Origin of the sequence: Psychroserpens ponticola (assembly GCF_023556315.2) — a bacterium.
GTDB classification, from domain to species: Bacteria; Bacteroidota; Bacteroidia; order Flavobacteriales; family Flavobacteriaceae; genus Psychroserpens; species Psychroserpens ponticola.
This window is the reverse complement of record NZ_CP116221.1, coordinates 2,990,001-3,047,671: the sequence shown is the minus strand read 5'-3', so window position 1 is coordinate 3,047,671 and position 57,671 is coordinate 2,990,001. Positions and strand designations below refer to the sequence as shown.

Here is a 57,671-nt window from a genome sequence, read left to right as displayed (position 1 = left end):
AGACGCAAAAGTTTTATATGCTGGTGTTGGTTTAGGAAACCCAAATGGTGAAGATTTACCGGTGTATCTCAATGAAGATTATCTTATAGAATATAACGGGATTCAAGTAATTGAAACGAATCTAAATTAAATGAAAAAAATTACATTTGTCTTCGTGTTCTTGGTGATTGTATCATGTAAAAATGAAGGGAAACAACAAATTGAGACTTCAGAAAATATTAAAACTTCAGGGCCAGTTTTTGGCACATCGTATTCTGTGATTTATAATTCTGAAATCAACTACGAAAAACAGTTTGATAGCTTGTTTGCTATTGTCAACCAATCAATGTCAACCTATATTCCAAATTCAGATATTTCTAAGTTAAATAGAAATGAAGCTGTTGTGATGGATAAACATTTTGAAAACGTGTTTTTAGCTTCAAAAAAAATACATGAAGCTACTGATGGTGCTTTCGATCCAACCATTGGCGATGTTGTGAATGCATGGAGTTTTGGCGCAGATAAAAGTAAATTTTTAACCGATAGTACAACGATTGATAGCCTTATGCGTTTTGTTGGTTTTGATAAAGTAGCTCTTAAAGATAATAAAGTTGACAAGCAATCTGGGACTTACATTGAGTTTAATGCCATTGCTAAAGGTTATGGTGTTGATGTAATTGCCAACTTTTTAGAAGATAAGAATATCAATGATTATTTGGTTGAAATAGGAGGTGAGATTCGTGCAAGTGGAATGAATATAGAAAAAAAATCACCTTGGAGAGTCGGACTTGACGAACCACGTTTTGATGGTGAACAGTCGGTCTTAAAAGGAATTTCACTTACAAATGTTGGTATGGCAACTTCAGGAACCTACAGAAAGTTTAAAACGGATGACAACGGAAATCGATATGCACACATCATCAATACCAAAACAGGCTATCCAAGTAAAACAAATATTCTAAGCGTCTCTGTCATTGCTAAAGATTGTATGACTGCAGATGCGTATGCTACAGCATTTCAAGCTATGGGAATCGAAAACGTTACCGAATTTTTAAAATCGCATCCTGAATTAAAAGTGTTTTTGATATTTGAAAATGATAAGAATGAATTTGAAACACTATCCATAAATAACTTTCCAGAGCAGTAGAATATTTGCATTAAAAACCCAAAGCCACATTTCAGCAATTCAAAGGTTTATTATATCAAATTTAATGTCATTTTTGCATCTTACCCAATGTTTATGAAAAATGTATTACTCATAATTATAATACTCTTTGTTTTTCAATTTACTTTTTCACAACAAGAAAAAAAAATAGACAGCTTAGAAACAATACTATTGGCTATTAAGAATGATAGTTTGTTGTTAGATAAATATAAAGAAATCACAAAGACATATAGAAGTGCAAATTCTGATATTCATTTACACTTCATTAAAAAATATTTAAAAGCCAGCGATGCTTCAAATAGTATAATAAATAAGGCTGGAGCATTAAGAGAACTCTCTGAATATTATAGTGATATAAAGAAATTGGATTCGGCGTTAATGAAGGCAGATGAAGCCATTGAGTTGTACAAGTCAATTGACTATGATTATGGAGTTGTTATTGTAAAAAATAGTAAGGCAATCATTCTTCAAGAAAAAGGAGATTATACCAATGCCTTAAAAACTTTTAAGGAAGTCGTTAGTTATCTTGAAAAAGATGAATCAAAATATACAAATGCATTATGGCTTAAAATGAATATTGGTGCTTTATATGCTGAAATTAATGAATTTGATAAAGCTATAGACTATTATATGGAAGTTTATAACGATCCAAAAGCTCAGGGAAATAATAGTATAATTGGTCGAACATGTATTAATTTGGCAAATAGCTACAGGCAAAAGAAAGAATTTAAAAAAGCTTTGTCTTTTGCTTTAGAAGCTGAGCAAAAGGTAAAACGACCTAGAAGCCTTGCTAGTTTAAAATCTTGTCTGGCATCAGTGTATTCTAAATTAGAAAACTATGAGAAAGCACATGACTACAACAAACAAGCCTTAGTATTATATAAGTCATTAAACCTTCAAAGTAGAGTTGATGATGCAAATCATAATATTGCCTACAACTATTTGCACCAAAAAAAATATGATGATGCTGAGTATTATTTTTTGAAGACAAATATGGCTATGAAAAGTTATGACAATATTTATACGAAAAAAAATAATTTTCAAGGTTTATCTGAATTGTATTACGCCAAAAAAGAGTACAAGAAAGCATTTGATTTTTATGAGAAACATCAAAACATAAAAGATTCTATTCATGGCATAGATAAGCTAAAAGCAATTTCTGATATTGAGATAAAATACGAAACTGAAAAAACAAAACGCGAAAAAGAAACAGCAGAACAACAGGTTATTATTACAAAACTTGAGAGTCAGAAAAACAGAAATTTGTTTATTGGTTCGTTAAGTGTTGCAGGATTGTTATTGCTTGCATCAGTCTTTTATTTTAGTAGATTAAAAGCTCAAAAGAAAGCAGAATTAGTAACTATAGAACTTAAAGAAACACAAAAACGATTAGCAGTAGAGAAGCAGTATAAAGATTCAGAATTAAAAGCTTTAAAAGCACAAATGAATCCACATTTTATATTTAATGCATTAAATTCTATTCAAGATTATATTGTGTTAAATCAAAAAAATCTAGCCAGTGATTATTTAGGGAAGTTTGCAGATTTAATCCGTAATTATCTTCATTTTAGTGATACTGGTTTTATTTCAATTCCAGATGAGGTTCATAATTTAAATCTTTATTTAGAACTCGAAAAATTACGTTTTGAAGAGTCGCTAGAGTATTCAATTCATTTAGATGATAATGCAAATTTTGAAGAATTTAATATACCAACAATGCTCATTCAGCCTTATATAGAGAATGCTTTAAAACATGGTTTACTGCATAAAAAAGATAATCGAAAGTTGAGTATTTCCATATCTAAATTTTCTGATAAAATAGTAGAGTGCGTCATTGAAGATAATGGTATTGGTAGAGAGAAATCTAAAGAGATTAATCAGAAAAGAGCATCACATCACAAATCCTTTGCTTTAAAAGCAACAACAGAACGATTAGATTTGTTAAACTATGGTCGCGATAAAAAGATAGGTGTAGAGTTTATAGATTTAAAAGTCAACAATGAGGCTGTAGGAACCAAAGTGATATTAAAAATCCCAATCTTAAAAAATTAAAATGAAGGCACTTATAATAGATGACGAAAAAAAAGCAAGACAAGTACTACGTATTTTAATTGAAGAAAACTGCCCTAAAATCACTCAAGTTTATGAAGCTGAAGATTTGCTTTCAGGAGTGGGACTTATAAAGCAAGAAACACCTAGCATTGTTTTTTTAGACATTGAAATGCCTGAACATTCTGGACTTGAAATTTTAAATTTTATTGAAAAAGAAGTTTATAATTTTGAAATTATATTCACTACAGCGTATAGTGAGTATGCGATACAAGCTTTCCAGCTTTCAGCTATAGATTATTTGTTGAAACCCGTAAGACCAAGCCAAGTTAAGGAAGCAGTAGATAAAGCCATTGCGTTTTTAGGAAACACACAAATTAATAAGCGACTGACTGAATTAAAATCTAGCTTGCAAGATTCAAATTTCAAAAAAATAGGCTTGCCAAATACAGATGGTATTAAGTTTGTAGATTTTACAGACATTATTATGTTAGAAGCCGATGGTATGTACACTAATGTTTCAACAACTACAAATGGTAGTATTTTAGTTAGTAAACCTTTAAAATTCTTTGTAGAAATCCTTCAAGACATTAAAACCTTTTATCGTCCACATCGCTCACATCTTATTAATTTATCATACATCAAAGAATATATTAAAAAAGATGGAGGTTATATTGTAATGGAAAATGATAAAACCGTTTCAATTTCAAATGATAAAAAGGAAGAGTTTTTAACTATTGTTCAAAACATAGGTTAGAATGCTTTAGAAGTTGAAAGCGCTGTTTCAGAAACCCACAGCATTTTATTACCATTTCATAGTAGATATTTGTTTTCTAAATCTAAAATATAACCTATTATGAAAAAAATTACATTTTTTCACGAACACTTAATCAATAAATGTTTCGTGAGTAAAACAAAATTACTTTCTTTAATACTACTAATACTCACATTAAGCAGTAGTGCGCAAACACAAATAGCAACAGGAGCTTCTAGTCCATCAGGTTTGGTTGTTGAAGGAGATTATATCTATACCGTTAACCGAACTAATAGTAGTCTTGTGAGAGCTAACAAAACTCAAGTAGGTACTAATAATTTTGAAACAGTTGTTTCTAACATTGCAAGATCTGGTAATCAAGGTAATCTTTTTGCTATATATGATAGTGTTTATACACCTGGAATAGCATATGGTACTATGACTTACACAGATGTTAGTGCTGGAGTTGTTTTTCCTGTTTACAATTCGCCATACATATTAAATATGACATATGCGGTATCTAATATATTTTATTATAATGGTTTACATTACATAGCCAATAGTGCTAATGGCTCTGCAGAATTATTTGAGCATTATAGTTCAACTGGTGGTAATTTAATTGCGACATTACCTGTAGATTATCAATATATTTCCGATGTTACAACAGATGGTTCTGTTATGTATTTCTCAACCACAACAGGTTCAATTTATCAAATAGATTTAGCAGCAACAACACCAGTAGCAACACTAGTAACAAGTGGTTTAGGTGTGGTTAAAGGGATTCATTTTGCAGATGATTATCTTTATTTTTTAAATGCAAGTCAAGTTCGTAAGGTTCATAAATCTACTTTAGTTGTTACTGCGGTTTCTTCTGTACCAGGAGGTGGAGTTGCTATGGAAATAGATGGATACCATATTTATGCAGCTAATACCTATGGTAGTATTTATAAAATAAATGACCCAGATTTTGCGCCTTGCACAGTAAACATACCAGATGCTAACTTTAAATCTTATTTATTAGGTAATGCTGTAATTAATACAAATGGTAATGCAGAAATTGAGTGTAGTGAGGCTAGTGCTTTTACAGGACAGATTAATGTTAATGGTTTAAATATTTCAGATTTAACAGGTATTGAAGCTTTTGTAAATTTAACAGAGTTACTATGTCGTAATAATAGTGGATTAACAAATATAGATGTAAGCAGCAATACCCAATTAACAGCACTAGGGTTGGGAGATAATAACTTAACGAGTATAGATGTGTCTAATAACGCATTACTTACAACATTAGTCTGTTCTGGTAATCAGTTAACGAGTTTAAATATAGCTAATGGTAATAATGGAAGTTTAGTGCAAATGGATGCGTGTTGTAATATAAGTAATACTAATGGTATGAATACTTTAGCTTGTATACAAATAGATGCTGGTTTTACACCACCTTCTTCTGGATGGCAAAAAGAGACAACAACAGGTTATAGTGATAATTGTAGTGCTGTTTGCACAGTAACCATTCCAGATGCTAATTTTAAAGCAGCATTAGTAAGTAGCAGCGCTATTAATACAAACGGAAATTCAGAAATTGAGTGCAGTGAGGCAACAGCTTACACAGGAACCATTGGGCTTACTAATCAATCTATTTCAGATTTAACAGGTATTGAGGCTTTTACAAATATTACAAATTTGTCTTGTCAAAACAACTTATTAACTAGTGTAAATCTTTCCCAAAATATTGCTTTAACAGCTTTAAATATTGCTGGTAATTTATTAACCAGTTTAGATCTTTCTCAAAACACAGGACTCACAACGTTTACGTGCGCAAATAATTCATTAACAAATTTAGACCTTTCTAGTAATATAGCTTTAGAAGGTATTTTTGTCCATGGTAACGCGTTAGAATATTTAAATGTTGCAAATGGTAATAATGCTAGTATTACTACTAGTAATTTTTGGTCTGCAGGCAATTCAAACTTAACATGTGTAACAGTTGATGATGTGACTTACAGTACAACAAATTGGACAAATATAGATACGCAAACTAGTTTTAGTACCAATTGTCCACCTTGCACAGTAAGCATTCCTGATGCTAACTTTAAAGCAGCTTTAGTGGCAGATACAGCAATAAATGCTAACGGAAACACAGAGATTGAATGTAGTGAAGCAACAGCTTTTACCGGAACCGTAGCTGTTTTTAATAAAGGTATTTTTGATTTAACAGGTATCGAAGCATTTACAAATATTACAGGATTAAATTGTGGTAATAACAGCTTAGCAAGTTTAGATGTTTCTGCTAATGCAGCCTTAATTAATTTGGCTTGTGGTTTTAATTCATTATCTAGTTTAGATGTCTCTAATAATTTAGCTCTAGAAACTCTAACTTGTTTTAATAATCAAATAACAAGTTTAGACGTTTCTTCTAATACATCCTTAACTACACTTTTTTGTTATACTAATTATTTGTCAAGTTTAAATGTTGCAAATGGAAGTAATGCATCTATTACTTCTTTTAATGTAACAAGTAATGCAGCTTTAACTTGTATTGAAATTGATGCAGGTTTTACACCACCAACAGCTTGGCAAAAAGATGCTACAGCAAGTTATAGTGATGATTGTAGTGCCGTTTGCACAGTAAGCATTCCAGATGCGAATTTTAAAGCAGCTTTAGTTGCAGACACAGCTATTAATACTAACGGAAACACAGAGATTGAATGTAGTGAAGCAAGTGCTTTTACAGGGTTTATAAATATTGAATATCAAAATGTTTCAGATTTAACAGGAATAGAAGCTTTTATAAATATGACATCTTTTAGATGTAATAATAATCAAATAACAAGTTTAGATCTATCTGCCAATACAGCTATCACTTATATAAAGTGTAATGATAATGGCTTAACAAGTATAAATCTTTCTGGGTTGACAAATTTGGAAACTTTAGATTGTTATAATAATAGCTTAACAAATATAGATGTTTCTGGTTTTACAGCTTTATCAAATTTGAGATGTTATGATAATGGTTTAACAAGTTTAAATACTTCAGGAGCTACAGCATTAGAAGGAATATGGTGTTATAATAATAATTTAACAAATTTAGATGTTTCTACAAATACTAGTCTATTAGAATTAACATGTACTAATAATAATTTAACAAGTTTAAATGTTTCAGGAGCTACAGCATTAGAACAATTATATTGTTCTGAAAATTCGATAACAAGTATGGATGTCTCTGCAAATACAAATCTATATGATATAATAGTTAATAACAATGCCTTAACAAGTTTAAATGTAGCTAATGGTATTAATAGCTCTATTTTAGCATCTAATTTTAACGCTACAAATAATCCTAATCTTACTTGTATACAAGTAGATGATGTAGCTTACAGTACAACAAACTGGGCAAGTATAGACTCACAAACTAGTTTTAGTACAAACTGCACATTAAGTGTAGATGATTTTAATCTAAATTCAATCGTATTACGTCCAAACCCAACAACTTCAATTTTAAATATTGAAATGACTCAGAACTTAAAGCAAGCAATTGTATATTCTATGTTAGGTAAAGAAGTCCTAAAGACTCAAAATAAACAGATTGACGTTTCGGGTTTATTAAACGGTGTATTTTTAATTAAAATAGAAGACGAAAACGGAAACGTTTCAACCAAACGCTTTATTAAACAATAACGATTAATAGTAAATTGTTGAAAGTCTCGTAAGTTTTATTACTTGCGGGATTTTTTTAGTTAGAAGTCAAAAACGGCATTTCAGAAACTCACTTCATTTTAATGCAACTTTATATGGCATATTTGGTGCTTTACGCGATTAGAAATAACCAAAAACAGATATATTAAATGAGAAAAATAATAGGAGTATTTTTTATTTTAATCACTTTAAGTGGGTGTTCGCAAAAGAAAAAAAATATAAGCGAACAAAAGGAAAAAACACAAAAAGAAGCCATACTAAAAGAACCGAAAGTTGATAAGCGTGTAGAATTATTAAGCATTGTTTTTAGACTTGCAGGTTGCCATGAGTATAGTCAAAACCTTTTTCCAGAGTATGTTGAAAGCATTGAAAATCATTTTGAGAAATTTAAAAATCACGATTTAATTACCTATGTAAAGGATGAACTACGTGAAGACGGAATTGGTTTTAGTGCAGTTATGAGTATGGCTATTCACATCACTGAACCGCCAAATATAAAACCTATTATAACGCCATTTTCAAATACATCACTTGAAGAACCATGGCGAGAAGATAGTGCAATAAAATTTTTAAAACTGTTAAATATATTTTATACTGATGCCGACTGTGAAACCTTTTTTAATAGTAATAAAGAGCTTTACAAAACGGCATCTAACAGATTTAAAAATGTATATCAAAATTTAGATTTAGAATGGTATCAAAATTTTTATGGTGCAAAGCCAAAAGGAGAATTTAGAATTATAAATGGATTAGGAAATGGTGGAGCAAGTTATGGGCCTCATATAATGTATCCAAATGGAAATGAAGTGGTTTATGCTATAATGGGAACCTGGAGTGTTGATAGTTTAGGTATGCCTAATTATGAAATGAAAGAGTATTTCCCAACAATCTTACACGAGTTTAATCATTCATTTATAAATCATCTTGTAGAAAAATACCGCTCTCAACTTCAAGAAAGCGGGACAATCATTTTTAATAAAGTAAAAGATGAAATGAATAAACAAGCCTATGGTAATTGGAAAACGATGTATGATGAAGCATTGGTGAGAGCAACTGTTATTAAATATATGAAAGATCATAATTATGACAGAAGATCAATAGAAAAAGAATTGGATGAACAGTTAAACAGTAGTTTTTTATGGACTGATGCATTAGTCAAAGAATTAGAACGATATGATAACAATAGAGATAGCTATCCAACATTGGAACATTTTATGACAGAATTAGTGATTTTTTTCAATAACACAGCTTCTGAAATAGACCTGTTAAAGAAAATCAGTGTTGCTACAAAAGAAAAAACAATTAGAGAATGAATAATAATAAAATGAATTTTATAATCGAAATATTTACCTTTTAGTTGATGATGAAGTTTTTTCTAGTGCAGAAACGCTTGCCTATTTCTGTAAATCAACAAAATTTGCAACTGTTGTAGGTGAAAAAACAAATGGAGACGGAGTTGGAACTGACCCAATATTATTAACACTTCCAAAAAGTGGTATCGTAATACGGTTTACAGGAGAAATGGGGCTAAATCCAGATGGAAGCGCAAATGATGAAACAAAGACAGTCCCAGATTTAATAGTAAAAGCATTAAATAAGAAAGAAAGAGTTGTGAAACTTTTAAGTTATATTAGAAATAAAGAATAGAGCCAGTGTATACACTGTATAAAATTAATTGCTGGTAAAAGCCTATTTTCGAGAGTTCTCGCAGGCTTTATACTTACGTTTTTTGCACAGTAGTAGTTTTTAAATTTGGTTAATGCTAAAAATCTCGTAGATGTAATGTTTACGAGATTTTTTGTTTTAGAAGTTGAAACTAACATTTCAGAAATTGTCTCTATTTTTTTGCAGCTTCATATTAGATATTTGTTTTTATAAATCTAAAATTTAACCTATTATGAAAAAAATTACATTTTTTCACGAACACCTGATCAATACATGTCTCGTGAGTAAAACAAAACTACTTTATGTACTGTTATTTACCATTAGCTATTCTTATGCTCAAATTTCTACTAACAATATCAGAGCTCAATATGACTTTGATGTAGGCACTGTTTTAGAAGATAGTTCTGTAGGAGGAAATGACTTCACTCAAACAGGTTCTGCTTTGACAGAAATTAATGATCGTTTTAATAATCCACCAACAAGTGCTGTGAGTTTAAATGGCGATTATTTAACTCGAACAGATATTTCTATAGCAGGTAGTAATCCTTTTTCTGACGCTTTTGATGTGAGTTATTCTTTTTGGTTAAAGACTAACACAAACACTAACGATGTTAAAACAATAATTGACGATAGTACAAGAGATACAGCCATCGGTTTTGATAGTAATGATGTTGGTTATTATATATTTTATAGAGATGGTAAAATAAATTTATCAAGTAGATTTGTCGTTACCAATCCTGGTTATAACCCTTCAACTATAGGTTATGGACATTCACATCCAACGGTTATATCAGATGGAAACTGGCATCATATTGTCGTACAATTTAGCGCTACTGAATCTTTAACAAATAGTGTATTCTCCTCAAAAATTTATATAGACGAAATTCTTGATTCTCATACGATAACATCTGCGCCAATTACTACCTCACCTAATACTACAGGTAATGTAACTATTGGAAATAGTAGATTTAATCATTTAGCTTTAGCTAATAGATATACTGATGTCATAGACGATATATTAATTTACAACAGACCGTTTACAGCTGCAGAAGTTACTACTTTAGCTAATGATAATAATTATTGTTTTACTGCATCTTCATCATTACTAAGCATTTCAGCGATTACTAACACAACAGCAATTGTTAATATAGCCAGTAATAGTGGAGATGTATATGATTTAGCTTATCATAAATCATCTGAATCATTTAGCAATGCGACATTTATTTCAGGAATTACAAGTACTACTGCAAATTCTCTAGTAAACCTTACTGGATTAGATATCTTTACAGATTATGAAGTTTATCTTAAAAAACAATGTGTAAATAGTACAAATTGGTCTAACTCGGTAACTTTTACCACAACACAACCAAATCCAAGAATATATGTTGATAACAGTGCAACAGGAAACAATGATGGCTCATCTTGGGCAGATGCATACACAAACTTGTATGATGCTTTAAATGGTGCAATACAAAATTATGATGTTTGGATATCTAAAGGGACTTATAAGCCGCATGTTTCAGACAGAGACAGGAGCTTTATTGTGAAAAATAATGTTTATGGTGGTTTTAATGGTACAGAAGTTAACTTCTCAGATAGAGACATAAGTCTTATACATACCACAAATGCAACTATACTTAGTGGCGATTTGTTAAATGATGATGATGCTACAGTGAATTTTAATGATACTAGTAGAGATGATAATAGTAAACATGTAGTTGAAGTTATTGTTAATAATTTAGAAATTAATGGCTTAACAATTCAAGATGGATATGCAGATGCTTTAAGCGGAGATGATCGATTTGGAGGAGGAATTTTTAAATCAGTTTCTGTAACCGATTTATCAATAAGAAATTGTGTTATAAAAAATAATACAGCCTATTTAGGTGCTGGGTTGTCACTTAGTTCTACTAGTACTTCTAACATAATAATAGATGCATGTGTTATAGATGGAAACTTAGCAAATACAGCTGCAGGTTTAGATTTTCACATGTCCGCAAATGCTCAAGATTTGAGTATAAGTATAACTAACTCTTTATTTAGCAATAATAAAACGGATGATGATACGGTAAAAAGTAGATTGGGTTATGGCGCAGCAGCAGCTAGACTAAGAGCATATTTTCCTGGAGTAGTATTAAACGCAACTCTAGTAAATAATACTTTTGCGAATAATAGCAGTTTGGGTGTAACTAATGGAACTGCCACAGGAAACTTTCCAGTGATTGCTATATCTAAAAATTCTGGAAGCTTTGGAAACCTTACAGTAGCGAATAATATATTTTGGGGTAATATTAGGATAAATGGGCAATCAGCTCCAGCTATCGGAAAGGCATCAAATACTAGTACTGCATTTAATGAGTTAAGTAGTACAGCTATAGTGATAGATAATACAGAAGAAAATGGTTTTACGACATTCACAAGTACTCCTGCAGGAACGGTTACTACAGATCCGTTGTTTACAAGTTCAACAGATTTTACTTTGCAATCTAGTTCTTCTGCAATTGATACTGGAAATAATAGTTATGGTACTTCTGCTACAGATTTATTTGGTAACCAACGTATTATTAATTCTACAGTAGATAGAGGTGCTTATGAATATGATTCATCAACCTTAGGTACAAATGATTTTAGTTTAAGCGACAATCAAATTAAACTTTATCCAAACCCAACTAATTCTAAATTGAATATTAAAATGAATGTGTTATTAAAAAATGCAACAATATTAAATATTCAAGGTCAGGAAGTAATAGAAAGCAATTCAACTCAAATAGATGTTTCAAGCTTATCTAACGGTTTGTACATTATAAGTATTGAAGACCAAAACGGATTTATTTCAATTAAACGTTTTGTGAAAAATTAAAGTGAATTATTAATTAAATAATGAAAAGTTGGGCTAATTTGTTTTTGTTCAGCTTTTCTTTTTTAAAATGAAGTATTTAAGGCAATATAAATTAGAGTTATTTCTCATACTATTCTATCTAATTATAGCAACTGTTATAGTGCAATTTTTCTAAATTGAAAGCAGTCTAACCATATTAAAATTAAAAAAGTAGCTTTTTATGTGACCTTTTGAAATATAAGTTGTCTTATAAATGCTATTAATCTATGATTATAAAAAAGTTGTTCTAAATGTATTTAGTTCAGCTTTTTTTATTTTGAAACCACTGGAATAATCTCGCCTTTTGCTAAACAATATTTTGTAACGTCTTCTTCGGAAAGGTGAGTCGTGTAATCAACTTCTTCCACTTTAAAACCGATAGAACGAAGCTTATCAAAATAATCACGACCATAGACGCGAACGTGGTCATATTGTCCAAATATTTTTGCACGTTCTTTTCGGTCTGTAATGGTATTGTCTTCAAAAGTTTCAGCTCTTGATACATCTTGAGGAATTTGAAACACACCATAACCTCCAGGTTTCATCACACGAAACAATTCTTGCATGGCTTTCGTGTCGTCTGGTATATGTTCCAAAACATGATTACATAAAATCACATCGTAACTGTTATCTTCAAATGGAAGATTGCATATATCTGCTTTCACATCAGCAATAGGAGATTCTAAATCGGTAGTTGTATAATCTATATGCTTTAGTTTTTTAAAACGTTTTAAAAAACATTGTTCTGGTGCGAAATGAAGGACTTTCTTTTCCGCTGTAAAGAAATCCGTTTCATTTTTTAAGTACAACCAAAGCAACCTGTGACGCTCTAATGATAGTGTAGAAGGCGACAACACATTGTTACGTTGGTTTCCATAACCATAGGGTAAAAAGCTTTTATATTCTTTGCCATCAATTGGATCTATAAAATTGTTACCTCTTAAAAAGAAAGCAAGAATAGGACGAGCGATATAGCTCAACCTAATTAATAAAGGTCTTGGAATGGTGTTTAGAATTATTTTGAAGAGTTTTTTCAACAGAAGTGATTAAGGCTTAAGTTGCAAAAATAGGTTTTAATTATTACTTGGTAAAGGTGTTTTCCATTCTGTGAAATAAATGGAGTCTTTGTGTTTAAGTTGCATCATATGACCACCATCAGAACCATTCCAAGATTTTGAATGCCACAATGTTATTTCTTTTCCTAATAACGTTGTATTGACATCATCTAAGTCAAAACCATTTTCAAGAGCACGATTAATATAATATATATTCGAATCGTCTTTTAGTTTAATTACAAGGTCTTTAACTCCACCTTCATATAAGCTGTCAATAACACCAGAAACTTCTATACTATTTTTTTTGCTTGTATCTACAGGTCCGATTTTTACAATAAATATTAAATAGAATATAAAAAGTATCGCAAGTGAAGCAATTATGCCAAGCGACCAGAAAACTATTTTTTTAATCATGAAGGTTAGTTTATAATACTAACGCTTTTTGCCTGAATTTATTTTCTTCATCACTTTCTATTCCTAAAGCTTTATGAACATATGCAAAGGTTGATAAAATTTCAGGTTTCCCATCAACTATAGCAATGTCATGTTCAAAATGCACACTTGGTTTACCATCTTGTGTTACAATAGTCCAACCGTCTTTTAATTGCTTTACACGATGTGTTCCTCCATTTATCATTGGCTCAATTGCTACTACCATACCTTCAATAAATTTCTTACCACGACCTCTTCGACCATAATTTGGCATTTCTGGATCTTCGTGCATTTTCCGACCTAAACCATGACCAACCAATTCTCTAACAACACCATACCCATGAGCTTCACAATGATTTTGAATCGCAAAACCAACATCACCAACGCGTTTACCAACTCTTAATTCATTAATACCAACATAAAGCGATTCTTTAGTTATTTGAATTAGCTTTTTCGTTTTAGGAGCAACGTCACCTATTTCAAAAGTATAGGCGTGATCACCATAAAACCCATTCATTATTGAGCCACAATCTATAGAAACAATATCGCCATCTTTTAAAGGAATATCAGTTGGTAAGCCATGAACAACTGCTTCATTAACACTGCAAAGTAATGTTGACGGACAATCATATAGTCCTAAAAAACCAGGTACAGCACCTTGTTCTCTTATAAAATCTTCTGCGAGTTTATCTAATTGATTTGTGGTTACACCAGCTTTTACTTCTTTAGCTAGCATTCCTAAGGTTTTAGAAACCACTAATGCACTTTGACGCATTAATTCAATTTCTTCTTTGGTTTTTACTATAATCATGTTTGAAAAATATGAGCAAAGATACTCAAAATTAAAATTTAAAAGTTTTACTTAAACATGATATTTGACAGTTTTTGAATCTCATCTATAAACTAACTTTGTATTATTATAAAATCGAAACCAAATGTATAAAGCAGTGAGCGCTGAAGACGCCTTAAAAGTTGTAAAGTCAAATGACAAAATTTATATTCAAGCTGCAGCAGCAGTGCCATCTGTTCTTGTAAAAGCACTTGCAGATCGACATGAAGAATTGCGTAATGTGACCATTTGTCAATTGCATACCGAAGGAGATGCACCATATGCAAATCCAGAATACGCTAAAAGCTTTCATGTAAATTCTTTTTTTATTGGACGAAATGTACGTCATACTTTAAAAGCTGGTAATGGGTCTTATACTCCAGTTTTTTTAAGTGAAGTACCTTTGTTGTTTAAACGCAATATCGTGGATTTAAAAGTCGTTTTAATTCATGTATCTGTTCCAGATCAGCATGGCTATTGTTCTCTTGGAGTTTCAGTTGAAGCTACTTTAGCTGCTATTGATAATGCCGATCATGTAATCGCACAGATTAATACACAAATGCCAAGAACTTTTGGTGACGGAATTATACACATCACAGAAATAGATGCATTTGTAGAATGTGATGAGCCTTTGCCTTCACATCCTGTAAGTGAACCTACTGCTGTTGAAACCAAAATAGGAGATTATGTCGCTAATTTAATCGAAGATAGAAGTACATTACAAATGGGTATTGGTAACATTCCAAATGCTGTGTTGTCAAGATTGCATAATCATAAGGATTTAGGATTGCACACCGAAATGTTCTCAGATGGTGTTATTGATTTAATTTTAAAAGATGTCATCAATGGAAACTATAAAGGTGTCAATCCTGGTAGAGCGTTGGCTACTTTTTTGATGGGATCACAACGTTTATATGATTATGTGAATGATAATCCTTTTGTTGAAATGCGTTCTTCAGATTATGTGAATGATGTGTCTGTAATTAAACAAAATCCGAGAATGGTTGCGATTAATTCTGCAATTGAAGTAGATCTTACAGGGCAAGTTTGTGCAGATTCAATAGGCTCAAAAATGTATTCTGGTGTTGGTGGACAAATGGATTTTATTAGAGGTGCATCTTTAAGCGAAGGAGGTAAAGCAATTATTGCATTGCCATCAATCACAAAAAAAGGAATCAGTAGAATCGTACCAGCTTTAAAAATGGGAGCAGGAGTTGTAACAACAAGAGCTCATATACATTATGTCGTTACAGAGTATGGCGTTGCTAATTTATATGGTAAAACAATTCAGGAACGTGTGAAAGCTTTAGTAGAAATTGCGCATCCTAATCACAGAGCAGAATTAGATCAAGCCTATTTTGAAATGGTGTGACTATTTTTTAAAAAGACCTAAAAACCCTTTCTTACTAGGTATTGTCTTTATATCAGGAGTTTCTTTAGTGATTAATTGAAACACTTCGCCCCAACCTAGAACTCCTCCTATATTTCTGTCATCTACGTAAATATCGGCATAAATTTTTCGACTTACAGAATTGTCGTATTGTTCTTCTGGAAAACTTTGATTTACAGCATAGAAAGTTATCCCATTCTCTTTGCAAAATTGTACAGCTTCATCAAGTTTTGAGCCACTTCTATAGGTCCATAAGATAAGTCGATGCCCTTCTTGTTGTAATCGTTTCAAGGTTTCAAATGCAAAGATGCGAGGTTTTCCAATTTTTGGGTATGCATCTTCCACTATTGTTCCATCAAAATCTATGGCAATAACAAGTTTATCTAAAAAATTCATAGGTTATTCCTTCTAATTGGCTAAAATACAATAAATATATTTTTTTTGATTTATAACGTTACTAATGATTTTTGCGTCATAGCTTTTGGCTGTTCAATATCCATAAGTTTAAGAATTGTAGGTGCTATGTCTCCTAAAATTCCATCTTTAATTATCGTATGATCGTTATTGATTAATATAATTGGCACTGGATTAGTTGTATGAGCTGTATGAGGTGAGCCGTCAGGATTAATCATGGTTTCACAGTTACCATGATCTGCAATTAAAATCGTTGTATAATCTTTTTCTAAAGCCGTTTCTATAACATCTTTTACACAGATATCTACAGCTTCACAAGCTTTAATGGCAGCTTCCATCACTCCAGTATGGCCAACCATATCTCCATTTGCAAAGTTTAAGCATACAAAATCAACTTCTCCTTTTTGAAGCTCAGGAATTAAAGCATCACGAAGTTCATAAGCACTCATTTCTGGTTTTAAATCGTAAGTAGCTACTTTTGGTGAGTTTCTTAAAATTCGTGTTTCACCTTCAAAAGGTTTTTCTTGTCCTCCTGAAAAGAAGAAGGTCACATGAGGATACTTTTCTGTTTCAGCAATTCTAATTTGTTTTTTGTGATGTTTTTCTAAAACTTCACCTAGTGTTTCGGTTAGGTTATCCTTATTATAAACGACTTTGATGCCCTTATATGAATCATCATAATTTGTTAAAGTAACATAATACAAATCAAGTTTGTGCATGTTTTGTTCATGGAAATCATTTTGAGAAAGTGCTTCCGTAAGCTCTCGTCCTCGATCGGTTCTGAAATTAAAAAAGATGACAACATCACCTGATTGTATTTTAGTCACAGGATTGTTGTTATCATCAACCATAATAATTGGTTTGATAAACTCATCTGTAATATCATTATCATAACTGTTTTGAATAGAATCTGTAGCGTTTTTTGAGTATTCACCACTGCCATTAACAACGGCATCATAAGCTAATTTGACTCGTTCCCAACGTTTATCTCTATCCATAGCAAAGTAACGACCAGTTACAGAAGCTAGTTTCGTATTGGTGTTTTTAATATGATTCTCTAAAGAAGTTATAAATCCAAATCCAGATTTTGGACCTACATCACGACCATCAGTGAACGCATGAACGAAGGATTGTTCAACACCTGAATCATTTGCAGCATCAATCAATCCAAATAAATGATTAATATGTGAATGTACTCCTCCATCACTCACCAATCCTACAAAGTGAACAGGCTTATTGTTTTCCTTTGCATAATTAAATGCAGCAACCAATTCCTGTTCATCTTTTAAAGTATTGTTTTCAACAGCTAAGTTTATTTTAACTAAATCTTGATACACAATTCTTCCTGCACCAAGATTCATATGCCCAACTTCACTATTTCCCATTTGCCCTTCAGGTAAACCAACATGAAGACCATCTGTTCTTAAAGATGCATTAGAATATGTTGAGTATAGCGAGTCTATAAAAGGAGTTTGAGCATTATCTATTGCAGATACTTTTGGGTCAGGAGATTTTCCCCAACCGTCAAGAATCATCAAAATTACTTTTTTATTCATGTTATGTTGTTTAATTCCAAATATAAAAGTTTCTAAATCGAAATGACAATAATAATGTTACAAAATAAAGTATTTTATAAATAGATTAAGCTATGATTTAAAAGGGGTTATGAGTGGTTTTAAAATTATGACAGCCTTAACATATTTGTTTACAAATAGTTAAAAAAATGTTATTTATGTTTTTGAAGTGTAACATTTCTTGAAATATGTCGTCTATTTAGTATAATCAAAAAACAATCAATTAATTTAAAATCTTTCATCATGAAAAAATCAGTAGTAATCGTTGCAATCGCAATGGCATTTTCAGTAACAGCTTTAAATGCAAAAAATGTAATTAGTAATTCTTCAACGATTGAAGTACTTGCTAAAAAATCTTCAGTTAGTCCTTTTTGTATGTCTATTGCAAAAGGAGATATCGAAACTGTTCAGAAATTAATAGACTTAGGAATTAACGTCAACAAAACATCTAACGGATTAACACCTGCAATGTATGCAGCAAAATATAACCGTTTAGATATTTTAAAGCTTTTAGTTGAAAATGGTGCAAAATTGAATATTAAAAGCGACAAAGGTATGACTGCAGAAAAGTATGCAGAATCATCAAATGCTAAAGATGCATTAAGTTATTTAAAAAGTTTAGATTCTTAAAAAAAATAGGTCATTAAAAATGACTGTTATTTGAGTTAATTAGTTAAAAGGCGCTTTTTTGTTAAAGCGTCTTTTTGTATTTTTCAATTGAGGCTTTTATTTTTTCTATTCTATTTTCTGGATCTGGATGTGTGCTTTGAAATTCGGGAACTCTATTTGGACCAGCTGCTGCTTTTAAAATTTCCATAACATCTATCATTTCTTGTGGCTGATATCCAGCTTTCATCATAAATTTCACGCCTAAATCATCACTTTCTAATTCGTCATCTCTACCATTTGTAAGTAAAGTGTTTTGACCAATTCCGCTTACGAGTCCACCAATATCACCTCCAACAGATCCTGCTGTTGCTAGACCTTGCCAATATTCACTTTCAGCAATACGTTCTGCACTATGACGACCTAAAACATGGCCGATTTCGTGTCCTAAAACACCTGCAAGTTGATCTTCATTTTCTAATTTCGAGAATAGCGCATAAGTAATAAATATTTGTCCTCCAGGCAACGCAAATGCATTAATAGCATTTGGATCGGCTAATAAATGAAATTCATATTCATAAGGTGTTTCTCTAGCGATACTGTTGTTAATTAATTTATTGCCAACATCATCAACTAAGGCTTGATATTGAGTGTTTGGATGTAAGCCTCCATGTTGTTGTGCCATTCCAGGAGCACTAGCTAAACCAATTTGTATTTCTTTATCTGGTGTCATTGAGATGGTTTGCATGCGACCTGTATATTTATTTTCTTCTCGCTGACTACATCTTTTTACGACAAAAAATAATGCGATTGCTACACCAATTAAAAGTCTGATCTTTAAATTTTTTCCTCTCATGATTTCGTTTGTTAATGCTTTAAATTTACAAAAGTTCCGGATTAATATCTAAAACATTTTCGTTTAAGTACTTAGAAATGAATTCTTCAGAAAAAAACTTATTTCCTAATAAATCTTCATTTGTAATAATATTTTTGATATTTAAGTTTTTGTATTGGGTTAAATAGTGACTAGAAAGTGGTTTGTAACTATAATGCCAAGGCTCATATTTGAAACCTTTACGGTTTTGTTGGTTTGTATATACAAGGTGAAACCCAAAAGCATTTGCATTGTGATTCATCCATAATTTGAGCTTTCTAAAACAACCATTACCATCAAAATGTCTTGGTTGTAAAACAGATGAAGGTTGTGAAACATTGGCATCAATAATATCAATATCTGTTGCCCAATGGTGTCTAGAAGTTCCTGGTATGGTTGAGTATTCTATAATTTTTTTAATGCTTTCTTGAGGCGTTAATCCTGTATTAATGTTTCTGTTGTATTTACGTTCCCAAATTCTGTTTTGATGATCGAAACTTCTATAACTAGACACAATTTGAATGTGAATGTCACTTTTAAGGGCTTCAGTTTTTAATCTTACAAAAGCATCATGTGCTTCTTTTCTTAATTGAAATCCTTCGCCTAAGAGATCAGGATTGCCTTTTCCAATCAATTCTTCATAATTAATTGAACTTGAATGAGATTGAAAGGCTAATTGTGGAGCTATAGATAATGCAAGTCCAGAAGCTAATGTTGTTTTTATAAATTGTCTACGTTTCAATATGTTTTTTTGCTTAATGGATAAGTGAATTTACTAATTCGATTTCAGTTAGAAATAATTATCTTCACTTAAAAATTAATAATTATGTCATTTCAGTTTCAAATTTTAGAGCCTTCCCAAATAAATGACATTATACCATTAGTACAACAATTAACGAGCCATAAATGTTCTGATGATATTTTAAAAGAACGTTTTGCAGTAATGGTTACTGAAAATTATGAATGTGCTGTAATTTTTGATCGTCAAAAATTGATTGGCGTTTCTGGGCTTTGGTATTGCACGCGGCATTATGCAGGAAAGAGTGTTGAATTAGATCATGTATTCATTTCGGAAGACTACAGAAATAAAGGTTTAGGAAAACAATTTTTAGAATGGATTTATAATCACGTGAAAACCAAAGGTGTAAAAGCAGCAGAATTAAATACTTATGTTCAAAACTATTCTTCACATAAATTTTACTATAATGAAGGTTTTGAAATTTTAGGCTATCATTTTTTGAAAAAGTTATAGTTTTTTCTTTGAAAAGTACTTCGTATTTATATATTTGCGCTCAGAATGCGAGAGTAGCTCAGTTGGTAGAGCGTCAGCCTTCCAAGCTGAATGTCGCCAGTTCGAACCTGGTCTCTCGCTCTAAAAGCTTCATCCTAATCGATGAGGCTTATTTATTTTAATGTATTTAATTCAATTCCAGGCTCAACTTCATAAGGAGATTTGCCATGTTCAAATATTCGAGCACTTAAGGAACCTTTTAAAATAATAGAATCTCCATTTACGGCTAACCAACTTCCTTCACGAATTCCAACAACAGGTTGTGTGTTAAAAGCATGAAATTCTTTGATACGTGTTTCTCGTGTTTCACCTTTATGTGTACTTGTAGGATCAGGATCTAAATAATGCGGATTAATATTAAAAGGGACAAAGCCAAACGTTTTAAAACTTGGTGGATACACAATTGGCATGTCGTTAGTCGTGTTTACTGTAAGTCCGCAAATATTACTTCCAGCACTTGTTCCTAAGTATGAAGTTCCAGAATTAACAGCTTGTTTAATAGATTCTAACAACCCATTTTTATAGAGTTGATTAACCAATACAAAGGTGTTTCCTCCTCCAGTAAAAATAGCTTTGGCATTTGCTATAGCTGTTTTTGGATCTTCAAACTCGTGAATGCCCTTAGCCACTTTTCCTATTTGACTAAATGCTTTATTGACGTTTGAAGTGTATTCATCATGAGAAATTCCGCCAGGTCTAGCATATGGAATGAATAGTATTTCTGACGTGTCTTTGAAAAAAACGGTGAGTTCATCTAATAAATATTCTAAAGGACCACTGCCATGAATGGTTGATGTACTTGCTATAATAATATTTTTCATGGAAACTATTTTAAACTATTAGAATGTCAATTGTAGACTTCATTTAATTTATTGTAAATTTAAGTAAACCTTTAATTTAACAAAAGTTTACAAGGCTTTATGTTGAATTTAAATCAAGAGAATTTATTTTTATATTAAATAACTAACCTATGAAAAAGCTACTGCCAATTTTACTGTTTTGCATAAGTTTTTGTGCAATGTCTCAAGATGTTAAACGTGTTATTGTCGAGGGGAAAATTATTGTAGAAGGGAATGACATTGAAGGAATAACCGTATATAATACATCATCAAATAAAGGCGCTGTCACTGACGAAAATGGTGAATTTACACTTCCAGTTACTTTAAATGATTTTATTGAAATTAGAGCGTTACAATATCAGAATTTTGATTTTAAAGTGAGTCAGGCTATTTTAGATTCAAAGCGTATTCGTGTAATTTTAATTGAGGAAATCAATAAATTGGATGAAGTTCTAGTCATGACTAAAGGACTCTCGGGAGTTTTAGATACAGACATTAAAAGTGTAAAAACGTTCAATCCTAAACTGGATGCACTTTACTTCGGAATAAAGAAAAGTGATGAGTATGAATTTACTGATGATAATAGAACTGAGATCAATAATATAGCCATGCATTCGCAATCACAAACGATGGTGAATGGTTTAAACATTCGTAATGTTGTAGGTCAATTGTTGTTGCCATTGTTTAGATCTAAAGTAAAGGATAAAAAAGCTGCAGGAATAGCTGAAGTTCCAGTGAGTACAATTAAATACTATTTTGGGTCTTCGTTTTTAGTTGATAATTTTAATATTCCAGAACATCGTGTCGAAGAATTTATTAGATATGTGGAAGATGATGAAAGCTTTGATTTTACCTTGCTTAACATCGGAAAAGAGTTAGAATTTCTTGAAGTTCTTAGCTTGAAGAGCCAATCTTTTTTAAATAAAAAGAATGACAAGGATTAAAAAGCTTTTTTTAATTTTATGCTTAGTTCAGATTGGTTTTATATTTTCTCAATCTATTGAAATACAAGGGAAAGTAATAGCAAATTCAGATATTGATCGCATTCATATCATTAACAAAACTGCTAATAGGTTTACCATAACAAATGATGATGGTAAATTTAAAATTTCGGCATCTGTAAACGATACCATTCTAATTTCGGCCATTCAATATAAGCCTTTAGAAGTTGTGGTGACACCGCAAATAATTCAAACTAAATTTATAGCTATTGATCTTACAGATAAAATTACGGAGTTAGATGAAGTTGTAGTAGGCAAAATATTGACTGGAGATTTACTTTCAGATATTGAAAATAGCGACGTTAAGCGTGATATAAATTTTTATGATTTAGGAATTCCTGGCTATACTGGTAAACAAAAAACACAATCAGAAAGACGATTACATCAAGCAACAACAGGATCTGGTTTGGTGCCTTTAACTCCAATACTTAATTGGCTTTCTGGTCGTACAAAAGAGTTAAAAGGACAAGTAGCAAGAGAAAATCTTGATAACGCAATGAATGATGTAGTATCTGAGTTATCTGAAATGTTATTCAATATTGATACTTTACAAGAAGCTAAACGCGTGGAGTTTTTTTATTTCGTAACAGATGATCCAAAGTTTTTAATATTAAACAAAACTGGTAATAACTTAAAAATGTTGGAGTTTTTGCAACTGAAACTAAAAGAATTTAAATCTCAAATTGAAGACGACTAAATGCATATCATTTTTATTTATAGCTTTTCTAATCTCTTTTCTGGGAATATCTCAAACAATTGATTTAAAAGGTCAAATTAATGCAAGTGCAGAGCTTGAAGGGATTCATATATTAAATATTTCAGCAGAAGAATATACCATTACAAATAGTAAAGGAGTTTTTGAAATTCCGATCCAAATTAACGATACCATTCTTGTTTCTAGTGTTCAGTACTTGAAAAAATCAATAGTGGTAACTCAAGAAATATTTGAGTCTAAATTCATTTCAATTCAACTTAAAGACCGCGTAAATGAATTAGATGAGGTGATTGTTGGGAAAGTGTTAACAGGTGATTTAATGTCTGATATAAAAAATAGTGATGCAAAAGCTGATATTAATTTTTATGATGTTGGTATTCCTGGTTATACAGGAAAACCTAAAACACAAAAAGAACGACGATTGCATGAAGCAGATGCTGGTAAGTTTGTGTATTACTATGGTTTGATCGCAACTATAAACATACATAAGGTTCTGAATCGAATTTCTGGACGTACAAAAAAATTGAAGTTACTAGTTAGATTAGAAGAACAAGATGCTTGTATGAATAAAGCTATTGCCGAATTCTCCGACGATTTATTCGGGCATATTGAATTAAAAGAAGAATTAAAAACGGAGTTTTTCTACTTTGCTTCAGAAGATTCAAAATTTTTAGAGGTTTGTAAATTAGAAAGTGATATTAAACTCTTTGAATTTTTAATTGAAAAGCTTTTAGCGTTTAATATTCAAATAAGTGAAGATTGAAATAGTTTGCATTAGGTAAAATAATTTAACTATCAATTTCCATCCAATCCAAACATCTGTTTTGTGTATGGCTGGTTGCGTTGGCAAGTACTAAGTTAGCAAAATAAACCGAACCATTAGGGAAATCCGATAGGATTTTCCGAGTACCAAATGACCACAGCAATTAATTATACACGTTGTTGTGCTTTCGTTATTCATTGGTTTCAGATTCTAAAAGCATAATTATTTCCCTAATTAATTCTAAACAAACTATTTGATTATCAAGTAATTGTGATTTGTATACAATTTGATTTTCTATTAAATTTTCGAACTCAATATTTTGAAGTAAATCATTATTATTTATTTCAAATCCTGATTTTGGAAATTTTAGTGCATTTATTTCTTTATCTGATGACTTTTCATCAGAATTTAACCAACTGCCATTTTTAATGATATATATAATTAGAATATCATCAAATTTACTTGTTAAGTTTTCTCTGTTTTTTAAAGTCTCGAGAGCTGGAAGCCAAGAGGAAAGTTTGTATCTCAATTTATCATTTTTAATTATCCCAAGATTTCCTGAGTTCATTAAGTCCATTAAAAATCCATTTTGAGGAAAATATTGAGGAACACTTGGAGTAAATTGAAGTAAACTATCTATATCAAATGTTTCTTCGTGCTTATTGCCTGTTTGATTTAGAATCGTAAAGCAGGCATTATTTATTTCCTTAAGTTCTATAATTGACTTATTGAGTTCAGATTCATTGTATTTAAAATCCAATTTCAGATTATTTAATGCTTTTAGTTCTTGATTACTTTGATTTAAGGATTCATTATAATTGTTCAATTGAAGTGCAATTAAAATCCCAATAACAACAAGTATGATTTCACCAATAGCATATTTTAAATACTTTCCAGTTTTCTTTTTCTCCATAAGGTCGTAGCGTATTTTTCTAAAAAATTTTATCATTGGTTAGTTGTTTCTTGAAAGGTAGAACAATTATTTAACTCGAGTGAGTGATAATGAAGCACAACTTAGTATATTTGCAATGTGAATTTATTAGCAACATTTTTATTTATAGGAACCACAGAGGTCATGTTCATACTATTTATAGCTGTGATGGTCTTTGGTGCAGATAAAATTCCTGAAGTTGCAAAAGGCTTAGGTAAAGGAATGCGCAGTTTAAAAGATGCTTCTAATGATATTAAGTCGGAAATTAAGAAATCATCTACCGAAGGTAAAAATATCGAGACAAATGTCACTCAAGATATTAAGAATGAAATTACCAAAGTTAAAGACGAAATTGAAGACTTCTCAGGCTCTATAAAAAGAGAGCAGTAAACCTTATTATTTTTTTCGACTCACTGTCAATCCATCACGAATTGGCAGCATTACAGTTTCAATTCGAGGATCTTCTTTTAAAAGGGTATTGAATTCTAAAACCGCTTTTGTAGATATATCCTTTACATCAAGAGGTTCAATGACTTTTCCATGCCATAATACATTATCAGAAAGAATAATACCTCCAGAATTCATTTTGTCTATAATCAACTTGAAATAGTTTGAATAGTTCGGTTTGTCGGCATCAATAAATACCAAGTCATAAGTGTTTTTTAACGTAGAAATAATATCTAAAGCACTTCCTAAATGTTGATGTATCTGGTTTCCGTAATCAGATTTGTCAAAGTATTTCCGTTGAAAATCGACTAATTCTTCATTCACGTCTATCGTGTCAATTATACCATCAGTTTGTAAACCTTCAGCTAAACATAACGTAGCGTAACCCGTAAAAGTTCCAAGTTCTAAAATGGTTTTAGGAGATTTTAATTTTGAAATCATACTCAGTACTCTCCCTTGATAAGGTCCACTTAGCATAATGGGTTGCAAAATTTTTTGATAGGTTTCTCTAGTCAGTTGTTGTAATAATTCTGGTTCTTCTTGAGAATGTGCTACAATATATTCATCTAATTTTTCGGGTAAAAAATACATGTCATCTATAATTGAATTGCAAAGTAAACGATTTTAGATTAGATATGCAGAGCTGTAAGCTTTGAAAAAATGATTCTCAATTAATTTCCTATCTTGTATAGACTTAAAATCCTCAGTATGCCATATTGGTTGTCTATCGTTATTATAGTATTAGTGATTTATATCGCTATTAGTATTGCGTTATATTACCTTCAAGATTATATGCTATTTAAGCCCGAAAAATTGCCTAAGGATTTTCAGTTTGATTATGACAATCAAAAGACTAAAGAATATAATTTAGAAACCAGAGATGGTGCAGTAATTAATGGGTTGCGTTTTTTTCCTAAAGGCGAAAGTAAAGGTGTTGTATTATATCTTAAAGGGAATTCTAAAAGTATTAAAGGCTGGGGAAAATTTGCTGTAGATTTTACGAGACATGGATACGATGTGTTGATGGTCGATTATCGAGGCTTCGGAAAAAGTACTGGAAGACGTTCTCAAAAAGCGATTAAACGCGATTTACAATTGATTTATAATAAACTGAAAGAATTGACTTCAGAACGTAATATTATTCTCTACGGAAGATCTCTTGGCTCAGGTTTTGCTGCTAAATTAGCTTCAATGAATCATCCTAAAATGCTTGTTTTGGATGCGCCTTATTATAGTTTAACAAAAGTCACTGCACGATATGCGCCTTTTATGCCTTTGTCATTATTGATGAAATATCCATTGCCAACCTACAAATGGTTAAAATATGTGCAATGCCCAATTCATATTATTCATGGTACAGATGATAAACTTATTCCTTACAAAACAAGTGTTAAGTTGTCTCAAGTAAATCCGAAGTTAACTAAATTACATACTGTTATTGGTGGTGGACACAAAAACCTAAATAACTTCGAATCGTATCATAGCATGCTTGACGATATTATAAATAAGGCACCAAAAACGATAGATTTAAAAACCACAAGTATTAATGTCATTCACTCATCAAAATCGACAAAAACGAAGGCTTAAAAGACTCGTTAAAATTCTTTTAATACTCTATATTATGATTGGAGCTTCACTTTATTTTTTACAAGAAAAGATTTTATTTTTACCTACCATTTTGGCTCAGGATTATCAATACGAATTTAGATACCCTTTTGAAGAATTATTTTTTGAAACAGCTGAAGATGTTTCCATAAATGCACTTCATTTTAAAGCTGAAAATCCCAAAGGAGTCATTCTGTATTTTCATGGAAATGCAGGTGATTTAAGTCGTTGGGGAATTATAGGTGAACATTTCGTGTCTCTAGACTATGATGTGCTCATTATGGATTATAGAACTTACGGAAAGAGTACAGGTAAACTTAGTGAACAAGGGTTTTATGATGATGCTGAGTATTGTTATAACTATTTGCTGAAGTCTTATTCTGAAGATGATATTGTTTTATATGGTAGATCCTTAGGAACTGGAGTAGCAACGTATTTAGCTTCTAAACATCAACCGAAGCAACTCATTTTAGAAACACCATATTATAGTATTCTGGATGTTGCTAAGCATCGTTTTCCTATTTTCCCTGTGACTGCATTGTTAAAATATGAATTCCCTTCTAATGCGTTTATTACATCAGTAGATTGCCCAATTACAATATTTCACGGAACAAGTGATACTGTAGTTCCATATAGTTCTGCTCAAAAATTAAATTCCGTAGCACCAAAAACGAATACATCATTTATTACTATTGATGGAGGTGGTCATAATAATTTGATAAGTTTTGATAAGTACAAAGAAGGGATACTATCAATTTTATAATAAAAAAGCTCCAGATTTCTCTGAAGCTTTTTTATTCAATCTATATATAACTTATAATTTTATCCATTAGGATTCAATATGGCATCGATACGTTCTAATGCATCAGCAATATGAATTCTACTCATTGAATCTGCTCCACGTGCTGAACGTAATTGGCTACGAAGTGTTTTTAATTCAGCTCTAACAACGGCTCTAATATCAGACTGACTTGTATTTACTGCTGTAGATTTTTGGTAACCACCAAAAGCAGGAGCTTTACGTTGATTTTCAGCAGTCAATAAATATCCTAATCTATCAATATGTGCGCGTTGTAAATTACGTCTGTAGATATCAATTCTTCTTCCATTACGTAATTCACTCCAAATGCCTTGACGTAAATCTCGCATCATTTCTGTAAGCTTATAAGCATCATTTCCATTGAAAGTTTCAGCTTCGGTTAAACGTTGCATTTTACCTAAACTCATAATATTATTCAATGTTCTTACTTGTAAACCTCTAACACGTTCAACTGAACCTGAATACTCAATACGATCAAGTATTGTCTTTTCTATTAACCAATCTGGTGTGTTGAATAAATTGTCTTGAACAAATTTCATTGCTCTTTTTTGATGCGCTTTAGTTACAGGAGTATATACAGCTCCTTGTTGGTCAGCGGCTTTGTGATGTTCATAAACACCACCAATATTATTTGAAACGTGTCCCATATAACGTCTAAACTGTGATAATACATGACCATACATTTCTTGTAAATCGTCATAGTCTTCACCAGCTTCAGTCGTCCAATTGATTAAATTAGGAACGATACGCTTTAAGTTTTTAATTCCGTAATCACTTGCAATCATAGCATCATCACCTAAATCTTCAGTTTGAGAACTTGGATCGTGAATATCACCAATTTGTTGATGACCAAAACGATACATTGGATCTCCAGCATGTTCCATAATCCATTGGTTTAAAACTGGCTTTTCGTCTTCTGCAGATTTATTTAAGATAGGCTTGTAACCCCAAGCAATAGCATACTTATCGTAAATACCAATATCTGGCATTAAAGCAACACCTTCATCACCAGGCTGAGCAACATAGTTAAAACGTGCATAATCCATAATTGAAGGTGCAGTTCCAAATTCCTGTGTAAAGGCAGCATCACGTAATTTTTCTACGGGATAAGCAACACTACTTCCCATGTTATGTGGTAAACCTAATGTGTGTCCAACCTCATGAGCAGAAACAAAACGTATTAAACGTCCCATAACTTCATCTTTAAATTGTGGACTCTGAGCATCAGGGTTGATTGCAGCTGTTTGTACAAAGAACCAACCACGTAATAAGGTCATAACGTTGTGATACCAATTAATATCACTCTCCAAAATTTCACCTGTTCTTGGGTCACTTACATGAGGTCCATTGGCATTTGGAATTGGAGAAGCCAAATAGCGAACTACAGAATAACGAACATCTTCAGGACTCCATTCTGGATCTTCTTCAATTGTAGGAGGATCTTTAGCAATAATCGCGTCTTTAAAACCTGCAGCTTCAAAAGCAACTTGCCAATCTTCAATGCCTTGTTTGAGATACTTACGCCATTTTTCAGGAGTAGCTCTATCAATGTAATACACAATTTGTTTCTTAGGAACAACTAATTCTCCACGATTGAATTTTGCTAAGTCTTCATCTCGTACTTCAAGTCTCCAACGATCTAAAAATTCTAGAGTTTTACTTTTTTGATCTTCTAAACCATAATCTGTTTGGTTACTTGTAAACCAACCAACGCGTTCATCGAAATAACGACGTTTCATTGGGTTTTCGGGTAGTAAAATCATTGAGTTATTGATTTCAATAGAAATACTTCCAGTGCTTGAATTTGAAGGCGGAGCTCCAGCAGCATATGTTTTTACATGTCTAGCTTCAATGTTTTTTGGATAACTCTTTACACTTTCAATAAATGATTTATCACTTTCTAAGCGAGTTACTTTATATGGTCTTCTTCTAAAATTAGGTAAACCAAGAGACTTTACGTCTTTTTCAAATAAAGGAGTTACATCAACCACTGTACTTGTTGAATCTTTACCAATTGCTTTTATAGGAAATGTAAACAATACAGGTTCGAAGTTTGAATTTTTTACAGCTTCATTTACAGGTAGAGAATCTGCTGCAAATACGTTGTAAGATACAACACGTAAGATAACTTTTTTTCCTTTCTTTTGCCAACGTAAAACTTGTTCATTTTGCTTTCCACCACCAAATCCTAAGCCACTTGCAGTTTTAGAAATACGAGTTACCATAAGCATTTCACGATCGAATAATGAATCTGGAATTTCGTAAAAGAAGTTTTCGTCTAAAGTGTGAACAGTAAATAATCCTTCATCACTTTTTGCATCTTTAGTAATCACCTTGCCATAAGGTTGGATGTCATTTTTACTCGGTTTTTTTGTAGGCTTTTTAGCAGCTGAAGTAGTTCCTTTTTTAGATTTAGCAGCTTCTTTTGTTGAGGAACAGGATACAACAAAGAAAACCGAAACTACGAAAAGTAGTTTATAGGAGAGATGTTTCAAAATGGTTGAGTTTTAAATTAGTATGTGAAAATAAGAAATCCTAGTTGAGTTATCTTGTCAAACGTTGTTTTTAATACTTTTTTAACGAAAAAAGCCACTAAAATAGTGGCCTTTCTTCTTCTTAATATATTTTTAGTTATTCTAATGAATTGATATAATCAATCATTAAAGATACGCCTTCATCATGAAGTATAGTTGTTCCAATTAGTGGCATTCCATATTGAGGAATTGTATTTTGAATTCTAGCTAAGATGCTATTGCTATTTTCTGAAATACTAGATTCACCAAAGGCCGTTTCATACGATAGTCTCAAACTAGATTGGTTTTCACAATATCCACCTTCAATGTGGCAATGTGCACAGTTAATATCCATATAAGCTCGAGCTCGTCTTTCTAATCCTAAACTTGTATCTTCCCAATCAGGTAAATCACCAACGGTTGAAGGGTCTGTTAATCCTTCAAGCATTTCATTGTCAATTAATGTTTGTAATTGGTTAGAGCCATTTACATTAAAGTTTAATGTTCTTAATTTTGGACCTATAGGTACTGTTTCAAAGTTGTTACTATGGCAAGTGAAACAGTCTGTACTTGAAGGTATTTCATAATTGATACTTTGAGATGCTCCATCAGCATCTACCCAAGTTACAGGGACAGTAGCTCCTGCTGTATCTAATGTTGCTTCTGTTTGAGAATCATTCCACTTGTAATTTCCAAGTTCCCAAGACCCGTTTATTTTAATTAGGACTCTTGTTTCTATAATGTTTGTACCTTGAGATAAATCAGTTTCATTATTGTTATAATAAAATGTTTTAACAATTATAGTATTGTCAGGAAATAAAGGAAATCCATCACCATTATAAGTTAGTTTTTCTCCATTTGGCAGTACAATAAAACGTTGTTTAATTGCGTAATCTGTGAATAGTTTTGTACTTAATTCATATTCAAAACCATAAGGTGTTATTTCTAAGTTTCCAAGATCGCCTACAAACAGGTTTAATTCTGAAAGTGTAGGTCTAAATTCTGGAATTACAGGAATAGCTAGAGTTGTAAAACTTATTAATAGTGAATTTAAACTTTCATTTCCTTGAGAACAAATGGCTTTTACATAAATGTCATATGCTGTATTTGGGTCTAAATCTGTGATTTCAATTGAAGTTTCCGTAGCAAAAAGTGACACTCCAGAACCAACACTAAATCCAGAAGGACCATATTCTAATTCGTATGAATCTACAGTATTTGTATCGTCTTCCCAAGAAATAAGAACATTTGTGTCTGTAATCATACTTGTTGTTACATTAGATACCGTATAACAAGGTGTAATTGAAGTTGTAAAACTAAATATATCAGAATACATACTTAAATTATCTGTACTACAAACGACTTGTATGTAAACATCATAAGTGGTTTCTGGAGATAGGTTTTGTAAATCTACTGTTAGCTCACTTTCAATGAGTGTTGTTCCTGATCCTATTGCAAATCCTGAAACGCCATATTCAATAATGTATGATGCTGCATTATTACGATCATCCCAAGTAATTGTTGCAGTAGTTTGTGTAATGTTATCTGCTACAATATTTGTGGCTTTTTTGCACACATCTACAATGTCATCGTCATTATTACAGGCTAGTATTAAACATGCAAAAACGAATAGGAAACTAAATTTTTTCATAATTTGGGTCAATTTTCTTATTAATAGCTGGTAGCGAATGTAATAAAAAACTTTATTAGGCAAACAATAATTCGATATGAAGTTGCTTTTTACCCTTGAAATCGTCCTATTTTAGAATGAATCAAAATTAATTGCATTAAACTAAAACTAAAGAAGTTATACTATTTAAAGAATCTCTACAAACAAGCCATCATCATTTTTAAGGACTTTTGCAACCTTTTTAGCAGTTAGGCCTTTAATGGTTTTATCCCATTTTTTATTACTCAAACCTGATTGTATTTTTAAATCGTTTAAAGCAATTGGCGAATTAGATTTAAGCATATTGAATACAGCTTTTTCTTCTTCAGTCATTTCAACTTGCTTCTTTTCAGGTCGCATTTGCGGAAAGAATAATACTTCTTGAATCGATTGATTGTTTGTTAAGAACATAATTAGTCTATCCATACCAATTCCCATTCCTGAAGTAGGAGGCATTCCATATTCTAATGCACGAAGGAAATCATGATCAATAAATTCGGTAGCTTCATCATCCCCTTTTTCAGCAAGCTTTAGTTGGTGTTCAAAGCGTTCGCGTTGATCAATGGGATCATTAAGTTCAGAGTAAGCATTTGCGATTTCTTTTCCGCAGACCATCAACTCAAAGCGTTCTGTCAATTCAGGATTCTCACGATGCTCTTTACACAACGGACTCATCTCTTTTGGGTAATCTGTGATGAAGGTTGGTTGAATATAATTACCTTCACATTTCTCACCGAAAATCTCATCGATTAATTTTCCTTTACCCATTGTGTCGTCAACTTCAATACCTAAATTTTTAGCCGCTTGACGAATTTCATCTTCAGTTTTGCCTGTAATGTCAAAGCCTGTAAAATGTTTAATAGAATCTGCCATTGTTACACGAGCATAAGGCGCTTTGAAGTTAATTTTGTGTTCTCCAAAAGTCGCTTCGGTTGTTCCGTTAACTGCCATTGCACAATGTTCTAATAAGCGCTCACAAAAATCCATCATCCAGTTGTAATCTTTGTAAGATACGTAAATTTCCATTGCAGTAAACTCAGGATTATGAGTTCTGTCCATACCTTCATTTCTGAAGTTTTTAGAAAATTCATAAACACCATCAAATCCACCTACAATTAACCGTTTTAAGTATAATTCGTTTGCAATTCTCATATACAAAGGAATGTCTAGGCTGTTGTGATGTGTCGTAAATGGTCTTGCCGCAGCTCCACCAGGAATAGGTTGTAATATTGGTGTTTCAACTTCAAAATAACCAGAATCATTAAAAAATGAACGCATGGCATTGAAGAGTTTTGTGCGTTTTACAAACACTTCTTTTACGTGTGGATTAACTACTAAATCGGCATAACGTTGTCTGTAACGTAATTCAGGATCGTTAAATTCATCAAAAGTATTCCCTTCGCTATCCGTTTTTGGTAATGGTAAAGGTTTTAAAGCCTTGCTTAAAAGTGTGAAACCTTTAACCATAACAGTTTTTTCGCCTACTTTGGTTGTGAATAACTCACCTTCAATACCAATGAAATCTCCAATATCAAGTAGTTTTTTATAGACCTCGTTGTATTTACTTTTATCTTCTCCAGTACAGATTTCATCTCTGTTAAAATACACTTGTATTCTTCCAGTACTATCTTGTAGTTCAGCAAAACTTGCGTTTCCTTGAATACGACGAGACATTAATCGACCAGCAATAATGACCTTTTTACCATCTTCAAAAGTATCCTTAACCTGTTTTGAAGTGTGATTTACAGGATATAAATCTGCAGGATAAGGGTTGATATCTAAGGCTCTTAATTTTGCGAGTTTTTCGCGTCTTACTAATTCTTGTTCTGAAAGCTGCATGCTAAATCTATTTTAGTCTGCAAAATTACATTATTTACAAGAATTAAAGTAAAAAAAACAATAGGTTTTGTTTTACTAATGGTCTTTTTTTATGCCCATTGTTTATCTTAATGACTCACATTGTTAGTCATCCTTAATTCTTGCTATTTCATTTAGAAAAAGAAAACAATCTTTACGGAAATGAAAGGCTAAATACGTATGAAGTGCACAAGTTATTTGTAAAGCGATTTTACGGGTTGTAAAGGAAGCGTTCAACTGTTGAATTAAAATTGTCTTTGTTTAAACCAATCAATTCTTCAGTGACTTTTAGATAGCTGTTAAGTCTGTCTTTACTGCCAGCGTTTATTAGCTTTAAAATGCCATCGATGCCTTTTTCTTTCTCTATTGAATTGATAATTAATCCTGAAATTGTTGATCGTACAGAAATATCTGGAGCGATATGGTCGAAAATGTTCACATCTTTACTGAACAATTCAAAAAGATCTGTATTAGGGTTTTTTGATATGTAATTCTTTAATTCGTTGACGAGTTTATGATGAGAAATCATTTCGCCATCGTTATCAGTGTAATATGCATTTCCCCAACTGTACGCAATTCCTTCTTCAGCAATCCAGTTTCTGTTTTCACGTTTATGAATGTTGCTCGAATAATAATGAAACATATCGTGTGAAAAATCTTCATTATTCATAATTGAAAAAATCGTTTTAGAATCTACTCCGTAACCATCTCTGTATTGACCATTAGAATGGATAGAATATGACTTGCCTAAGAGGGTTGAAATTTCTTGATAGTTGTCACACATATAGAAGTCTAACATTTCAGGTTGTAAGTCTAGTTTGTTTGCTATTTTTTGATTGTTACGATTGAATGTTTCTGCTTTATTATTGTCTATTTGTTTTCTAAAATGATAAGTTATATTTCCAATTTTTTGCGTTTTCCAATACCTCGTTAGATAATCTAATGGGATTGAAAATGTGATCTTTCCCTGGTTCTCTGTGGCCATCAAGTTTATGATGTATATTAGTTTTGGGAGCTGACTATTGTGTTGTGTAGAATAACTAATTGAAAGTAAATATTGATTGTTAGAAATGGGAAAGATGTTAATCAACTGTTTGTCTTTAATATCAATAAGAGAACTGTCTTTACGAGTTTCGTAGCGCATTAATTCTTCCAAAATAGTGGTAGTCAAAACTCTTCTTTTAGAAGTAAGGTAATTTGGATTTATTATGCCTTGTCCAATTTCTAAAAATAGAGATTCTAGAGTTTGATTAATGTTTCTTTTAGTTATCGAGTCTATCGGATAAGTTATAAATTCAGGTTTCACAATAATGTCTTGAGCAAAAATTGTTGTGAAAGCAAAAATTAAGTTGAGCATTATAAAGTTTCTTTTCATGTTTGTATAGGTGATTACAATCAATTTGTACCGTTTAAAATTTTCATTTCTTTTTTAACTAAATTCCAAACTTCTTTATTGTAGTTGTTTTTTGTAATTCCAGTTAGTTTTTTTAATGTTTTGAAGTAGTTGTCTTCTTCTTTAGCATTTAATAATTCCCAAACGGCTGAGAACCCTTTTTCGTTTTCAATTTTCTTTACAAATAAGGCATTCACCATAAAATCTGTTGGGTTTTTATGTCCATCAGTTATAAAATTTGTTTTTTGTGTTCTTAAATCTAACCAATCTGTGTGTTTGTTAAATTGTATTTGCTTTTGAAATTCTGTAAACAAGTCTTGCCAATCTAAACCCCAACTTCCACCATATAGCGTAGCTATTCCTTCGTCTACAGCATGATTTACTTTTCTTCTTGATATGACATGCCGTAATCTATTATGCCATAAGTCATGAGGATCAAATTCTGTAAAGTTAGAGCTGTTGAGAACGTGTATGCCTTGCTTTTCAAGTTCAACACTCCAGCTTATGGTTGTGCCTCTTCCGTTGTAATCTAGTTTGTATGGTAATCCAAAATATTTTTGAGTAACTAAATCATCTTCAAAAAGATAAATATGAATCTCTTTAGGTTCAATATTGAGTTTTTGATCATAGAAAGCCGTTAATTTTTGGAATTCTACTGCTTTTCTCAGATTTACAGTGTCTTGATAATGAATGGTGTAGTTTTTAATTGTTGATGATTTCCAATTTTTTGTATGGTAAACTAATGGTGATGAGAACACGTATTTGTCTTCAATTTTGTGTGCTATCAATTCAATATTTGCTCTAATTATTGGTGTTTCTTTCTTTATTCTCAAATATGAAATTTGAATAGCGTATTGTTTTTTTCCTATTAAACTTACATCTAATAGAAAGGGTTTGTAAGCAGTTGAATCTTTTTTATCAATACTTTCTAGTTCGTCTAATAGTGGTGTTGTTTCTAGAAATTGAGCTTGATATACCCATTTGTTTTGTTGAGCATCAGCTTGTGCAGCAATTAGGAATTTATTTAAAGATGAAATTAAATATTTGCTTTGTAAACTGTCTTTTGGAAGCTTGATTTCTGGACTGATATTTAAAATTGAAGCTTGTGCATTTGAAATGCATACAGATGTAAGCAATACTAGTGTTAGAATTATTAATCTCATTTGTTTCCGTTTTTTGGTTATAAAATTATATGCTTAATTGGTTGTTATTAGTTTACTATTCGTATGCTCGTTCTTTTTTATTACGTTTTTCAATATTGCCTTTACTAAAACGATACGAAAAGGCTAAATGAATTGCTCTAGAACTAGGTTTTGAACTAAAAAAGCGCTCGAAGTCTTCACCAAATTCTCGTCCTCGATATTCTCTTGTGTTAAAAATATCTGTAACTCTAAGACTTAGGTTGCCATCATTATTAAATAACGCATGCCTTAATCCAAAATCTAGGTTTTGTAACTCGCTTCTCTTTTGATAAAGGCCATTGCTTGAACCTTGATATCTCCAAGAAATATTTGTGTTTAGTTTCTCATTTAAGCTAAAATCATTTTTAAAAGTAAATTGATAATTTCGTGAATAATCACTCGAGAAATCGATACTTGAAGCATTAAGGTTTTCGTAATTCCAGTTGAAATTAAATCTGCTATCTAACCATTTTAATGGCTTGTATGTAAGCGCAATCTCTATTCCGAAGACATCACTACCACTATAGTTGTCGTAAGAAAATGTTTGTACACCTTCTGACGAAATTTTTAGGTTTCTATAAATACTCTGTTCTTTTTTTTGGTAAGAGAAAGTTTGAGAAACTGAAAATTCTTTCATTTTAAATAGATATGAGAGATCTATGTTATTTGAGAATTCTGAAGCCAAATTTGGATTTCCTTTTGAGAACGTAAATTCATTGCTTTGCTGTGATATTGGATTGATTTGATATATTCTTGGTCTCGACGTTCTTCTATTAAATCCTAGTCCAAAAGTATGGACATCATTTTTAGAATATTTAAAATGAATGGAAGGGAAGAGGTTCGTGAAATTTGAATTGACATTGACATTTTCAGTTTTAAATTGTGCATTCCTATTAAAAAACTCTAAGCGTAAACCGGTTTGGATTTCAAATTGTTTCAGCTTAAAATGCGTTAAAGCATATAATGCGTGTGTTGTATATTTATAGTTGTAGTTTTCTTCAGATGTTGTCGTTTCTATTAATTGTCTTCGGTTATCCAACTTTCGAGTATGCCATAGATATCCAGTTTCTAATTTTATAATTTCACTTAACTGATTTACATTATCAAACGCGAAATCGGTGGTTTGTATTTTGTTTTTGGTAATATTATCTAATGCATTTATATTTGGAAAGAAAAGCCCAGTTAGAGTGTTTTTGTTTGATGTTATTTGCGCATCTATTTCAAAGAAATTACCTTCTTTTTCAAAGTTATGTCTGTAATTTCCATTGGCTTTAAATGTACGATGAATATGCTTGTTCAATAAATCTTGTTGTTGGGTCGTATTAACATCTGTAATATATCCTTTAATGTCAGAGCTGTGCGTGTTGTCTGAATATTGTGCAGACCAAGATATTTCATTGTTCTTGTTTGGAAACCAGTCTAAGCCTGTGTTAATGCGATACACATGGCCTCGATAATCACTTTTGCTGTTTTCTAAATATGGAAATGAACCAAATCGCTGTCGTTGATATGCTGAATTAGACTTGTTTTTTCTATAGCTCAAACCCAATTTGTAACTTATTTTTTTCTTTCCATAGCCTAACGATGTGCCACCTGAAAAAGCGCCTAAAGAATTAATTGAGGCATTATTAGATAATGTAATTCCTGCTTTGACTTTCTTTGTGGTGATGATATTTAGAATTCCTGTTAAGCCATCACTTCTATACTTTGCTGAAGGTGACGTTATAATTTCTATAGTTTGAATGTCACTTGCAGAAATTTGTGTCAATAGTTCTGCATTGCTTAAAGGAGATGGCTTTCCATTAACAAGTATTTGAACATTTTCGTTACCACGAAGTGAAATGCTTCCATTCTCATCTGCATTCACTTCTGAAAGTTGACTTAAAACGGTTGCAGCACTTCCTCCACTAGACAGAATATCTTGACCAACATTTATTATTTTCTTATCGATTAACTGTTGTACCGAAGTTTTTTTTGCAATAATGGTCACTTCATTAAGTTGTAATTCTTCTGAAATTAGATTGATGTTCTTTGTTAGGGTTTTACTTAAATGAATGGTGCTTGAGTATGTTTTGAAACCCATAAAATGGACTTGAATTGTATAATCTCCTTTTTCTGAATTTAATTCATAAAAACCATTTTCATTGGTTGTTGTGCCTATAACAAATTGGTCTTCTAAATTTTTTAAAATTACTGTTGCATAGGGAATAGGTTCATTGGTTTGTACGTCATTGATATGCCCATTGAGTTTAACTTGTGCATATAGAGGTATCGTTAAAAATAGGCATAAGATACTCTTGAAAATTGATTTTTTTTCTAAGTTTTTCATTAAAATGATCGGTTTTAGAATCTAAAGTTTTTCATTGAGATTCCTATGGTCGGAAAATGACTTTTAGTTTACTGCTATTTTAGACTTAGCAGTGACATTTCCTTTGATTTTTAATTTTTTCTGCGCATTATCTGCATTTGAAATTATTGTAATCGATTTTGAAAATGTACCAACTCTATTGGTTGCATATTTGATGTCAATAGTTCCTGATTCACCAGGTAAAATCGCCTGTTTAGGATAGGTAGGTACTGTGCAGCCGCAAGTTGTTTTTACTTTTGAAATCACAATTGGAGCGCGTCCTCTATTGGTGAATTTAAATGTTCTTACGCCATTGTCGTTTTGTGTAATAGTGCCATAATCGATAATTTCTTCTTCAAAATGGAAAACACCAAGCTCACTTTTTGAGTTTAGTTCTTGTCCGAAATTATTACAGCTAAAAAGCATAATGCAGAATAAGCTTACTAGTGAAATAAGATGATTTGTTTTGTTTCTTTTTTTAATAATTACTTGATGATTCATGTCTGTTCGTTTTTTGATTAATACGATTACAAACATCAAGTTTTGAAATACAAAAATGAGGTTGTTAAGGGGTGGAAATGAGTACTAGTACTTAGGTTGAATTTTGTAACTATTTGTCAAACAGTGACTTTAGTTCGTCTCTTGAATTGACGTTAAGTTTCTTGTACACGTTATTTACATGTGTTTTTACAGTACTTACACTAACAAAAAGCGTTTCAGCGATGTCTTTATTTGTGTTTTCACTTAGTAAAAGATCTAAAACATTCTGTTCTTGTTTAGTCAATTGCTCTTTTGCTTCAGTATGTTGTTTAGTCTTTCTTTTTTTTGCAGAATAAAGCAGCCAGAAATTTAATGCGATAGAAATTATAGTGACACTGATTAATACATAGATCCAGAAAATATCTTTTGTTTCATCAGTAGGAGAGAGGATGAATTTATCTGAAGTTAATTCAGCTTCATATTGTTTTGTGTAGCTAGAATTTGGATATTGATTCTTGAGTCTGTTTAAAAGCTCGTCATAATAACTATTGTTCTTTAAATCTTCCAAATAGTAGTTATGAAATTGATTACTTCTGTCTGATAAAAAGGTGTAAATGTATAGTTCTGCTAAGGGTTCATTTAATTCTTCACCATAATCTTGAAGTGACTTGAACCATTTTTTATTATTTAAATCTCGATTGGCCTTACTTCTAAATTCGGTATAAGCAAATTTCATTTCTTCTTTCAAAGAATCAATTTTTATAAAGCAAGCGGTTTTGGGATTGTTAGAAATAATATCACAAAACATTTGTGCTTCAAACGATAGTGGGAAAGTGATACTGTCTGTGTTTTTTGCAATGAAGAGGATGTCTCTACTATCTGCACAATGCCCATCAAAATGATTGCTACTCTGATTGTAAGTGTCACAATTATCAACGTGTAGTTTGTAGATTTTTTGTTGTGAATCTAGCTGATTTCCTTTAAACTGAAAATAGCCTGAATCATCAGAATTTACCTTGGTTATAATTTGTTCATCATTAATGCCATCAAGTGTTCGATAATCTTCTATAACAGATAAGTATACATCACTTTGCCAACGTTCATTATCGATGTAACCATCAAAAATATGCTGTGCGTAAATGGTGTTTCCGAAGAAAATAAAGGAAGCTATTAAAAATAAGTATCTCACAGCACTAAACTACTATAATTATCTTACTGTAACAAATTATTAAAGAATACGTCAGATAGTTATATCATCAATCATCAAAATTAGTATTATGAGTTTTTGGAGAGTTCTTCTCGCTATTATTTGTCCACCATTATCTGTACTAGGAAAAGGATGTGGTTCTGTTTTTATTGTCTTCTTATTATGGCTTTGTGGTTGGGTTCCAGGCGTGATTGCGGCTTTGATTATTTTAAATAATCCTGAACGATAAATTGCGTATCTTTGTTTCTTAATTTAACACCATAATTTTAAGATATGAAACATATTATTTTAGTGCTTTTTAGCCTTTCAATGTTAACCAGTTGTAATTTTACTGAAGAGATCACTTTTAATGAAGATGGCTCAGGTGAATTCATCATGAGTTATGATATGAGTGAAGTTATGAAAACCCTTGAGAAAGAAATGGGTGGAGGACAAAGTAAAGAGGGGAAAGAAAAAGTGAAGCTTGATAGTGTTGTCTATTTTAAAGATTTATTGGTCGATAAAGCAGATAGTATTGCAACGTTACCACTCGAAGAGCAAAAGCAATTGAAAGCTTTAGAAAGTGTGGTTATGAAAATGCGAATGGATGAAGCTAATGGTATTTTTGATTTTGGATTTGGGTCTTCTTTTGCTAGTCTGAAGGAGCTTCCAAAGGTGTTAGAAAAAATAGAACAAGCAAAAAAGTTGAACTCTAAAGACAATCCTCAATACTCAAAAATGGACGAAAGTGCAGTGTCAAGAGCATCTCAAAACATGTTTGAATATGTAGATTTTGCTTTTGATGGTAAAACATTCTCTAGATCTTTAAAAAAGGATTATAAACAATCACCTGAAGATATTGAAGCTTTAGATAAAGAAATTTCAGAAATGGGAGAAGCCAAAGATATGTTTGGTGCAATGAGTTATACCTTGATATACCGTTTTCCAAAAACGGTAAAATCTGTTACTAATGATAAAGCTGTTATAAGTGAAAATGGAAAAATGGTGACATTGAAAATGAATTTCATAGACATGATAAAATCGCCAGAAACAATGACTTTAGACGTTGTATTAGAAGATTAAAACATTGAATAAAAGTATAAAACTACAAGATTTAGGGACTAAAGATTTTAAAGAGACTTGGGATTATCAAGAAGAGCTTTTCAAAGGAATTTTAGATACTAAAATCAGAAATAGAAGAGAGAATCTAAACGTACAAACTGATAATTATTTTCTATTTGTTGAGCATCCTCATGTGTATACTTTAGGGAAGAGTGGAGCTATTTCTAATTTGTTATTATCTGAAGAGCAGCTCACCCAAAAAGGAGCAACTTTCTATAAAATAAATAGAGGAGGAGACATTACATATCATGGTCCTGGACAAATAGTTGGCTATCCAATTTTAGATTTAGATAATTTCTTTACAGACATTCATAAATACCTTAGATTTTTAGAGGAAATGATTATTCTAACCTTAGCAGAATACGGTTTAAAAACAGAACGTAGTCCAGGCGAAACAGGAGTTTGGCTAGATGTTGGAACACCTTTTGCGCGTAAAATTTGTGCGATGGGAGTTCGTGCAAGCCGTTGGGTAACTATGCATGGTTTTGCACTAAATGTTAATGCTAATTTAGGTTACTTCGATAATATTATTCCGTGTGGCATTAGAGGTAAGGCAGTCACCTCTCTTAATGTTGAATTAGGTGTTGAGAAAGTTGACGAATCTCAAGTGAAAGAAAAACTTTTAAAGCATTTCAAGACGCTTTTTGAAGCTGATTTTGAATAATTAATTAGAAATCAACACAATCTTTTCTTACAAATTGTATCTTTAAAGCATAAGATAAAAAATATCAACCATGAAAAAATCAATTGCGCTACTTGTCATTTTATGTTTTTCCATATCAACATTTGCTCAAAACTCATTTGAATATATTGTAAAGTCTATTCCGTATCAAACATTTCAAGAGCAAGATGTGATTCAATTTAATCAAGATGATGTTCATTCTGGCATAATTAATATGCCGTTCCCCTTTGATTTTTATGAAGAACAGGCTATAACAGAGTTTGTAATTGGTTCTAATGGGACAATAACATTTGATGTGGCTGAAGCTAATACAGGTCAGGATTGGGTTATAAATGTTGATGAATTTATTCCGAATGTTGGTTTGCCTGTACCAGCAATTTTAGGTGCTTATCATGATATAGATAACTCAGTTGCTTATAATGGTGGAGTTTATTCAGGTGTTACAGGTGAAGCTCCTAATAGGCGATTTCACGTCACTTTTGAAGATATACCTCAATTCTCTTGTAATGATTTGCTTACCACATTCCAAATGATTCTCCACGAGTCTAGTGGAATAATTGATGTTGTGATCACCAATAAGCCGCTTTGTGAAGAATGGAATAATGGTTTAACAGTGATCGGTATCCAAGCGATGGTTAACGATGAAGCACATGGTATTGCTCCTCCTGGAAGAAATACTGGAGTATGGGAAACTCAAGAAGAAGCGTGGCGTTTTATACCAATGAGTTTTTTAAATGGTTTTAATGTTGCTATTTGTGATGTAGATAATGATGCTAATGAAGCCTTCAATATTGATGCTTATAAAACTACAATTTTTGAATTGTTCAATCTAGATGATGCATTAAATACAATTGCTGTTTTAAATGGTAGTGGTGTTGAAGTTAATGACGATGTGTCTATTGTTTCTGGAGATAATTCTTATACGATTGACATCAATAATGGAATTCAATTATTTGATTTAAATATCATTTTAGTTAATTGTGAAGATGATGGAGATACTGATGGTTTAGCGAATGGAGAAGAAGATGTTAATGGCAATGGAGATTTAAATGATGATGATACAGATGGCGATGGTATTCCAAATTATTTAGACGACGATGATGATGGCGATAATGTATTAACCAATATTGAACTGGTGTTTCCTGATAGAAATAATAATGCAACAGCAACAACATTAGATACAGATGGTGACGGAATTCCAAATCATATTGATCTTGATGATGATGGCGATGGCGTGTTGACTTTAGATGAAGATTATAATGGAAATGGAGACCCAACAGATGATGACGTTAATGAAAATGGCGTTCCAGATTATTTGGAAGCTGAAGTTTTAAATATTGATGCCATAAGCTTAAATTCAACATTATTTTCAGTATATCCAATTCCTGCTAAATCTGATATTAATATCCAGTTTTCTGAAAACATAGGATTTGAAGGTAAAGACGTATTAACCCGAATTTATGACATTCAAGGTCGCTTAGTTCTTGAGAAAAATTGGCGTGTTGTAAACAGCAGATTTACTGTTGATGTTTCTGAATTGAACTCTGGAAATTATGTTTTGTTGATTCAGAAAGATGGTCTCACAAGAGCTAAGAAATTTATTATAGATTAATTAGCCTTCTTCATTAAAAAAGACCTTGTAGAAATGCATTTTCTTGTCTTCGTCGTAACCACGTTCTAGGTATTCGGCAGAAGCATCAGGTGCATCAACATCGAGTTTAATTTGAATATTGGTATCGAGCTTTATCTCAGTTTTAATTTTTTGTTTCTGTTTTTTTAAGACAATTTCTGAGACATCAAATTGATTTCTAATTAAGACATTATGATCGCTTTCATACACTTTTTTGTAGTCTTCAAAAAGTTGAATGGTGTCTTCTTTTTCAAACACATCTTCCTTGAACGTTTCGATATTTACAATTTCATTTTCTTTAAAAAAATCGACTGTTTTGGCTAAAAACTGACTCTGTTCTTGTCCGCCAAATTGAGGTTGCATCACGTCCTTAGAAAACTCACGACACATCTCAATATAATTTTTGGTATGCTCATTAGAATCGTCTGGATATTTGACATTTAGAAAGCTTTTTATCCAATATTGAGCATCATAATTATTATGATCTACACTTAATACTATTTTGCCTTCGCCATCTGCTGCATTAAGGATCAAACATCCTTTATCTACCTTTTTTGTCGCAATTCCTTTTTGGGTAATTAAGTCATAACTTCCATTTTCTAAAAACGTCTGAAAAAAATGTGATTTATTTTCAACTTTAAAGATGCCAATAGCATCAGTTTGGTAGTCTTCATATTGCAAATCATGAAACATACAAACCATAACATCTCCAGTTTTTATTTGTGCAGAATTTGACTGTTCAAATAAGTGCATCACGATATGTTTAGAGGTCTCAATAAAATTAGAATCATCATTAAGCAATTGCGAGGCATAACTATTAATTTCATTCAGGTCAACATTAGAATGGTGATTAAAACGATACGTTTCAGCTAAGTTTGAAAATGGCCTAAGTAAATAGGGCAAAATAAGATCATAACTCATTTCGTCAAACTCAAGTTCTTGTTCTGAAAATGCGTTTTTTGTGCTGTTGAATTTGTTTCCAACTTTATGAAGGATGCATTTTGAAATTGAGGCTTTTGTGCGTTTAATCATGTTGAAATTTTGTCGTTTTATTTAAGTCGTGAATTCCTTAATTTATTTCGTAAATAATGATTGAATTATCATCACCTTTAACAATAACTTCGATAGATTTATCATTGTCAATATCATCCATTTCTATTGACGAATTTCCATAGATAGGGAAGTTGTTTATAGGCTTTGCTTGGCTGTCAAATACATATACTTTTTTAGCTTGTAAATCAGTTACTGTAACGTATATTTTATCATTGATATAAAATATTTTAGGTGCTGTATAATCTCCAAAATCTAAATTAATAGTTTTTGTTTTTATCGTTAATTTATTGTCTGATAAAGTCACTAATGTTTTGCTAGTTGTGGTAATGGAATGTTTTTCGCTTAAATTTAGGTTTTTATGTGTTACATTACCTTTTTGATTAACTTCCAATAATTCACCGCTAGAATTACTAGTCGTGAAATTATTTTTATACAGAAAAATTTCATTGTCAGAGTAATCGATATTTTCTTTAACACGAACTCTTCTTTTTCCAACACGATCTAAAACTTCCATGGTGTTGCCATCTGCAAAAACGATATAATCTTTTCTAGAAACTCTAAAATGTTTTGGCTGTGTTTTGATGTTGTTCTTAGCAGCTTTATAGGTAAAACCACTTACAATTTTACCTCTTTGGTCATACATTAAAATGTTTTTTCCTTGGGTAACCATCAATCTGTAGTTTCTTTTTTTGTCGTAATCAAAAACAGAAAGTGGCTGTGTGATTTTATCATTAAATTGTAAAGGAAAAGGAGAGGCGTCTTTACCATTTCTATCTAAAACATACAATTTACTTGATGTCGCAAAAGCTAATTGTAATCGTCCGTTTTTGTACATGTCAATCTGTTCGATTTTTCCAAGTATTTTTCCGTCAAGTTGTTTTTTCCAATAGATTTTTCCTTGATTTGAAATGAGATAAAGATTATTATTGATGTCCTGAACTGCAATGTCTTTTTGATTGTTGGTATGGTTGTTAACGAGTTGAGGTTCGTTTAATAGACTTGCATCAATTGTAATATTTATATCTTCAATTATTGCGTTATTTCTAACCCTTGATTTGTTTGTTTTGAATAGGGCATTAACATGGGCAAAATCGGTGTCATAAATGTATTGAATGGCCGAAGTTTTATAGGCTTTTAAATTTAAGTTTTTATCGGCATTAAAATTCAAATCCATTATGGTATTTAAATCCTTTTCATTCGCATATACAAAAAGAGAAGATTCATCACTTAGATTTAGCATCATGTCTTTAAAACGGTCAGTTTCTGCAAGTGTCGTATTGTTTTGAACGTTTGCAATAATTGTTTCTAAGAAATCAATGTCTTCAGTTAAAATAAAAAAATCTTCAATGTTAGCATAATAAGAAATTGTTGTTTCTGGAATTAGAGGTGAAAATAATTTACTCGTAAGTTGGGCATTGTCCCAATTATAAATAGCGATTGATCTATAAGTCGAATTGCTATTTTGTGTTAAGTTTTCTAGAGTTGTAGTCGCGTCGATAGATTGAAGAATAATAGCTCTTTTATTGTCTTTTTCAAAAAAACCAGCTTCAATTATTGTTTCAAATAGATGTAAGTCTTGAGTTAAGGAATCTGCTGAATTAAATTTAGATAATTGTTCTTCAAATATTTTAATATCGCTAAACGTGAAACTTAAAAAGTAATCACTGTCAAATGGAATGACGCGTGCTATTTTGTTTTCTTGAGGAATAGTATTCTTAAATATATTGATTAAGCTTTTGGTAGAATCAGTTGCTTTAGTAATGCCATTTAAATGAATGTCATTTTGTGAAATATCTCCTTCCAGAAATAGATAATTTGAAATCTGAGAAGCGTTTAGTTTTGAATCTTTAAAATTTAAAGGTTTAAATGTATTGTGCTTCAGGTTTATTAATACAGAAACCGATTTGTTTTTATTCAATACGTTAAGTAGATTTTGTGTCTCTAGATCTAATTCTTTTTGATTAAATGAAGCTTCTACCAATTTTAATCGGTTTGAAATAAATAAAATACTATCTGTAATCGATGTATAGAATATAGAGTTATTTATTTCTAATTTAGATATGGACTTATTTTTTGAGGTAAATGTTTCAGAGGTTAAATTCGGAATTGAATCTATTTCAAAAACGGAAGATTTGTAATTTGTAATAAAACTAATTTCTAGGCTGTCGTTTTGATCTTTTGACAAAGTGATAAAACATTCGCTTTCTGGTTTTAGGAATGTAATGGGTTTAAGTTTTTTATTTAAATCTTGAATTTGAGGGTAATTAAGAAGTTCATTAATTAAAGTGTTGTTATTAACTGCACTTTTTAAACTTTCTAAAGAATTAGTTTTTATAATTATTGATGAATTTTCTGGAATGTAACTAAAAATGTCTGACGCTGTTTTTTTATCACTTCGACAACCTAAAGTTAAAATGCAGAACACAATTAGCAACCATATGTTTTTCATTGAAAAGGTTTTTACAAATATAAAAAGTTACAGTTCTAATTTAAATTGTTCAGGTAATAATCTAAAAGATTTTCTATGGTATTTAGTAATGCCATATTTTTTTATTGCTAATCTATGTTCTTTAGTAGGATAGCCTTTATTTTGAATCCAATTGTACATTGGGTATTCTTCATGAATTTTAGCCATATAAGCATCTCTATATGTTTTGGCAAGTACAGAAGCTGCAGCAATAGAAAGAAATTTACTATCGCCTTTAATTATGGTTTGATGAGGTATGGAGTTGAAAGGTTTAAATCTATTTCCATCAACAATAATAAAATTAGGCTGTGGATTTAATTTTTCAATAGATTTATGCATGGCTAAAATTGATGCATTTAAAATATTGATACTGTCAATTTCATCTTGAAAGACATGACTAATCGCAAATGAAATTGATGCTTCTTCAATTATCGGTTTTAAATGATCTCTTTTTTTTTCTGATAGGAGTTTTGAATCGTTCAAAGTAATATTTGTAAAATCCAAAGGCAAAATAACCGCTGAAGCCGTTACAGGTCCTGCTAAACAGCCTCTTCCTGCTTCGTCAGTTCCGCACTCTAAATCTAATTCTGAAAAGTTAGCTAAAAGACTCAATAATGTTAAAGTTTGGACAAAGTTAAAAATTTAACGCAACCTTTTAGAAACTAATGCATCTTAAAGTCAGTAAAAGCATTGGTTGTGCAATTATTTAATGAACATTTTAATTGTTAGGTTGTTAACATTTTTTTGGCAAAAATACTTGTTTATTTAATATATTATTAAGATGTTTGCGCTAGACTAACTCAAATAATTGTTTTATGAAATTAAAGTTAACATGGTTAATGACGCTTTTTATGGCGTTTGTGATGCAATTTTCTTTTGCACAAGAGAAAACAATCACTGGAACAGTTACATCAGCGGCAGATGGTTTACCATTGCCTGGTGTGAATGTAATTGTGCAAGGAACTTCAAGGGGAGTTCAATCAGATTTTGATGGTAATTATACCATTAAAGCAAGTACTGGAGAAACATTGGTTTTTTCATTTTTAGGTATGAAAGAAGCAACAGTTGTAGTTGCTGCTAGTAATACAATTAATATGGTAATGGATGAAGATGTTGAAACCCTTCAAGAAATTGTTGTAGTAGGATTCAGTTCTAAATCTAGAGATGAGCTTACTTCTGCAGTATCAAATGTTACCTCAGAAGATTTGCAAAAAATTGCACCATCAGTAAGTATAGATAATATGCTTCAAGGTGTGGCTGCAGGTGTTCAGGTTACTGCACAAAATGGTAAGCCTGGTCAAACGGCATTTATTAGAGTGCGTGGTATTGGTTCGATCAATGCTGGTAACCAACCATTATATATAGTGGATGGAGCTCAAGTAAATGAAAATGACGTTAACGCGATTAATCCAAATGATGTTGAATCTGTGAGTGTCTTGAAAGATGCTGCATCAACTTCTATTTATGGTGCTCGTGGTGGTAACGGTGTTGTACTTATTACTACTAAACGTGGTAAGAAAGGAAAAGATGCTGTAATCAAAATAAGTTCAAGATTAGGACGTAGTAGAAAAGTTAAAGATAACTTTACAATGATGAACGCAGCTCAAAAACTTCAATACGAAAGAGAATTGGGAGTTGGAACTGGTGCATCAATTTCTTCTGATGCTGAATTAAAAGCTTTAGTAGCTCTTGATCATGACTGGCAAGATGATTTATTACAAGATGGTTTACAACAATCATTTAATGTGTCTATCTCAGGTGGTGAAGAACGTATGCGTTATTTCTTCTCTTTAGGATATGATGAAGATTCTGGTATCATAAAAGATATTCATGGTTATAACAGGTCATCTGGTCGTTTAAACGTTGATTATGATGCTAAAGAATGGTTAACAGTTGGAACAAGCTTGTCTTTTTCAAGTATGAAAACAGGGGATCCAAGAGATAGAAACAATGCTCAGAATCCAATTAGAGCAATGTATGATTATAACCCATATGAGTCATTTTACGTATTAGATGCTAATGGTGATCCAGTATTGGACGCTAACAATGAGCCAACGTTAAACCCAACTTCATCAGGTTATCCAGCATCAGCTGAACTTAGACAGAATTTAACGACTAGATTTAATAATAGATTTTTAGGTAACATGTATTTAGATTTTAAATTACATGAAAATGTAAAATTCTTAACTCAAGTTTCTGGTATTTATGACCAATATAGAAGAGAGAATTTCTTACAGCCTGGATCTGTTTTAGATATAATTGTAAATGGAGATCCTGTTGGTAGTAGAACTGACAATGGTTCATTTGATTTTACTTGGACTTGGTTAAATAAAGCGACTTACTCTAATACATTTGGAGAAAAGCATAATTTAGAAGTTACTGCTTTAACAGAATATGTTAGAAATAACTTTAGATCTTATTTAGCAGAAGGTGATGGTTTCGTAGTTGGAGGTCCTGTTGTATTAGATGTGGCTGCAACTCCTGCTTCTGTAGGTGGAACTAGAAGCGAATATGCTTTATTCTCTGTAGCTGGTAATGTTGATTATAACTATGATAATAGATATATTGCAACAGCAACTATTAGACGTGATGGGTCTTCAAGATTCGGTGCTAATACTAAGTATGGTACGTTCTGGAGTGGATCTTTAGCATGGAATATTAATAATGAAGCATTCTTTAAGAGTAATACTATTAATACATTAAAGTTAAGAGCTTCTTATGGTACTTCTGGTAATGATCAAATTGGTCGTTATGCTTCAATTACTACTTATGGTTATTTTGCTTATAATGGTGTAAATACTCTTGAACCAGCTAACTTTGGTGATCCAAACTTAGGTTGGGAAGAGAATAGTAACTATGGTGTTGGTATTGAATTCGGATTACTTAATAATAGAGTAAGAGGTTTAGTTGATTACTATAACAGAACAACTTCAGAATTACTATTAAATGAACAATTACCTTTCTCTGTTGGTGGACCAACTGTTACAGGTAACTTAGGTGAAATGGTAAACAAAGGATGGGAATTTGAATTGGCTGGTGATGTTATCAGAACTGAAGATTTCAGATGGACATTAAATGCGAACTTAAACCTTTATGATAATGAAGTTACTAAGTTAGTTAATACTGATGATCCTAATACTCCTGATAATGAAAGTGATTTGTTTACATCTGCCAATTTCTATTCTGTATTAAGAGTAGGTGAAGAAGTAAATACATTCTTCTTAACACGTTATGCTGGAGTTAATCCTGCAAATGGTGAAGCTTTATATTTAGATACTGATGGTAATGTAACAAATGTTGCTGCAGGTAACGAAGTTGCACTTTCAGGTAAATCTCCTTTTGCTGATATGGATGGTAGTTTTGGTACTAGTGTTCAATATAAAGGTTGGGATTTAAATGCTAATTTCTACTGGAAAGTTGGAAATTACATCTATAACATTCCTGAGCAAAACATGTTAGCTGATGGTGATGGTATTGAAAGTCAAAACCAAAGAATAGATGCATTTAACTACTGGAGAAATCCAGGAGATACAAATGTATTACCAAGACCATCTTCAGCTGGATTTGCTGCTGATGCTAGTCAAACATCTGATAGATTCTTACAAAAAGGTGATTATATTAGATTACGTTCATTACAAATTGGATATAGTTTACCAAAACGTTTTACTGATGCTATGGCATTAGATAACGTAAGAATTTATGCTGCAGGTACAAACTTATGGACATATGCGCCAGAATTTAAAGGTGATCCAGAAGTTGGTGTCGGTTCAGGTGAAACTCAAACAGCAGCTGTAGGTACAATTCCTGGAGAGTTTGCTTTATATAGTTATCCTACAACAGCTACTATAGCAGTTGGATTTGATATACAATTTTAAAAAATATGAAAAAGATGAAAAAATACACAATACTTTTAAGCACGATATTTGCCATGGTATTCATGAGCTCGTGTGATCAAGATAACTTAAATCTGAACCCATTTTCTTCAGTGGGTGCAGAAGTTGCACTAAATAATCCAGGTGATTTTGAAATCGCTGTAAATGGTTTATATAGTATGATGATTGAATCTACTTACTATGGAGCTGACTTCATGTCATTTCCTGATGTATTAGCTGATAACTTAATCATCAATTTAGACGCAAGACAAACTCAAAGAACAACATATGAGTGGAGATACAATCCTAATAATACAAGAGCTAATTTCATGGCTAATGCTTATGATGTAGTTCAACATGCTAATTTTATCTTAGAAAATATAGATAAATTACCTGCTGGAGCTCAAAAAGATAACATTGAAGCTCAATGTTTAGCTGCTAGAGGATTGGCTCATTTTGATATTAATAACGTGTTTGGTAAGATACCAACACAAGATGGAGGTGCTAATGCATCATTAGGTATTTCAGTAATGACTAGTTCTGATATTCGTCAGACAGTTGCAAGAAATACAGTTGCTCAAGTATACACTTCTGTAATTAATGATTTAGAAACTGCTAGTACTAAAATTTCACCTGATAATGGTTTAGAACGTTTTACAGTTGATGCTGTAAATGGTTTATTGTCTAGAGTGTATTTATACAATGGTCAGTATCAAGAAGCTGTTGATGCTGCAAATGCTGTAACGACTTCAGTTTCTGAATTTGGAAACTTTAATGGTATCTGGAATGATTCTAGTAATGACGGTGTTTTATTTAAACTTATAAATCTTGACGCTGATACTGATGTTTCTACAGCAGTACCTTATAGTCAAACATTATCTGGAGGAATTTTCTCTGAGTATGTATGTGATTTTGGTTTATTTAATTTATATACTGCTCAGGATGTTAGAACTGGTACTTTTATTGAACAATCACCATTTGATGGAGTTCTTTATAACCACGTAATCATTCACAATAACAGTTCAATTAATGTTGGTGCAGGTGTTGTAGATATTAAAGTGATTAGAGCTGCAGAAGTTCAGTTAAACAAGGCTGAAGCTTTAGCAGAAATGAATCAAGATGGTCTAGCTTTAGCTGCATTAGATTTAGTAAGAGCTCAAAGATATGTTGCTCCTTCTGGAGGAGAAACTGGTCAAGCACTTAAAGATGCAATTCAGTTAGAAAGACGTTTAGAGTTGGCTTTTCAAGGTCATAGATTTTTTGATATTAAACGTCAAGGTTTACCAATCCAAAGAACTAATGCAGGACAGTTAGCAGATGGTACTGGTTCAACTCCATTATTCACAACATTGCCAGCAGGAGATTGTAAGTTTGAATTAGCTATACCTGTTACAGAAATTAATGTAAACCCAGCTTCTTCACAAAACCCTTGTTACTAAAAAAAAATAAATTATGAAAAAAACAGTTTTATTATTAACAGCAGTTGTCTTATCTCTATTCATGTTTTCATGTGAAGATGATAATGATGATATACATGTATATAGTGGAGGTACTTTAACGTACTTTACAGAAACATCAGGTAATTTATTTGTTACTTTTGATAACCCAAGTACGACTATTGAAGTAGTGTCTTCTAAAGCTACTAATTCAGATAGAACGTTTTCAGTTTCAATTGATACTGATATTTCTACAGCAGTACAAGATGTAGAATTTACTTTAGCTTCTAATTCAGTAACCATTCCAGCAGGAGAATATTCTGGAACATTAGAAATTGGTGGTTTATTTGAAGGTGCTTTAGAAACAGGTTCTACACTTGTTTTAAACTTAACAGGTGATACTACAGCTTTATTTGATACAACATATACTTTAGGAATTTTTAAACTATGTGACTCTGATTTAGGTGGAACATATGAAGTAACTACTACATATGGTTTCCATGACTTTTTACCAGATTTCGATGTTCATACTCAAATGATGGATATAGAAGATTTAGGTGATGGGCTTTATTTTGTACAAGATTTCTCAGGAGGATTATATGATGGAGGTCCTTATACAGATAATTACGGAACAGATGCAACAAGTATGGATTTAGAGTTTAAAGATATTTGTGGTACTATTACTTGGAGTGATCAAGTAGATCCTTGGGGAGATATTGTACCAAATGGAACCAATTCAGTTGATGAATTAACAGGTGTTATTACTACATCTTGGTCATGTACTGGATATGGTGAGAACGGAGTTTCTACATACGTACCTCAATAATTATAACTTAAAACAATATAAAAATTATGAAATATATATTTAATTTTAGACTTTTATTCGTCGCTGCATTACTCGTGTTTGTTTCTTGTGATAGTTCAGACGATGATACAAGTTTCTTAGATAATAGAGAGAATGTTGCATACTTTGCACCTGTTAATACAGGGACATTATTAGTAGAAGAAGATGCTTCAAGATCTTACGATGTAATTGTAGGTGTATCTGATTCGAAGTCATTTGCAAGAACATATACAATTATGACTGATCCTACTTCAGAAGCTGTTGAAGGTGTAGATTACTCAATGGCTAGCAATACTTTTGTTATTGAAGCTAATTCAGTAGTTGGTTCTTTTAAACTTCTTTCAGGTGATTATGCATCATCTACTTTAAATGGAAAAACGGTTAAGTTTGTCTTAGTTGAGATAGAAGATAATACACCAATTCTTGAAAATAGAAGTGTGTTTACTCTTACTGTGGTTAGATATTGCCCAATTCCAGACGAATATATGGCAGGTGAATATGCAATTTCTGATGTAGATGCTACAACAGGTCCAGCTAACGGAACAGAAAATTTCGCTTCAGGAACTGTAACTATAATGACTGATCCAGAAGATCCGACTGCAAGAGTATTTATGAGTCCTTCTTTGCCGGCTTTTAATTCAGAAGTTGAGACTGTAGTTTTAAATTTAAGCTGTGGAAATTTAAAGTTTGCTGGTGTTGATCCAGGAATATTTTGTACAGAAGATGTGCCTTACATTTTTATTGATAATTTAGAAGCTGCGGATATGTACGATTTAGCTGATGATAGTTTTTTCCTTATAAATTATACTGAAGATCCAAATGGCTCATGTGGTGGTCCATTTTCATCATCATTTTCTTTAACAAAACTATAAGCTATAGTTAATTATATAAAAAGCGTCTAAGGTTTCCTTAGGCGCTTTTTTTGTTTTAAATATTGTAATTTATTAATCTTTTAAGATTTATTTATTAGTAATAAAAGTATATTTGACGATTATGAGAATACTATTTTTATTTACTCTATTTTTATTAAGTTTAACGTCTTACTCTCAAAACCAAGTAAAAAAACTTCAAACTCAAAATGAGTCAGTTTTAGATACTTCAAAGTTTTCTAATTCAAAATCTAAAAAGGGTGATATTTATAATGAGAAAGCCTCTATAGAGCAATATTTGATAATATCTAGTAAAAGAGACACTACTTATGTCGATACGACGTTATCAATTCGCAAAGATTATAAGTTTAATTACCTTAGGAAAGATAACTTTGAATTAATATCATTTTCTAATATTGGACAAACTTATAATTCTTTAAGTAAGAATTTAGTAAGTAAGTCAACTTTACCTTTGTTTGGTGCTAGAGCACGTCATTTTAATTATATGGAGATTGAGGATATTAATTATTATTATGTTCCTACACCTTTTACAGAATTGTTTTTTAAAACTGCATTTGAACAAGGGCAAGTTCTTGATGCCTTTTTTTCTGTTAATACGTCTCCTCAATTTAATTTTTCGATTGCATATAAAGGTTTAAGGTCTCTTGGTAATTATCAACACATATTGACTAGTACTGGGAATTTAAGGTTTACTACAAATTTTCACACCAAGAATCATAGATATAATATTAGAGCTCATATTGTAACCCAGGATCTATTAAATCAAGAAAATGGAGGGATTAAAGATGAAGATATTCAAAATTTTGAATCTGGAAACGAAGATTTTATTGATAGAGCAGTATTTGATCCTCAGTTTGAAAATGCTGAAAGTATTCTCAGAGGAAAACGTTTTTATCTAGAACATGAATATAAGTTTTCTAACTCAACAGATTCCATTGCTAATGTTTTAAGAGCAGGTCAAATTATTTCTTTTGAAGATAAATATTATCAATTTGATCAAACTCAAGAAAATGAATACTTTGGAGAAGCCTTCATTAGTTCTATTGTAGATAGAACGACACTTGAGGATTTTTATAATCGCTTTTATCTTAATTTTGAACACCAAGTTTTGGGTAATTTTCAGTTTAATTTGGATTACCATAATTATAATTATGGTTACAATAGCGTAACTATTCTAGATAATGAAACATTACCAAACAGGATTAAAGAAAGTACGTTTGCTTTAGGTGGAATATATTCTAATAACTTTGGAAAGTTGTTTGTGTCTAGTGAGTTAAAATTTAATTTGAATGGAGATATTAAAGGTGACATGTTTAACGCAAATGCTCAATATAAATTCACTAATGATTTTCAGTTGAAAGCATCTTTATTTACTAGCTCCTCTGCACCTAGTTTTAATCACTTATTATATAAAAGTGGTTATATTAATTATAATTGGAGTAATTCTGATACTTATAAAAATGTAAATACGAGACAGTTTCTTTTTGAATTAAATTCAGCCAAAATTGTAAATCTTACTTTTGATTATACTAATATTGATAATTATACTTTTTTTACTAAAATAGATGAAGGAGTTAATTCAATTCAATCTTCGGATCAAATTAATTACTTGCGGGTTAAGATCAATAAAGAAATTAAGTATGGAAAATTTGCCCTAGAGAATACTATAATGTATCAAAATGTTATAGAAGGAGATAATATGGTTAATGTTCCTGATTTTATTTCTAGGAATACTTTGTATTATTCTAATCATTTTTTTAAAAAAGCATTATTTCTTCAAACAGGAGTTACACTAAATTACTTTTCTGAATATTATATGGATGCATATGATCCGTTATTGGCTGAATTCTATGTGCAAAATGACACAGAAATTGGAAATTTCCCTAGGTTAGATTTTTTTTTAAATGCGAAAATAAGACAAACACGTATCTTTTTTAAGGCTGAACATTTTAATGCTGCTTTTACTGGTTATGATTATTTTTCTGCACCAAATTACCCATATAGAGATTTTGCAATACGCTTTGGCCTAGTTTGGGATTTCTTTTTATAATTAATTTCTTCCTTTTTAAGATAGTATCTAAAAACCTTAGATACAATAATAAGTTATATATGATTAATTATTTTGATACTGACAGTTTTGTTCTAGTGGTTAATATTTTTTTATTGATTTAACATGTTCATTATGAGGTATTAGTATGATGAATAAAAAATAGTTAAAAAAAAGACAGCAAAAGATTTGGTTGAAAGAAAGAAGAGGTTGTATATTTGCACCCGCTAAGCGAGATATGTTTAGCAAAGTTCATATGATATTTGCGGTTTATTAAAGGGTTAAAAATTAATTCAAAAAAAAAGCAAATAGTATTGTGAGAATAAAAAAAGGGTTTTATATTTGCACCCGCTTAAGGCATAAACGTTTTAAGAAAGAGATAAAAAGTTCATTAACATATTGAATTGACAGCGTAAGAGAGTTATTGGAAACGATAATTTTCGAGACAAAAGAATAGACCATTTTGAGTACTGAAATTAAACAATTTCGATTAGTTGTTAAGATATAGTCGTAAGACTTAAAATTTAACGATGAAGAGTTTGATCCTGGCTCAGGATGAACGCTAGCGGCAGGCCTAACACATGCAAGTCGAACGGTAACATGAGAGCTTGCTCTTGATGACGAGTGGCGCACGGGTGCGTAACGCGTATACAATCTACCTTTTACAGAGGGATAGCCCAGAGAAATTTGGATTAATACCTCATAGTATTATTATATGGCATCATATATTAATTAAAGATTTATCGGTAAAAGATGAGTATGCGTTCTATTAGTTAGTTGGAGTGGTAACGGCACCCCAAGACAGCGATAGATAGGGGCCCTGAGAGGGGGATCCCCCACACTGGTACTGAGACACGGACCAGACTCCTACGGGAGGCAGCAGTGAGGAATATTGGACAATGGAGGTAACTCTGATCCAGCCATGCCGCGTGCAGGAAGACTGCCCTATGGGTTGTAAACTGCTTTTATACAGGAAGAAACCGCTCTACGTGTAGAGCTCTGACGGTACTGTAAGAATAAGGATCGGCTAACTCCGTGCCAGCAGCCGCGGTAATACGGAGGATCCAAGCGTTATCCGGAATCATTGGGTTTAAAGGGTCCGTAGGTGGATAATTAAGTCAGAGGTGAAAGTCTGCAGCTCAACTGTAGAATTGCCTTTGATACTGGTTATCTTGAGTTATTATGAAGTAGTTAGAATATGTAGTGTAGCGGTGAAATGCATAGATATTACAT

Annotated in this window: 47 protein-coding genes, 1 tRNA gene, 1 rRNA gene and 1 pseudogene (2 of these 50 cut by a window edge); 29 read left to right on the top strand and 21 right to left on the bottom strand. The window is 31.7% G+C overall.

Features of this window, described 5'->3' with window-relative positions; translation table 11 throughout:
- The 9 genes and pseudogenes from MUN68_RS13500 to MUN68_RS13465 form a co-directional block, all read left to right on the top strand.
- Positions 1-130: the final stretch of a Na(+)-translocating NADH-quinone reductase subunit F gene (locus MUN68_RS13500; RefSeq protein ID WP_249996780.1), read on the top strand. The gene continues 248 nt to the left of window position 1, outside the view; only the last 130 of its 378 coding nucleotides appear in the window; the start codon falls outside the window, past its left edge; the stop codon is at positions 128-130.
- Complete coding sequence (locus tag MUN68_RS13495) at positions 131-1,126, top strand: FAD:protein FMN transferase (protein WP_249996778.1); 996 nt, start codon at positions 131-133, stop codon at positions 1,124-1,126.
- A gap of 93 nt (positions 1,127-1,219) precedes the next feature.
- Positions 1,220-3,196 (top strand): tetratricopeptide repeat-containing sensor histidine kinase, encoded by a 1,977-nt coding sequence (locus MUN68_RS13490; protein ID WP_249996775.1) that lies wholly within the window; start codon positions 1,220-1,222, stop codon positions 3,194-3,196.
- A gap of 1 nt (position 3,197) precedes the next feature.
- Positions 3,198-3,950, top strand: a complete 753-nt coding sequence (locus MUN68_RS13485) for a LytR/AlgR family response regulator transcription factor (RefSeq protein ID WP_249996773.1) — start codon at positions 3,198-3,200, stop codon at positions 3,948-3,950.
- 99 nt (positions 3,951-4,049) lie between these two features.
- Positions 4,050-7,622 carry a T9SS type A sorting domain-containing protein gene (locus tag MUN68_RS13480; RefSeq protein ID WP_249996771.1) on the top strand — a complete coding sequence of 1,191 codons (3,573 nt, stop codon included), beginning with the start codon at positions 4,050-4,052 and terminating at the stop codon, positions 7,620-7,622.
- 167 nt (positions 7,623-7,789) lie between these two features.
- On the top strand, positions 7,790-8,953 hold the full coding sequence (locus tag MUN68_RS13475) for a DUF4932 domain-containing protein (protein WP_249996769.1): 1,164 nt from the start codon (positions 7,790-7,792) through the stop codon (positions 8,951-8,953).
- A gap of 31 nt (positions 8,954-8,984) precedes the next feature.
- A pseudogene (locus tag MUN68_RS17760) lies at positions 8,985-9,161 on the top strand (S41 family peptidase); the annotation flags it as partial.
- A complete protein-coding gene (locus MUN68_RS13470) occupies positions 9,162-9,287 on the top strand; it encodes a hypothetical protein (RefSeq protein WP_272792377.1) in 126 nt (41 codons plus the stop codon). It begins immediately after the preceding pseudogene.
- A gap of 250 nt (positions 9,288-9,537) precedes the next feature.
- Positions 9,538-12,165: a T9SS type A sorting domain-containing protein gene (locus MUN68_RS13465; protein ID WP_249996767.1), complete on the top strand. Its 2,628-nt coding sequence runs from the start codon at positions 9,538-9,540 to the stop codon at positions 12,163-12,165.
- Between the two features lie 290 nt (positions 12,166-12,455).
- On the opposite strand, the gene MUN68_RS13460 is transcribed toward MUN68_RS13465, so the two are convergent.
- Genes MUN68_RS13460 through map form a run of 3 tightly spaced genes read right to left on the bottom strand, consistent with a single transcriptional unit; the run spans position 12,456 to position 14,481 of the window.
- Positions 12,456-13,220, bottom strand: a complete 765-nt coding sequence (locus MUN68_RS13460) for a class I SAM-dependent methyltransferase (protein WP_249996765.1) — start codon at positions 13,218-13,220, stop codon at positions 12,456-12,458.
- A 36-nt stretch (positions 13,221-13,256) separates the two neighbouring features.
- Positions 13,257-13,652, bottom strand: a complete 396-nt coding sequence (locus MUN68_RS13455) for a hypothetical protein (RefSeq protein ID WP_249996762.1) — start codon at positions 13,650-13,652, stop codon at positions 13,257-13,259.
- A 10-nt stretch (positions 13,653-13,662) separates the two neighbouring features.
- A complete protein-coding gene (map, locus tag MUN68_RS13450; protein WP_249996761.1) occupies positions 13,663-14,481 on the bottom strand; it encodes a type I methionyl aminopeptidase in 819 nt (272 codons plus the stop codon).
- Positions 14,482-14,605: 124 nt separating this feature from the next.
- Here map and MUN68_RS13445 point away from each other — a divergent pair, with 124 nt between their 5' ends.
- Entirely contained in the window at positions 14,606-15,871 is a 1,266-nt protein-coding gene (locus MUN68_RS13445; RefSeq protein WP_249996760.1) for an acetyl-CoA hydrolase/transferase family protein, read from the top strand.
- Here MUN68_RS13445 and MUN68_RS13440 read toward each other — a convergent pair whose 3' ends face one another.
- Both MUN68_RS13440 and gpmI read right to left on the bottom strand, forming a co-directional pair.
- Positions 15,872-16,285, bottom strand: coding sequence for a BT0820 family HAD-type phosphatase (locus tag MUN68_RS13440; RefSeq protein ID WP_249996759.1), 414 nt, complete (start codon positions 16,283-16,285; stop codon positions 15,872-15,874). It abuts the gene before it with no gap.
- A gap of 50 nt (positions 16,286-16,335) precedes the next feature.
- Positions 16,336-17,859, bottom strand: a complete 1,524-nt coding sequence (gene gpmI / locus MUN68_RS13435; RefSeq protein WP_249996758.1) for a 2,3-bisphosphoglycerate-independent phosphoglycerate mutase — start codon at positions 17,857-17,859, stop codon at positions 16,336-16,338.
- Between the two features lie 261 nt (positions 17,860-18,120).
- Here gpmI and MUN68_RS13430 point away from each other — a divergent pair, with 261 nt between their 5' ends.
- A complete protein-coding gene (locus MUN68_RS13430) occupies positions 18,121-18,507 on the top strand; it encodes an ankyrin repeat domain-containing protein (protein WP_249996757.1) in 387 nt (128 codons plus the stop codon).
- A gap of 61 nt (positions 18,508-18,568) precedes the next feature.
- Here the strand turns inward: MUN68_RS13430 and MUN68_RS13425 are convergent, their stop codons facing one another.
- Together MUN68_RS13425 and MUN68_RS13420 are read right to left on the bottom strand one after the other, a co-directional pair.
- Complete coding sequence (locus tag MUN68_RS13425) at positions 18,569-19,339, bottom strand: M48 family metalloprotease (protein ID WP_249996756.1); 771 nt, start codon at positions 19,337-19,339, stop codon at positions 18,569-18,571.
- A 25-nt stretch (positions 19,340-19,364) separates the two neighbouring features.
- The gene (locus MUN68_RS13420; RefSeq protein ID WP_249996755.1) at positions 19,365-20,099 is read right to left on the bottom strand and encodes a M15 family metallopeptidase; all 735 of its coding nucleotides are present in this window, start codon (positions 20,097-20,099) and stop codon (positions 19,365-19,367) included.
- 84 nt (positions 20,100-20,183) lie between these two features.
- Between MUN68_RS13420 and MUN68_RS13415 the strand changes: the two genes are divergently transcribed.
- Together MUN68_RS13415 and MUN68_RS13410 are read left to right on the top strand one after the other, a co-directional pair.
- On the top strand, positions 20,184-20,609 hold the full coding sequence (locus tag MUN68_RS13415) for a GNAT family N-acetyltransferase (protein WP_249996754.1): 426 nt from the start codon (positions 20,184-20,186) through the stop codon (positions 20,607-20,609).
- Between the two features lie 47 nt (positions 20,610-20,656).
- Positions 20,657-20,729: transfer RNA gene (locus tag MUN68_RS13410), tRNA-Gly, on the top strand.
- Positions 20,730-20,761: 32 nt separating this feature from the next.
- Here the strand turns inward: MUN68_RS13410 and pepE are convergent.
- Positions 20,762-21,469, bottom strand: a complete 708-nt coding sequence (gene pepE / locus MUN68_RS13405; protein ID WP_249996753.1) for a dipeptidase PepE — start codon at positions 21,467-21,469, stop codon at positions 20,762-20,764.
- Between the two features lie 149 nt (positions 21,470-21,618).
- Between pepE and MUN68_RS13400 the strand changes: the two genes are divergently transcribed.
- Genes MUN68_RS13400 through MUN68_RS13390 form a run of 3 tightly spaced genes read left to right on the top strand, consistent with a single transcriptional unit; the run spans position 21,619 to position 23,966 of the window.
- Positions 21,619-22,431, top strand: coding sequence for a carboxypeptidase-like regulatory domain-containing protein (locus tag MUN68_RS13400; RefSeq protein WP_249996752.1), 813 nt, complete (start codon positions 21,619-21,621; stop codon positions 22,429-22,431).
- Complete coding sequence (locus tag MUN68_RS13395) at positions 22,418-23,185, top strand: carboxypeptidase-like regulatory domain-containing protein (protein WP_249996751.1); 768 nt, start codon at positions 22,418-22,420, stop codon at positions 23,183-23,185. The genes MUN68_RS13400 and MUN68_RS13395 overlap by 14 nt, the downstream gene beginning before the upstream one ends.
- Positions 23,172-23,966, top strand: a complete 795-nt coding sequence (locus tag MUN68_RS13390) for a carboxypeptidase-like regulatory domain-containing protein (protein WP_249996750.1) — start codon at positions 23,172-23,174, stop codon at positions 23,964-23,966. The genes MUN68_RS13395 and MUN68_RS13390 overlap by 14 nt, the downstream gene beginning before the upstream one ends.
- Positions 23,967-24,156: 190 nt before the next feature.
- Here MUN68_RS13390 and MUN68_RS13385 read toward each other — a convergent pair whose 3' ends face one another.
- Positions 24,157-24,915, bottom strand: a complete 759-nt coding sequence (locus tag MUN68_RS13385; protein ID WP_249996749.1) for a DUF6090 family protein — start codon at positions 24,913-24,915, stop codon at positions 24,157-24,159.
- 126 nt (positions 24,916-25,041) lie between these two features.
- On the opposite strand from MUN68_RS13385, the gene MUN68_RS13380 reads away from it, so the two are divergent.
- Complete coding sequence (locus MUN68_RS13380; RefSeq protein WP_272792376.1) at positions 25,042-25,287, top strand: twin-arginine translocase TatA/TatE family subunit; 246 nt, start codon at positions 25,042-25,044, stop codon at positions 25,285-25,287.
- A gap of 6 nt (positions 25,288-25,293) precedes the next feature.
- Here the strand turns inward: MUN68_RS13380 and MUN68_RS13375 are convergent, their stop codons facing one another.
- Positions 25,294-25,935 (bottom strand): O-methyltransferase, encoded by a 642-nt coding sequence (locus MUN68_RS13375; protein ID WP_249996747.1) that lies wholly within the window; start codon positions 25,933-25,935, stop codon positions 25,294-25,296.
- A gap of 117 nt (positions 25,936-26,052) precedes the next feature.
- Here MUN68_RS13375 and MUN68_RS13370 point away from each other — a divergent pair, with 117 nt between their 5' ends.
- Both MUN68_RS13370 and MUN68_RS13365 read left to right on the top strand, forming a co-directional pair.
- A complete protein-coding gene (locus MUN68_RS13370) occupies positions 26,053-26,931 on the top strand; it encodes an alpha/beta hydrolase (RefSeq protein WP_249996745.1) in 879 nt (292 codons plus the stop codon).
- A 34-nt stretch (positions 26,932-26,965) separates the two neighbouring features.
- The gene (locus MUN68_RS13365) at positions 26,966-27,712 is read left to right on the top strand and encodes an alpha/beta hydrolase (protein WP_249996744.1); all 747 of its coding nucleotides are present in this window, start codon (positions 26,966-26,968) and stop codon (positions 27,710-27,712) included.
- Positions 27,713-27,771: 59 nt separating this feature from the next.
- Here MUN68_RS13365 and MUN68_RS13360 read toward each other — a convergent pair whose 3' ends face one another.
- From MUN68_RS13360 to MUN68_RS13325, 8 genes are all read right to left on the bottom strand, one after another.
- Positions 27,772-30,267, bottom strand: coding sequence for a zinc-dependent metalloprotease (locus MUN68_RS13360; protein WP_249996907.1), 2,496 nt, complete (start codon positions 30,265-30,267; stop codon positions 27,772-27,774).
- A gap of 133 nt (positions 30,268-30,400) precedes the next feature.
- On the bottom strand, positions 30,401-31,933 hold the full coding sequence (locus MUN68_RS13355) for a fibronectin type III domain-containing protein (protein ID WP_249996743.1): 1,533 nt from the start codon (positions 31,931-31,933) through the stop codon (positions 30,401-30,403).
- A 165-nt stretch (positions 31,934-32,098) separates the two neighbouring features.
- Positions 32,099-33,790 carry a lysine--tRNA ligase gene (gene lysS, locus MUN68_RS13350; RefSeq protein ID WP_249996742.1) on the bottom strand — a complete coding sequence of 564 codons (1,692 nt, stop codon included), beginning with the start codon at positions 33,788-33,790 and terminating at the stop codon, positions 32,099-32,101.
- 229 nt (positions 33,791-34,019) lie between these two features.
- Positions 34,020-35,183: a hypothetical protein gene (locus MUN68_RS13345; protein ID WP_249996741.1), complete on the bottom strand. Its 1,164-nt coding sequence runs from the start codon at positions 35,181-35,183 to the stop codon at positions 34,020-34,022.
- Between the two features lie 20 nt (positions 35,184-35,203).
- Positions 35,204-36,364: a S8/S53 family peptidase gene (locus MUN68_RS13340; RefSeq protein WP_249996739.1), complete on the bottom strand. Its 1,161-nt coding sequence runs from the start codon at positions 36,362-36,364 to the stop codon at positions 35,204-35,206.
- A gap of 55 nt (positions 36,365-36,419) precedes the next feature.
- Positions 36,420-38,711 (bottom strand): TonB-dependent receptor domain-containing protein, encoded by a 2,292-nt coding sequence (locus tag MUN68_RS13335; RefSeq protein ID WP_249996738.1) that lies wholly within the window; start codon positions 38,709-38,711, stop codon positions 36,420-36,422.
- 63 nt (positions 38,712-38,774) lie between these two features.
- On the bottom strand, positions 38,775-39,230 hold the full coding sequence (locus MUN68_RS13330; RefSeq protein ID WP_249996737.1) for a DUF1573 domain-containing protein: 456 nt from the start codon (positions 39,228-39,230) through the stop codon (positions 38,775-38,777).
- Positions 39,231-39,339: 109 nt separating this feature from the next.
- Positions 39,340-40,398: a helix-turn-helix domain-containing protein gene (locus tag MUN68_RS13325; RefSeq protein WP_249996736.1), complete on the bottom strand. Its 1,059-nt coding sequence runs from the start codon at positions 40,396-40,398 to the stop codon at positions 39,340-39,342.
- An 88-nt stretch (positions 40,399-40,486) separates the two neighbouring features.
- On the opposite strand from MUN68_RS13325, the gene MUN68_RS13320 reads away from it, so the two are divergent.
- The 4 genes from MUN68_RS13320 (at position 40,487) to MUN68_RS13305 (ending at position 43,811) form a co-directional block, all read left to right on the top strand.
- Positions 40,487-40,645 (top strand): YqaE/Pmp3 family membrane protein, encoded by a 159-nt coding sequence (locus tag MUN68_RS13320; protein WP_249996735.1) that lies wholly within the window; start codon positions 40,487-40,489, stop codon positions 40,643-40,645.
- Between the two features lie 44 nt (positions 40,646-40,689).
- Positions 40,690-41,478: a hypothetical protein gene (locus MUN68_RS13315; protein ID WP_249996734.1), complete on the top strand. Its 789-nt coding sequence runs from the start codon at positions 40,690-40,692 to the stop codon at positions 41,476-41,478.
- A gap of 4 nt (positions 41,479-41,482) precedes the next feature.
- Positions 41,483-42,181, top strand: a complete 699-nt coding sequence (gene lipB / locus MUN68_RS13310; protein WP_249996732.1) for a lipoyl(octanoyl) transferase LipB — start codon at positions 41,483-41,485, stop codon at positions 42,179-42,181.
- A gap of 70 nt (positions 42,182-42,251) precedes the next feature.
- Positions 42,252-43,811 (top strand): T9SS type A sorting domain-containing protein, encoded by a 1,560-nt coding sequence (locus tag MUN68_RS13305; protein ID WP_249996731.1) that lies wholly within the window; start codon positions 42,252-42,254, stop codon positions 43,809-43,811.
- Here MUN68_RS13305 and MUN68_RS13300 read toward each other — a convergent pair whose 3' ends face one another.
- Genes MUN68_RS13300 through MUN68_RS13290 form a run of 3 tightly spaced genes read right to left on the bottom strand, consistent with a single transcriptional unit; the run spans position 43,812 to position 47,961 of the window.
- Entirely contained in the window at positions 43,812-44,861 is a 1,050-nt protein-coding gene (locus tag MUN68_RS13300; protein WP_249996730.1) for a nucleoid-associated protein, read from the bottom strand.
- Positions 44,862-44,898: 37 nt separating this feature from the next.
- Positions 44,899-47,331 (bottom strand): ribonuclease HII, encoded by a 2,433-nt coding sequence (locus tag MUN68_RS13295; protein ID WP_249996729.1) that lies wholly within the window; start codon positions 47,329-47,331, stop codon positions 44,899-44,901.
- 27 nt (positions 47,332-47,358) lie between these two features.
- A complete protein-coding gene (locus MUN68_RS13290) occupies positions 47,359-47,961 on the bottom strand; it encodes a ribonuclease HII (RefSeq protein ID WP_249996728.1) in 603 nt (200 codons plus the stop codon).
- Between the two features lie 203 nt (positions 47,962-48,164).
- Between MUN68_RS13290 and MUN68_RS13285 the strand changes: the two genes are divergently transcribed.
- The 6 genes from MUN68_RS13285 to MUN68_RS13260 form a co-directional block, all read left to right on the top strand.
- Positions 48,165-51,224 carry a SusC/RagA family TonB-linked outer membrane protein gene (locus MUN68_RS13285; protein ID WP_249996727.1) on the top strand — a complete coding sequence of 1,020 codons (3,060 nt, stop codon included), beginning with the start codon at positions 48,165-48,167 and terminating at the stop codon, positions 51,222-51,224.
- 14 nt (positions 51,225-51,238) lie between these two features.
- Complete coding sequence (locus MUN68_RS13280; protein ID WP_249996725.1) at positions 51,239-52,660, top strand: RagB/SusD family nutrient uptake outer membrane protein; 1,422 nt, start codon at positions 51,239-51,241, stop codon at positions 52,658-52,660.
- Positions 52,661-52,673: 13 nt separating this feature from the next.
- Positions 52,674-53,483, top strand: a complete 810-nt coding sequence (locus tag MUN68_RS13275; protein WP_249996724.1) for a hypothetical protein — start codon at positions 52,674-52,676, stop codon at positions 53,481-53,483.
- A 26-nt stretch (positions 53,484-53,509) separates the two neighbouring features.
- Positions 53,510-54,373, top strand: a complete 864-nt coding sequence (locus MUN68_RS13270) for a hypothetical protein (protein WP_249996723.1) — start codon at positions 53,510-53,512, stop codon at positions 54,371-54,373.
- Positions 54,374-54,494: 121 nt separating this feature from the next.
- Complete coding sequence (locus MUN68_RS13265) at positions 54,495-56,441, top strand: putative porin (RefSeq protein ID WP_249996722.1); 1,947 nt, start codon at positions 54,495-54,497, stop codon at positions 56,439-56,441.
- A gap of 524 nt (positions 56,442-56,965) precedes the next feature.
- A 16S ribosomal RNA gene (locus MUN68_RS13260) occupies positions 56,966-57,671 on the top strand (it continues 816 nt past the right edge of the window).

Coding starts and splice junctions, on each gene's coding strand:
- MUN68_RS13495 (WP_249996778.1), top strand. CDS start 131: ATGAAAAAAATTACATTTGTCTTCGTGTTCTTGGTGATTGTATCATGT.
- MUN68_RS13490 (WP_249996775.1), top strand. CDS start 1,220: ATGAAAAATGTATTACTCATAATTATAATACTCTTTGTTTTTCAATTT.
- MUN68_RS13485 (WP_249996773.1), top strand. CDS start 3,198: ATGAAGGCACTTATAATAGATGACGAAAAAAAAGCAAGACAAGTACTA.
- MUN68_RS13480 (WP_249996771.1), top strand. CDS start 4,050: ATGAAAAAAATTACATTTTTTCACGAACACTTAATCAATAAATGTTTC.
- MUN68_RS13475 (WP_249996769.1), top strand. CDS start 7,790: ATGAGAAAAATAATAGGAGTATTTTTTATTTTAATCACTTTAAGTGGG.
- MUN68_RS13470 (WP_272792377.1), top strand. CDS start 9,162: ATGGGGCTAAATCCAGATGGAAGCGCAAATGATGAAACAAAGACAGTC.
- MUN68_RS13465 (WP_249996767.1), top strand. CDS start 9,538: ATGAAAAAAATTACATTTTTTCACGAACACCTGATCAATACATGTCTC.
- MUN68_RS13455 (WP_249996762.1), bottom strand. CDS start 13,652: ATGATTAAAAAAATAGTTTTCTGGTCGCTTGGCATAATTGCTTCACTT.
- map (WP_249996761.1), bottom strand. CDS start 14,481: ATGATTATAGTAAAAACCAAAGAAGAAATTGAATTAATGCGTCAAAGT.
- MUN68_RS13445 (WP_249996760.1), top strand. CDS start 14,606: ATGTATAAAGCAGTGAGCGCTGAAGACGCCTTAAAAGTTGTAAAGTCA.
- MUN68_RS13440 (WP_249996759.1), bottom strand. CDS start 16,285: ATGAATTTTTTAGATAAACTTGTTATTGCCATAGATTTTGATGGAACA.
- gpmI (WP_249996758.1), bottom strand. CDS start 17,859: ATGAATAAAAAAGTAATTTTGATGATTCTTGACGGTTGGGGAAAATCT.
- MUN68_RS13430 (WP_249996757.1), top strand. CDS start 18,121: ATGAAAAAATCAGTAGTAATCGTTGCAATCGCAATGGCATTTTCAGTA.
- MUN68_RS13425 (WP_249996756.1), bottom strand. CDS start 19,339: ATGAGAGGAAAAAATTTAAAGATCAGACTTTTAATTGGTGTAGCAATC.
- MUN68_RS13415 (WP_249996754.1), top strand. CDS start 20,184: ATGTCATTTCAGTTTCAAATTTTAGAGCCTTCCCAAATAAATGACATT.
- pepE (WP_249996753.1), bottom strand. CDS start 21,469: ATGAAAAATATTATTATAGCAAGTACATCAACCATTCATGGCAGTGGT.
- MUN68_RS13400 (WP_249996752.1), top strand. CDS start 21,619: ATGAAAAAGCTACTGCCAATTTTACTGTTTTGCATAAGTTTTTGTGCA.
- MUN68_RS13395 (WP_249996751.1), top strand. CDS start 22,418: ATGACAAGGATTAAAAAGCTTTTTTTAATTTTATGCTTAGTTCAGATT.
- MUN68_RS13385 (WP_249996749.1), bottom strand. CDS start 24,915: ATGATAAAATTTTTTAGAAAAATACGCTACGACCTTATGGAGAAAAAG.
- MUN68_RS13380 (WP_272792376.1), top strand. CDS start 25,042: ATGTTCATACTATTTATAGCTGTGATGGTCTTTGGTGCAGATAAAATT.
- MUN68_RS13375 (WP_249996747.1), bottom strand. CDS start 25,935: ATGTATTTTTTACCCGAAAAATTAGATGAATATATTGTAGCACATTCT.
- MUN68_RS13370 (WP_249996745.1), top strand. CDS start 26,053: ATGCCATATTGGTTGTCTATCGTTATTATAGTATTAGTGATTTATATC.
- MUN68_RS13365 (WP_249996744.1), top strand. CDS start 26,966: ATGATTGGAGCTTCACTTTATTTTTTACAAGAAAAGATTTTATTTTTA.
- MUN68_RS13355 (WP_249996743.1), bottom strand. CDS start 31,933: ATGAAAAAATTTAGTTTCCTATTCGTTTTTGCATGTTTAATACTAGCC.
- lysS (WP_249996742.1), bottom strand. CDS start 33,790: ATGCAGCTTTCAGAACAAGAATTAGTAAGACGCGAAAAACTCGCAAAA.
- MUN68_RS13345 (WP_249996741.1), bottom strand. CDS start 35,183: ATGAAAAGAAACTTTATAATGCTCAACTTAATTTTTGCTTTCACAACA.
- MUN68_RS13340 (WP_249996739.1), bottom strand. CDS start 36,364: ATGAGATTAATAATTCTAACACTAGTATTGCTTACATCTGTATGCATT.
- MUN68_RS13335 (WP_249996738.1), bottom strand. CDS start 38,711: ATGAAAAACTTAGAAAAAAAATCAATTTTCAAGAGTATCTTATGCCTA.
- MUN68_RS13330 (WP_249996737.1), bottom strand. CDS start 39,230: ATGAATCATCAAGTAATTATTAAAAAAAGAAACAAAACAAATCATCTT.
- MUN68_RS13320 (WP_249996735.1), top strand. CDS start 40,487: ATGAGTTTTTGGAGAGTTCTTCTCGCTATTATTTGTCCACCATTATCT.
- MUN68_RS13315 (WP_249996734.1), top strand. CDS start 40,690: ATGAAACATATTATTTTAGTGCTTTTTAGCCTTTCAATGTTAACCAGT.
- MUN68_RS13305 (WP_249996731.1), top strand. CDS start 42,252: ATGAAAAAATCAATTGCGCTACTTGTCATTTTATGTTTTTCCATATCA.
- MUN68_RS13300 (WP_249996730.1), bottom strand. CDS start 44,861: ATGATTAAACGCACAAAAGCCTCAATTTCAAAATGCATCCTTCATAAA.
- MUN68_RS13295 (WP_249996729.1), bottom strand. CDS start 47,331: ATGAAAAACATATGGTTGCTAATTGTGTTCTGCATTTTAACTTTAGGT.
- MUN68_RS13285 (WP_249996727.1), top strand. CDS start 48,165: ATGAAATTAAAGTTAACATGGTTAATGACGCTTTTTATGGCGTTTGTG.
- MUN68_RS13280 (WP_249996725.1), top strand. CDS start 51,239: ATGAAAAAATACACAATACTTTTAAGCACGATATTTGCCATGGTATTC.
- MUN68_RS13275 (WP_249996724.1), top strand. CDS start 52,674: ATGAAAAAAACAGTTTTATTATTAACAGCAGTTGTCTTATCTCTATTC.
- MUN68_RS13270 (WP_249996723.1), top strand. CDS start 53,510: ATGAAATATATATTTAATTTTAGACTTTTATTCGTCGCTGCATTACTC.
- MUN68_RS13265 (WP_249996722.1), top strand. CDS start 54,495: ATGAGAATACTATTTTTATTTACTCTATTTTTATTAAGTTTAACGTCT.